The sequence below is a fragment of the Variovorax boronicumulans genome (assembly GCF_030812215.1).
GTDB classification, from domain to species: Bacteria; Pseudomonadota; Gammaproteobacteria; order Burkholderiales; family Burkholderiaceae_C; genus Variovorax; species Variovorax boronicumulans_C.
This window is the reverse complement of record NZ_JAUSSG010000001.1, coordinates 1,066,938-1,122,774: the sequence shown is the minus strand read 5'-3', so window position 1 is coordinate 1,122,774 and position 55,837 is coordinate 1,066,938. Positions and strand designations below refer to the sequence as shown.

General features: G+C 66.2%; 55 protein-coding genes and 1 other RNA gene (2 of these 56 only partly in view). 29 read left to right on the top strand and 27 right to left on the bottom strand.

The annotated features are described in order from the left end of the window. A protein-coding gene (locus J2W23_RS05310; protein WP_307647910.1) for an FAD-dependent oxidoreductase crosses the window boundary here: on the top strand, positions 1-473 show its 3' portion. 916 nt of this gene lie to the left of the window's left edge; only the last 473 of its 1,389 coding nucleotides appear in the window; its start codon lies beyond the left edge, outside the window; the stop codon is at positions 471-473. Between the two features lie 15 nt (positions 474-488). Here the strand turns inward: J2W23_RS05310 and J2W23_RS05305 are convergent, their stop codons facing one another. Next, a complete protein-coding gene (locus tag J2W23_RS05305; RefSeq protein WP_307647909.1) occupies positions 489-2,006 on the bottom strand; it encodes a CoA-acylating methylmalonate-semialdehyde dehydrogenase in 1,518 nt (505 codons plus the stop codon). 125 nt (positions 2,007-2,131) lie between these two features. Continuing rightward, positions 2,132-3,487, bottom strand: a complete 1,356-nt coding sequence (locus tag J2W23_RS05300) for an aspartate aminotransferase family protein (protein ID WP_307647908.1) — start codon at positions 3,485-3,487, stop codon at positions 2,132-2,134. Positions 3,488-3,595: 108 nt separating this feature from the next. Here J2W23_RS05300 and J2W23_RS05295 point away from each other — a divergent pair, with 108 nt between their 5' ends. Continuing rightward, positions 3,596-4,567, top strand: coding sequence for a LysR family transcriptional regulator (locus J2W23_RS05295; protein WP_307647907.1), 972 nt, complete (start codon positions 3,596-3,598; stop codon positions 4,565-4,567). 4 nt (positions 4,568-4,571) lie between these two features. Here the strand turns inward: J2W23_RS05295 and J2W23_RS05290 are convergent, their stop codons facing one another. Further along, positions 4,572-5,336 (bottom strand): FadR/GntR family transcriptional regulator, encoded by a 765-nt coding sequence (locus tag J2W23_RS05290; RefSeq protein ID WP_176658785.1) that lies wholly within the window; start codon positions 5,334-5,336, stop codon positions 4,572-4,574. Positions 5,337-5,599: 263 nt separating this feature from the next. Between J2W23_RS05290 and J2W23_RS05285 the strand changes: the two genes are divergently transcribed. The 10 genes from J2W23_RS05285 (at position 5,600) to J2W23_RS05240 (ending at position 14,952) form a co-directional block, all read left to right on the top strand. Further along, a complete protein-coding gene (locus tag J2W23_RS05285; protein WP_307647906.1) occupies positions 5,600-6,805 on the top strand; it encodes an ABC transporter substrate-binding protein in 1,206 nt (401 codons plus the stop codon). A 22-nt stretch (positions 6,806-6,827) separates the two neighbouring features. Next, positions 6,828-7,688, top strand: coding sequence for a branched-chain amino acid ABC transporter permease (locus tag J2W23_RS05280; RefSeq protein ID WP_206177980.1), 861 nt, complete (start codon positions 6,828-6,830; stop codon positions 7,686-7,688). An 8-nt stretch (positions 7,689-7,696) separates the two neighbouring features. Beyond that, a complete protein-coding gene (locus J2W23_RS05275; RefSeq protein ID WP_176658782.1) occupies positions 7,697-8,656 on the top strand; it encodes a branched-chain amino acid ABC transporter permease in 960 nt (319 codons plus the stop codon). Then, positions 8,653-9,423 (top strand): ABC transporter ATP-binding protein, encoded by a 771-nt coding sequence (locus J2W23_RS05270; protein ID WP_176658781.1) that lies wholly within the window; start codon positions 8,653-8,655, stop codon positions 9,421-9,423. Before J2W23_RS05275 ends, J2W23_RS05270 begins: the two co-directional genes overlap by 4 nt. After that, a complete protein-coding gene (locus J2W23_RS05265) occupies positions 9,420-10,127 on the top strand; it encodes an ABC transporter ATP-binding protein (RefSeq protein ID WP_307647905.1) in 708 nt (235 codons plus the stop codon). The genes J2W23_RS05270 and J2W23_RS05265 overlap by 4 nt, the downstream gene beginning before the upstream one ends. A 34-nt stretch (positions 10,128-10,161) precedes the next feature. Beyond that, the gene (locus J2W23_RS05260) at positions 10,162-11,451 is read left to right on the top strand and encodes a Zn-dependent hydrolase (protein WP_307647904.1); all 1,290 of its coding nucleotides are present in this window, start codon (positions 10,162-10,164) and stop codon (positions 11,449-11,451) included. Next, positions 11,448-12,584, top strand: coding sequence for an ABC transporter substrate-binding protein (locus tag J2W23_RS05255; protein ID WP_307647903.1), 1,137 nt, complete (start codon positions 11,448-11,450; stop codon positions 12,582-12,584). Before J2W23_RS05260 ends, J2W23_RS05255 begins: the two co-directional genes overlap by 4 nt. Beyond that, on the top strand, positions 12,581-14,053 hold the full coding sequence (locus tag J2W23_RS05250) for a M81 family metallopeptidase (protein WP_307647902.1): 1,473 nt from the start codon (positions 12,581-12,583) through the stop codon (positions 14,051-14,053). The genes J2W23_RS05255 and J2W23_RS05250 overlap by 4 nt, the downstream gene beginning before the upstream one ends. 57 nt (positions 14,054-14,110) lie before the next feature. Continuing rightward, positions 14,111-14,482, top strand: coding sequence for a DUF2845 domain-containing protein (locus J2W23_RS05245; RefSeq protein ID WP_307647901.1), 372 nt, complete (start codon positions 14,111-14,113; stop codon positions 14,480-14,482). Between the two features lie 92 nt (positions 14,483-14,574). Continuing rightward, positions 14,575-14,952 (top strand): nuclear transport factor 2 family protein, encoded by a 378-nt coding sequence (locus J2W23_RS05240; protein ID WP_176658775.1) that lies wholly within the window; start codon positions 14,575-14,577, stop codon positions 14,950-14,952. Between the two features lie 109 nt (positions 14,953-15,061). Here the strand turns inward: J2W23_RS05240 and J2W23_RS05235 are convergent, their stop codons facing one another. Continuing rightward, positions 15,062-16,198, bottom strand: coding sequence for a helix-turn-helix domain-containing protein (locus J2W23_RS05235; RefSeq protein ID WP_307647900.1), 1,137 nt, complete (start codon positions 16,196-16,198; stop codon positions 15,062-15,064). A gap of 179 nt (positions 16,199-16,377) precedes the next feature. Here J2W23_RS05235 and J2W23_RS05230 point away from each other — a divergent pair, with 179 nt between their 5' ends. Genes J2W23_RS05230 through J2W23_RS05200 form a run of 7 tightly spaced genes read left to right on the top strand, consistent with a single transcriptional unit; the run spans position 16,378 to position 24,065 of the window. Then, positions 16,378-16,875 carry a (2Fe-2S)-binding protein gene (locus tag J2W23_RS05230; RefSeq protein ID WP_013540204.1) on the top strand — a complete coding sequence of 166 codons (498 nt, stop codon included), beginning with the start codon at positions 16,378-16,380 and terminating at the stop codon, positions 16,873-16,875. A 13-nt stretch (positions 16,876-16,888) separates the two neighbouring features. Further along, positions 16,889-19,327: a xanthine dehydrogenase family protein molybdopterin-binding subunit gene (locus tag J2W23_RS05225; protein ID WP_307647899.1), complete on the top strand. Its 2,439-nt coding sequence runs from the start codon at positions 16,889-16,891 to the stop codon at positions 19,325-19,327. A gap of 27 nt (positions 19,328-19,354) precedes the next feature. Continuing rightward, positions 19,355-20,146 carry an FAD binding domain-containing protein gene (locus tag J2W23_RS05220; RefSeq protein ID WP_176658772.1) on the top strand — a complete coding sequence of 264 codons (792 nt, stop codon included), beginning with the start codon at positions 19,355-19,357 and terminating at the stop codon, positions 20,144-20,146. A gap of 58 nt (positions 20,147-20,204) precedes the next feature. Beyond that, positions 20,205-21,107 carry an AAA family ATPase gene (locus J2W23_RS05215; RefSeq protein ID WP_176658771.1) on the top strand — a complete coding sequence of 301 codons (903 nt, stop codon included), beginning with the start codon at positions 20,205-20,207 and terminating at the stop codon, positions 21,105-21,107. A gap of 27 nt (positions 21,108-21,134) precedes the next feature. Beyond that, complete coding sequence (locus J2W23_RS05210; RefSeq protein ID WP_307647898.1) at positions 21,135-22,349, top strand: vWA domain-containing protein; 1,215 nt, start codon at positions 21,135-21,137, stop codon at positions 22,347-22,349. Between the two features lie 28 nt (positions 22,350-22,377). Continuing rightward, positions 22,378-23,037: a CoxG family protein gene (locus J2W23_RS05205; RefSeq protein ID WP_176658769.1), complete on the top strand. Its 660-nt coding sequence runs from the start codon at positions 22,378-22,380 to the stop codon at positions 23,035-23,037. Between the two features lie 14 nt (positions 23,038-23,051). Beyond that, entirely contained in the window at positions 23,052-24,065 is a 1,014-nt protein-coding gene (locus tag J2W23_RS05200) for an XdhC family protein (protein WP_307647897.1), read from the top strand. 39 nt (positions 24,066-24,104) lie between these two features. Here J2W23_RS05200 and mnhG read toward each other — a convergent pair whose 3' ends face one another. The 21 genes from mnhG to gyrA all read right to left on the bottom strand — a co-directional run bounded on the left by mnhG (position 24,105) and on the right by gyrA (position 46,584). Further along, the gene (mnhG, locus tag J2W23_RS05195) at positions 24,105-24,497 is read right to left on the bottom strand and encodes a monovalent cation/H(+) antiporter subunit G (RefSeq protein WP_176658767.1); all 393 of its coding nucleotides are present in this window, start codon (positions 24,495-24,497) and stop codon (positions 24,105-24,107) included. A gap of 61 nt (positions 24,498-24,558) precedes the next feature. Then, positions 24,559-24,837: a K+/H+ antiporter subunit F gene (locus J2W23_RS05190; protein ID WP_176658766.1), complete on the bottom strand. Its 279-nt coding sequence runs from the start codon at positions 24,835-24,837 to the stop codon at positions 24,559-24,561. Continuing rightward, the gene (locus J2W23_RS05185; protein ID WP_176658765.1) at positions 24,834-25,325 is read right to left on the bottom strand and encodes a Na+/H+ antiporter subunit E; all 492 of its coding nucleotides are present in this window, start codon (positions 25,323-25,325) and stop codon (positions 24,834-24,836) included. Before J2W23_RS05185 ends, J2W23_RS05190 begins: the two co-directional genes overlap by 4 nt. Beyond that, positions 25,322-27,031, bottom strand: a complete 1,710-nt coding sequence (locus J2W23_RS05180; protein ID WP_307647896.1) for a monovalent cation/H+ antiporter subunit D — start codon at positions 27,029-27,031, stop codon at positions 25,322-25,324. The genes J2W23_RS05185 and J2W23_RS05180 overlap by 4 nt, the downstream gene beginning before the upstream one ends. After that, positions 27,028-27,390 carry a Na+/H+ antiporter subunit C gene (locus tag J2W23_RS05175; protein WP_057589595.1) on the bottom strand — a complete coding sequence of 121 codons (363 nt, stop codon included), beginning with the start codon at positions 27,388-27,390 and terminating at the stop codon, positions 27,028-27,030. The genes J2W23_RS05180 and J2W23_RS05175 overlap by 4 nt, the downstream gene beginning before the upstream one ends. Next, positions 27,390-30,332: a monovalent cation/H+ antiporter subunit A gene (locus J2W23_RS05170; RefSeq protein WP_307647895.1), complete on the bottom strand. Its 2,943-nt coding sequence runs from the start codon at positions 30,330-30,332 to the stop codon at positions 27,390-27,392. Before J2W23_RS05170 ends, J2W23_RS05175 begins: the two co-directional genes overlap by 1 nt. Positions 30,333-30,410: 78 nt before the next feature. Next, the gene (gene crcB, locus J2W23_RS05165; protein WP_176658762.1) at positions 30,411-30,788 is read right to left on the bottom strand and encodes a fluoride efflux transporter CrcB; all 378 of its coding nucleotides are present in this window, start codon (positions 30,786-30,788) and stop codon (positions 30,411-30,413) included. Positions 30,789-30,814: 26 nt separating this feature from the next. Then, positions 30,815-32,128 (bottom strand): TRAP transporter large permease, encoded by a 1,314-nt coding sequence (locus J2W23_RS05160; protein WP_042582394.1) that lies wholly within the window; start codon positions 32,126-32,128, stop codon positions 30,815-30,817. A gap of 39 nt (positions 32,129-32,167) precedes the next feature. Continuing rightward, the gene (locus J2W23_RS05155; protein WP_257858687.1) at positions 32,168-32,701 is read right to left on the bottom strand and encodes a TRAP transporter small permease; all 534 of its coding nucleotides are present in this window, start codon (positions 32,699-32,701) and stop codon (positions 32,168-32,170) included. Between the two features lie 3 nt (positions 32,702-32,704). After that, positions 32,705-33,673, bottom strand: coding sequence for a TRAP transporter substrate-binding protein (locus J2W23_RS05150; protein ID WP_307647894.1), 969 nt, complete (start codon positions 33,671-33,673; stop codon positions 32,705-32,707). Between the two features lie 166 nt (positions 33,674-33,839). After that, a complete protein-coding gene (locus J2W23_RS05145; protein ID WP_176658759.1) occupies positions 33,840-34,160 on the bottom strand; it encodes a ComEA family DNA-binding protein in 321 nt (106 codons plus the stop codon). A 140-nt stretch (positions 34,161-34,300) separates the two neighbouring features. Then, on the bottom strand, positions 34,301-35,479 hold the full coding sequence (lapB, locus tag J2W23_RS05140; RefSeq protein WP_307647893.1) for a lipopolysaccharide assembly protein LapB: 1,179 nt from the start codon (positions 35,477-35,479) through the stop codon (positions 34,301-34,303). Then, positions 35,469-35,807 (bottom strand): LapA family protein, encoded by a 339-nt coding sequence (locus tag J2W23_RS05135; RefSeq protein WP_176658757.1) that lies wholly within the window; start codon positions 35,805-35,807, stop codon positions 35,469-35,471. The genes lapB and J2W23_RS05135 overlap by 11 nt, the downstream gene beginning before the upstream one ends. 49 nt (positions 35,808-35,856) lie before the next feature. Next, positions 35,857-36,180, bottom strand: coding sequence for an integration host factor subunit beta (locus tag J2W23_RS05130; protein WP_013540224.1), 324 nt, complete (start codon positions 36,178-36,180; stop codon positions 35,857-35,859). 76 nt (positions 36,181-36,256) lie between these two features. Then, entirely contained in the window at positions 36,257-37,945 is a 1,689-nt protein-coding gene (rpsA, locus tag J2W23_RS05125) for a 30S ribosomal protein S1 (protein WP_012746757.1), read from the bottom strand. A 195-nt stretch (positions 37,946-38,140) separates the two neighbouring features. Further along, on the bottom strand, positions 38,141-40,153 hold the full coding sequence (locus J2W23_RS05120; RefSeq protein ID WP_307647892.1) for a bifunctional 3-phosphoshikimate 1-carboxyvinyltransferase/cytidylate kinase: 2,013 nt from the start codon (positions 40,151-40,153) through the stop codon (positions 38,141-38,143). Positions 40,154-40,158: 5 nt separating this feature from the next. Continuing rightward, positions 40,159-41,052: a prephenate dehydrogenase gene (locus J2W23_RS05115; protein ID WP_176658755.1), complete on the bottom strand. Its 894-nt coding sequence runs from the start codon at positions 41,050-41,052 to the stop codon at positions 40,159-40,161. A gap of 14 nt (positions 41,053-41,066) precedes the next feature. Next, positions 41,067-42,188 carry a prephenate dehydratase gene (gene pheA / locus J2W23_RS05110; protein ID WP_013540228.1) on the bottom strand — a complete coding sequence of 374 codons (1,122 nt, stop codon included), beginning with the start codon at positions 42,186-42,188 and terminating at the stop codon, positions 41,067-41,069. Positions 42,189-42,213: 25 nt separating this feature from the next. Continuing rightward, positions 42,214-43,281 carry a 3-phosphoserine/phosphohydroxythreonine transaminase gene (gene serC, locus J2W23_RS05105; protein ID WP_307648071.1) on the bottom strand — a complete coding sequence of 356 codons (1,068 nt, stop codon included), beginning with the start codon at positions 43,279-43,281 and terminating at the stop codon, positions 42,214-42,216. A 70-nt stretch (positions 43,282-43,351) separates the two neighbouring features. Continuing rightward, positions 43,352-43,942, bottom strand: a complete 591-nt coding sequence (locus J2W23_RS05100) for a DUF2059 domain-containing protein (protein WP_176658752.1) — start codon at positions 43,940-43,942, stop codon at positions 43,352-43,354. Beyond that, positions 43,939-46,584, bottom strand: coding sequence for a DNA gyrase subunit A (gene gyrA, locus J2W23_RS05095; protein ID WP_176658751.1), 2,646 nt, complete (start codon positions 46,582-46,584; stop codon positions 43,939-43,941). Before gyrA ends, J2W23_RS05100 begins: the two co-directional genes overlap by 4 nt. A gap of 225 nt (positions 46,585-46,809) precedes the next feature. Between gyrA and ompA the strand changes: the two genes are divergently transcribed. The 4 genes from ompA to ssrA all read left to right on the top strand — a co-directional run bounded on the left by ompA (position 46,810) and on the right by ssrA (position 49,381). Further along, positions 46,810-47,460, top strand: coding sequence for an outer membrane protein OmpA (ompA, locus tag J2W23_RS05090; RefSeq protein WP_176658750.1), 651 nt, complete (start codon positions 46,810-46,812; stop codon positions 47,458-47,460). Between the two features lie 128 nt (positions 47,461-47,588). Further along, positions 47,589-48,317, top strand: a complete 729-nt coding sequence (gene ubiG, locus J2W23_RS05085; RefSeq protein ID WP_307647891.1) for a bifunctional 2-polyprenyl-6-hydroxyphenol methylase/3-demethylubiquinol 3-O-methyltransferase UbiG — start codon at positions 47,589-47,591, stop codon at positions 48,315-48,317. Beyond that, the gene (locus tag J2W23_RS05080; protein ID WP_307647890.1) at positions 48,314-48,982 is read left to right on the top strand and encodes an HAD-IA family hydrolase; all 669 of its coding nucleotides are present in this window, start codon (positions 48,314-48,316) and stop codon (positions 48,980-48,982) included. The genes ubiG and J2W23_RS05080 overlap by 4 nt, the downstream gene beginning before the upstream one ends. 12 nt (positions 48,983-48,994) lie before the next feature. Then, positions 48,995-49,381, top strand: a transfer-messenger RNA (tmRNA) gene (gene ssrA, locus J2W23_RS05075). A 134-nt stretch (positions 49,382-49,515) separates the two neighbouring features. Here the strand turns inward: ssrA and J2W23_RS05070 are convergent. Next, positions 49,516-49,728 carry a hypothetical protein gene (locus J2W23_RS05070; RefSeq protein WP_176658747.1) on the bottom strand — a complete coding sequence of 71 codons (213 nt, stop codon included), beginning with the start codon at positions 49,726-49,728 and terminating at the stop codon, positions 49,516-49,518. A 9-nt stretch (positions 49,729-49,737) separates the two neighbouring features. Beyond that, positions 49,738-50,016, bottom strand: a complete 279-nt coding sequence (locus J2W23_RS05065) for a hypothetical protein (RefSeq protein WP_307647889.1) — start codon at positions 50,014-50,016, stop codon at positions 49,738-49,740. Positions 50,017-50,069: 53 nt separating this feature from the next. On the opposite strand from J2W23_RS05065, the gene J2W23_RS05060 reads away from it, so the two are divergent. The 6 genes from J2W23_RS05060 to J2W23_RS05035 form a co-directional block, all read left to right on the top strand. Further along, on the top strand, positions 50,070-50,318 hold the full coding sequence (locus J2W23_RS05060; protein ID WP_307647888.1) for a hypothetical protein: 249 nt from the start codon (positions 50,070-50,072) through the stop codon (positions 50,316-50,318). Positions 50,319-50,493: 175 nt separating this feature from the next. Next, positions 50,494-52,089: a class I SAM-dependent methyltransferase gene (locus tag J2W23_RS05055; RefSeq protein WP_307647887.1), complete on the top strand. Its 1,596-nt coding sequence runs from the start codon at positions 50,494-50,496 to the stop codon at positions 52,087-52,089. A 49-nt stretch (positions 52,090-52,138) separates the two neighbouring features. After that, positions 52,139-53,875 (top strand): gamma-glutamyltransferase, encoded by a 1,737-nt coding sequence (gene ggt, locus J2W23_RS05050; protein ID WP_307647886.1) that lies wholly within the window; start codon positions 52,139-52,141, stop codon positions 53,873-53,875. A gap of 57 nt (positions 53,876-53,932) precedes the next feature. Next, positions 53,933-54,682, top strand: coding sequence for a pseudouridine synthase (locus tag J2W23_RS05045; protein WP_307647885.1), 750 nt, complete (start codon positions 53,933-53,935; stop codon positions 54,680-54,682). Positions 54,683-54,773: 91 nt separating this feature from the next. Continuing rightward, the gene (locus tag J2W23_RS05040) at positions 54,774-55,793 is read left to right on the top strand and encodes a YncE family protein (RefSeq protein ID WP_307647884.1); all 1,020 of its coding nucleotides are present in this window, start codon (positions 54,774-54,776) and stop codon (positions 55,791-55,793) included. After that, positions 55,777-55,837, top strand: partial view of a polysaccharide deacetylase family protein gene (locus J2W23_RS05035; protein ID WP_307647883.1) — the start only. Its footprint extends 746 nt past the window's final position; 61 of the gene's 807 nt are visible here — the first part of the coding sequence; the start codon lies at positions 55,777-55,779; the stop codon falls past the right edge of the window. Before J2W23_RS05040 ends, J2W23_RS05035 begins: the two co-directional genes overlap by 17 nt.

Below are 55,837 nucleotides of genomic sequence, written 5' to 3'. Positions count from 1 at the left end.
GGGGAGGCCGCATGGCCAAGGTGTTCGACGAGCGCTCGCCGTACGAAGCCGAGCTCACGCAGGCCCTGCATTCCTTCTTCCCGGCATTGCGCGAGACGCCGATCACCGCGAGCTGGAATGGCCCGTCGGACCGCTCGGTGACCGGCTTTCCGTTCTTCGGCAAGCTCGATGGCGCGCCGCACATCTGCTACGGCTTCGGCTACTCGGGCAACGGCGTCGGGCCCACCTACATGGGCGGGCAGATTCTCTCGTCGATGGTGCTCGGCGAGGACAACGCGTGGACGCGCAGTCCGCTCACGAACGGCCCGCTCGGCCACTTTCCGCCGGAGCCGATGCGCTATGCGGGCTCGATCGTCGTGCGCAACGCGATCCGCCGGAAGGAACTTGCGGAAGACAGCAACCGCCAGCCGTGGCTGGTGGACCGCATGCTCAGCAAACTGGCCAACGCCGCAGGCAAGGCCGACAAGGCCTGACCGGCGGCTACCGCATCAACGGTTCGACGGAAACGCGAACACCGCGCCTTCGCGCACGCCGGCCGAGGGCCAGCGCTGCGTGATGGTCTTGCGCTTCGTATAGAAGCGCACGGCATCCGGACCGTAGGCGTGCAGGTCGCCGAAGAGCGAGCGCTTCCAGCCGCCGAACGAGTGGTAGGCCACGGGCACCGGCAGCGGCACGTTGATGCCGACCATGCCGACCTGGATGTTGTCGCTGAACCAGCGCGCGGCCTCGCCGTCGCGGGTGAAAAGGCAGGTGCCGTTGCCGTACTCGTGGGCATCGATCATCGCCATGGCTTCGGCGAGCGTCTTCACGCGCACCACGCCCAGCACCGGGCCGAAGATTTCTTCCTGGTAGATGGTCATGCCGGGCTTCACGCCGTCGAAGAGGCACGGGCCGAGGTAGTAGCCGCCGTCGTGGCCTTCGACCTTCACGCCGCGGCCGTCGACCACGAGCCTGGCGCCTGCCGCCACGCCTGCATCGACGAAAGCCTTGACCTTCTCGAAATGCGGCTTGGTGACCAGCGGGCCCATGTCGTTGCCGTTGTCGTTGCCAGGGCCGACCTTCATCTTGGCGATCTCGGCGGCAAGGCCAGCGACCACCGCATCGCCCGTGTCGTCGCCGATGGCCACGACCAGCGGAATCGCCATGCAGCGCTCGCCGCATGAGCCGTAGGCCGCGCCCATCAGCGCGCTCACGGCGTTGCCGATGTCGGCGTCGGGCATGACGACCGCGAAGTTCTTCGCGCCGCCCAGGGCCTGCACGCGCTTGCCGTGCGCGCAGCCGGTGGTGTAGATGTATTCGGCGATGGCGGTGGAGCCGACGAAGCTCACGGCCTTGACGCGTGGATCGGTCAGGAGCGTGTCGACGGCCTCCTTGTCGCCGTTCACCACGTTCAGCACACCCGGCGGCAGGCCCGCTTCGAGCGCGAGTTCGGCCACCAGCAGCGTGGAGGAGGGCGTGCGCTCCGAAGGCTTCAGCACGAAGGTGTTGCCGCAGGCCACGGCCATCGGCCACATCCACAGCGGCACCATCACCGGGAAGTTGAACGGCGTGATGCCGGCGGTGACGCCCATCGCCTGGAACTCGCTCCACGAGTCGATGGCCGGACCGACGTTCTTGCTGTGCTCGCCCTTGAGAAGTTCGGGCGCGTAGCTCGCGTACTCGACGTTCTCGATGCCGCGCTGCAGCTCGCCGTGCGCGTCCGACAGCACCTTGCCGTGCTCGGCGGTGATCAGCGCGGCGATGCGGTCGGCATTGGCTTCGAGCAGCGTCTTGAGCTTGCTCATCACGCGCGCGCGCTTGAGCGGCGGCGTGTTGCGCCAGGCCGGAAAGGCCGCCTGCGCCGAGGCGATGGCCTGCTCGACCGTGAGCTTGTCGGCGAGCGCCACGCTCTTGTCCGAGAAGCCGGTGGCCGGGTCGAACACCGGCTGGACGCGGGTGCCGCCATCGACGCGCTTGCCGTCGATGAAGTGGCCGATGGTGGTAGTGACGTTCTTGTCGTGTTGCATGGTTGGAGTCTCGTAAAGGGTTGCGGGCGCCGCCGGGCCGCTCCCAAGGCGGCCCGCGCCTCCCCCTCGGGGGGGGGCGAATTACACGGAGCGAAGCGAGTGAAAAGCCGGGGGGCTCTGCTTCTTCAGTTGGTTTCTGCGAGGGCGTCGGCCAGGGCGTTGACCATGCGGTCGATCTCGGCCTTTTCGGCGATGAAGGGCGGTGCGAGCTGGATCGTGTCGCCGCCGTAGCGCACGTAGAAGCCCTTCCTCCAGCAGTTCATCGCGATCTCGTAGGGGCGGCGTGCGGGTTCGCCCGGCAGCGCGGCGATGGTCAGGCCCGCGGCGAGGCCGTAGTTGCGGATGTCGGTGACGTGCTTGCTGCCCTTGAGGCTGTGCACCGCGTTCTCGAAGTGCGGGGCCAGCGTCTGTACGCGACCGATCATGTCTTCCTTCTGCAGCACGTCGAGCGCGGCGATGCCCGCGGCGCAGGCCACCGGGTGCGCGCCGTAGGTGTAGCCGTGCGGGAACTCGAGCATGTAGTCCGGGCCGCCGGCCGCCATGAAGGTGTCGTAGATCTCCTTGCTCGCGACCACTGCGCCCATCGGCTGCGCGCCGTTGGTCACCTGCTTGGCGATGTTCATGATGTCGGGCGTCACGCCGAAGGCTTCCGCGCCGGTGAGCGCGCCGCAGCGGCCGAAGCCGGTGATGACCTCGTCGAAGATCAGGAGGATGTTGTTCGCGGTGCAGATGTCGCGCAGGCGCTTGAGGTAGCCCTTGGGCGGGATCACCACGCCGGCCGAGCCCGCGAAGGGCTCGACGATCACGGCCGCGATGTTCGAGGCGTCGTGCAGCGCGATCAGGTCGAGCAGGCGGTCGGCCAGCTCGGCGCCATGCTCGGCCATGCCGCGGGTGAAGGCGTTCGATGCGAGCTGCGTGTGCGGCAGGTGGTCGGCCTCGACGCCCTGGCCGAAGAGCTTGCGGTTGGCCGCGATGCCGCCCACCGAGATGCCGCCGTAGTTGACGCCGTGGTAGCCCTTCTCGCGGCCGATCAGGCGCGTCTTGCTCGCCTGGCCCTTGGTGCGCCAGTAGGCGCGCGCCATCTTGAGCGAGGTGTCGGCCGCCTCGGAGCCCGAGCCGGTGAAGAACACGTAATCGAGGCCCGCGGGCGTCAGTTCCTTGATCTTGTTGGCGAGTTCGAACGAGAGCGGGTGACCGAACTGGAAGGCGGGCGAGTAGTCGAGCTTGGCGATCTGGCGGCTCACCGCCTCGGTGATCTCGGGGCGGCCGTGGCCCAGGCCCGAGCACCAGAGGCCCGAGAGGCCGTCGAAGATCTTGCGGCCGTCGTTGTCCGTGAAGTAGGCGCCCTTGGCCTCCACGATGATCCGCGGATCGGCCTTGAAGTTGCGGTTGCCGGTGTAGGGCATCCAGTGCGCTTCGAGCCAGGCGGCGTCGGTGCGCGCGGTGGGCGTCGGTTCGATGGCGGGCGTTGCGAGGGTCATGGCGCTTCCCGCGCTCAGGCGGGCTCCGGGGGTGATGGGATGTACCCGATTGTTCGCAGAGCCTTCAGTGTGGAGAATGGCGCAATATCAATGTTCACTTGACGATCCATGCAAGTAAAGGCCAAGGTCCAGGAAGCTTCCCAAAACAGTGCCCAAGGCACCCGGAACCGCGCCGTTCTGGGGCAGATCAGCGACATGGACCTGCGCCTGCTCAAGGTGTTCAAGAGCGTGGTCGATTGCGGCGGCATGGCGGCGGCCGAGCTGGAACTGAACATCGGCACGTCGACCGTGAGCCGGCATGTGAAGGACCTGGAGACGCGGCTGGGCCTCGTGCTCTGCCGGCGCGGACGGGCAGGCTTCGCGCTCACGGCCGAGGGGCAGCGCGTGTACGACGAGACCTTGCGGCTGCTGGCCTCGGTCGACGCTTTCCGCGGCAGCATCGACGACATCCACAACCGCATGGGCGGGCAGTTGGAAGTGGCGCTGTTCGACAAGACCGCGACCAACCCGAAGGCGCGCATCGGCGAGGCCATCGCGCGTTTCACCGAAATTGCGCCGGAGGTGAGCCTGGCGGTGCACGTGGGGTCGATCAATGCGATCGAGCAGGGCGTGCTGGAGGGCAACTTCCAGATCGGCATCATCCCGGCGCATCGCAGCTCCAAAAGCCTCGTGTACGCCGACCTGTTCGACGAGACGATGCTGCTGTACTGCGGCAAGGGCCATCCGCTGTTCGACAGCCCGCACGCGAAGCTCACATGGTCGAAGCTGGGCGAGCACCATTTCGCGGGGCTTGGCTATCACTCGCCGAACATGGAGCTGAGCCATCGCGCAAGGCTGTCGCGCAAGGCGACGGGCTTCGACCAGGAGGCAATCGCCACGCTGATCCTCTCGGGGCGCTTCCTGGGTTTTCTGCCCGACCACTACGCGCAGGTGTTCGAGCAGCGCGGGCTCATGAAGGCGGTGCTGCCGGCGCGGTTCAACTATGCGTGCCGGTTCGTGAGCCTGTTGCGGCGGTCGCCGAAGCCGTCACGGGCGGTGCTGGCGTTTCAGGCGTGCCTGGAGAAGGCGCACGCGCGTTAGTCGGCTACCGCTGCCCGCTCGGCAGCAACAGATGCTTGGCGCCGATGTGCGCCTCCATCTCGTGCATGTGCACCTCCGCATCGACCATGTGCTCGGCCATCAGCCGGCGCACTTCCTGCGCATCTTCCTTGCGGTAGGCCGCCAGCAACTGCGTGTGATAGTCGACGTTGGCCTCGCCGAAGTGGTGATGGTCCAGCGCCTTCTTGTAGACCACGAGGTCGCGCAGCAGATCGTTGAGGAAGCGGCACATGAATGAGAGCACCGGATTGGGGCAGCTCTCCGCCAGCATCGTGTGAAACGCCAGCTCGGCCTCGCGCTGTGCGCGAAGCTCGTCTTCATTGGTGGGTTCGATGGTGCAGAGACGCACGTTTTCTTCGAGCCGCTCGAACTGCTGGGGTGTCAGCTTGCCGACCACGCTCACCGCCAGCTCGGGCTCCAGGACCTTGCGCAACTGGTAGATGTGGTGCCCGTCCAGATGGTGGAAGTGCAGGAAGTTGCGCAGCGGCTCCGAGGCATGGTCCACCGACACCTGCTGCAGATACGCGCCGCCGCCGGGGCCGGTGCGGATCGAGATGAGCCCGCGCACCTCCAGCGCCTTCAGCGCCTCGCGCACCGTGCTCTTCGAATAGCCGAAGAGCTCGATCAGCTCTTTCTCGTTCGGCAGGCGGTCGCCGGGCTGCTTTCGCTCGGCCACGATCCATCGCTTGATGTCTTCGACGATGACATCCGAGAGCTTTTGCCGCTTCGGGCGGTTTTCTCCCACTTTCATTGAAACGCTCCATGCGGCAACCACGCCGCCTTGGGGTTCATTTCACGATCAGATGGAGGCGAATTCATGCGTTCGGAGCGATGGAAAAAGTAGATGTCGGCCTGTATGCAGGTATTGGACCTCGGAGCCTGCGCCGGATTTTGGCACGGTGATTGCTAGCGGGTTTTTACCAACATATTAATCCTATTTATCCGCTTAAATTCGCCGGCATTCGCAGGCACCCGTTTCACTTACTTCCACATCACCACGACCGGAGAACTTCCATGCAACGCAGACACCTTCTTCAGCTGGCCGCCCTGTCGGCCGCCCCGGCTTCGCTTCTGGCGAGCCGCTCGGTCTTCGCGCAATCGGCGGACGCCATCCGCTTCGGCTGCCCGGTCCCGATGTCGGGCGCCTTCGCGGCCAACGGCAAGTTCGCCGACCTGGGCATGAAGCTGGCAATCGAGCAGTACGGCAGCGTGCTCAAGCGCCCGCTGGCCTATACGGTGCTCGACACCGAAGGCAAGCCCGCCACCGCCGTGCGCAAGGTGCAGGAAGCCTCGCAGCAGCAGGGCGCCAAGTTCTTCGCGGGCGGCATCCTGTCGTCCGAAGCGCTCGCCATGGGCAAGGAAGCCGAGAAGGCCGGCGGCCTTTTCATCACCACCGCCGGCGCCGACGAGATCACGGGCAAGGACTGCAACCCCGCCACCTTCCGCTGGTCGGTGCCCACCTTCGGCGCCATCGAGCAGACGGTGCGCCCGCTGATCGCCTCGATGCCGAAGGCCAAGCGCTGGTACACCATCACGCCGCAGTACGTGTTCGGCGACGGCCTGTTGAGCGCAGCCAAGAACATCTTCCAGGAGAAGGGCATCGAGCACGTGGGCAACAGCTACCACTCGCTCAACGAGAAGGAGTTCAGCGGCTACCTCACCAACGCCATGGCCGCCAAGCCCGACGTGCTGCTGCTGCTGAACTTCGGCGCGCAGTCGTCCGCCGCGCTGCGCCAGGCGGTGAGCTTCGGCATGCACAAGAACATGACGATCCTCATGGCCTGGGCCTCGGGCTTGGAGCAGTTCGACGAGCTGGGCGCGGACCTGTGCGACGGCGTCTACTTCGGCGCGCAGTACTGGCACACGGCCGACACCACGCTCAACAAGGACCTGGTCAAGCGCACGGCCGACAAGCTCAAGATCGTGCCCAACTACAGCCTCGCGGGCTCGTACATCTGCACCAAGATCCTGATCGACGGCATCGTCAAGGCGGGCTCGGTCGACCAGAAGGCCGTCATCGCCGCGCTCGAGGGCATGAAGTTCGACGGGCTCACGGGCACGGAAGAAATCCGCAAGGCCGACCACCAGGTCATCAAGGACTACTACCTGCTCAAGGGCAAGGCGAAGTCGAAGATGAAGGATGCGGCGGACTACGTCGATGTCGTGAGCTCCGGCAAGTCGTTCCTCCCCATCGACAAGACCGGCTGCAAGCTGGCCTGACGCAACGGACGCCAACGAGCCCATGACCGTCTATCTCCTCCAGACCATCAACGGAATCGGCATCGGCATGCTGTATTTCCTGCTGGCCGTTGGCTTGTCCATCGTGTTCGGCCTGCTGCGATTCGTGAACTTCGCGCACGGCGCCTTCTACCTGCTGGGCGCCTACCTGTGCTTCCAGGCGATGCAGTGGGGCCTCAACTTCTGGGCTGCGCTGGTGCTGGTGCCGCTGTTCGTCGGCGCGCTCGGCTGGCTCGCCGAGAAGCTGCTGCTGCGCCGCGTGTACGCCAAGCCGCACGAGTTCCACATCCTCGTGACCGTGGGCCTCGCGCTTGCGGTGCAGGAGATCGTCATCGTGTTCTGGGGGCCGCTGGGCAACAGCGTGCCCACGCCCGACCTGCTGCAGGGCGTGGTGATGTGGGGCGACTTCGTCTATCCCAAGTACCGGCTCTTCGTGATCGGCTTCACCGCCGTGCTCGCGGTGCTCCTGTGGTGGGTGCTCGAAGGCACGCGCCTGGGCAGCGCGGTGCGTGCGGGGAGCGAATCGACCGAGATGGTGTCGCTGCTCGGCATCAACGTGTTCCGCGTGTTCAGCCTGGTGTTCGCGCTCGGTGCGGCCACCGCGGCGCTGGCCGGCGTGCTGGCCGCGCCGATACGGGGGGCGGAACCTTTCATGGGCGTCGAGGCGCTCGGCGTCGCCTTCGTGGTGGTGGTGATCGGCGGGCTCGGCAGCTTCGGCGGCGCGCTCGTCGGCGGCGTGCTGATCGGCATCGTGCAGAGCCTCATGAGCACCATCTGGCCGCCGGGGGCGAGCCTGATGATCTACATCGCGATGGGTGCAGTGCTGCTGCTGCGCCCGCATGGCCTGCTCGGCCGCAGAGGATGAACCACGCCATGCCAAGAAAAATCACTTTCCTCCTGGCGCTGATCGTCACGCTGGCGCTGCCGCTGTTCATGCGCTCGGGCTCGCTTGCAAGCGAGGTGCTGATCTACGCGCTCGCCGCGCTGGGCTGCAACCTGCTGCTGGGCTACACGGGGCTCTTGTCGTTCGGGCAGGGCATCTTCTTCGGCCTCGGCAGCTACACCATCGCGATCCTGCTCACGCGCCTGCAACTGCCAATGCCGCTCGCGCTGCTGGCCGCCATTGCCATGGGTGCTGTCGGCGCGGCGGTGGTCGGCTGGGTCGCCATCCGCCAACGCGGCACCTACTTCGTGATGCTCACGCTGGCCTTCGCGCAGATGTTCTATTTCGTGGCGTACACCGCGTCGGGCCTCACGGGTGGCGACAACGGCCTGCTCGACGTGCCGCGCCCCGCGTTCATGGACACGCCCTGGAAGTACTACGCCTTCGTCGCCGTGATGTTCCTCATCGCGTTCGGCCTGCTGCTGCGCGTGACCGATTCGATCTTCGGCCGCACGCTGCTCGCGATTCGCGACAACGAGGACCGCGCGGCCGCGGTGGGCTACAACCTCAAGCGCTTCAAGCTGCTGGCCTTCGTGATCTCGGGCGCCGTCACCGGCCTCGCTGGCGGGCTGCACGCCATGATGACCGGCATCGCGCCGCTGTCGAACGCCGAGTACCACACGAGCGAAATGATCCTGGTCATCACCGTGATCGGCGGCACCGGCAATCTCTTTGCCTCGGTGCTGGGCTCGGCTTTCTACGTGCTGTTGGCCGACTGGCTCTCCACGCTGTGGCCGCGATGGCTGCTGTTGCTGGGGCTTCTTCTGATCGGCGTGAGCATCGGCATGCAGCGCGGCCTCTGGGGCCTGGGCGAGGCCGTGTGGCGGCGCGTGTTCCGAAAGACACCTTCCGTCCCCGCCGCCACTGAAGTGCAGGGAGAAAAAGCATGACGCAGCCCGTCCTCATCGAAGCCATCGGCGTCACCAAGCACTACGGCAAGTTCGCCGCGCTCGGCGGCGTGGACCTGAAGATCAAGCCCAACACCGTGCACTCGGTGATCGGCCCGAACGGCGCCGGCAAGACCACGCTGTTCCACATGCTCACGGGCACCGGCACCACCACGGGCGGGCGCATCCTGTTCGATGGCCACGACGTGACGCACGAACCCGACCACAAGCGCGTGCAGCGCGGCATGGCGCGCTCGTTCCAGGTCACCAGCCTGTTCCCCAGCCTCTCAGTGCGCGAGAACCTGCGCGTCGCGGCGCAGGGCGTCGCACCGCGACAGGCCATGAACTGCTGGCGCGCACCGGTCGGCGAACGGGCCTGCGCCGAGACGGTGGCCGAAGTGCTCGCGCGCATCGGCCTCCAACGGCTGGCCGACACGCCCGCCAGCGTGCTCTCGCACGGCCAGCAGCGGCGGCTCGAAGTGGGCATGGCGCTTGCAGCGAAGCCGAAGGCGATCTTTCTCGACGAGCCGACCTCGGGCATGGGCATCGACGACCTGGACGAGATGAAGCACCTCATCCGCAGCCTGCGCGATGCGCACACGGTGGTGCTGATCGAACACAACATGAACATCGTGATGGACATTTCCGACACCGTGACCGTGATGCAGCTGGGCCGCGTGCTGGCCGAAGGGCTGCCGGGCGACATCCGCTCCGACGCGCGCGTGCGCTCGGCCTACCTCGGCAACATGATCACCGGGGGCAAGGCATGAGCAATATCCTCGAGGTCGAAGCGCTGCACGCGCACTACGGCAAGAGCCATGTGCTGCAGGGCGTGTCGATGACCGTGGGCGAAGCCGAGCTCGTCACGCTGCTGGGCCGCAACGGCGCGGGCAAGTCGACCACGCTCAAGAGCATTGCCGGTGCCGTCACGCCGACGAAAGGGCGCGTGCGCTTTCAAGGCGCAGACATCGCTGGTCTGCCGCCGCATCGCATCGCCACGCGCGGTGTGTGCCTCGTGCCCGAGCACCGCGGCATCTTCAAGCTGCTGACGGTCGAAGAAAACCTGCTGCTCGGCCAGCGCCGCGATTCGCCCTGGCAACTGGCCGACATCTACCGCATCTTTCCGCGCCTGAAGGAGCGGCGCCGCAACGGCGGCGGCCAGCTCTCGGGCGGCGAGCAGCAGATGCTGGCCATCGGCCGCGCGCTGATGAACCATCCGCGCCTCTTGATCCTGGACGAGCCCGTCGAAGGCCTTGCGCCGGTGATCGTCGAGGAAATCGTTGCGCAGCTGAAAACCATCAAGGCCGCGGGCGTCGCCATCCTGCTGGTCGAGCAGAACCTCGAAGTGTGCGTGCAGCTTGCAGACCGCCACTACATCGTGGAGCAGGGCGTGATCGTGCACCAGGCCGGCAACGCCGCCTTCATGGCCGACCACGAAGTGAAAGACCGCTACCTCGGCGTCGGTCTCGCCTGAACCCGCCCGTCTTCCAGACCTCATTCGCAGAACCATGACAACAACCAACGAAACTTCTTCCGCACCCGATGTGCGCGCCCTCCGCATCGACGGCCAGCGCCTCTGGGACTCGCTGATGCAGCTGGCCCAGGTCGGCGCCACCGAGAAGGGCGGCGTGTGCCGCCTCGCGCTGACCGACCTCGACCGCCAGGGCCGCGACCTCTTCACGCGCTGGGCGCGCGAAGCGGGCTGCGAAGTGCGCGTGGACGCCATCGGCAACATCTTTGCGCGCCGCGCCGGCCGCAACAACGCGCTGCCGCCCGTCACCACCGGCAGCCACATCGACACGCAGCCCACGGGCGGCAAGTTCGACGGCAACTACGGCGTGCTCGCGGGGCTGGAAGTGATCCGCGCGCTCAACGATGCGAAGGTCGTCACCGAAGCGCCGCTCGAAGTGGCGGTGTGGACCAACGAAGAAGGCTCGCGCTTCGTGCCGGTGATGATGGGCTCGGGCGTGTTCGTCGATGCCTTCACGCTGGAACACGCGCTCGCGCAGCGCGACACCGAGGGTGTGAGCGTGGCGGAGGCGCTCGATGCCATCGGCTACGCGGGCAAGGTACCCGCCTCGGCGGCCGCATCGCCCGTGGGCGCGTACTTCGAGGCGCACATCGAGCAGGGCCCGGTGCTCGAAGCCAACGAGCGCGTGATCGGCGTGGTCGAAGGCGCGCTCGGCCAGCGCTGGTACGACGTGGTGGTGCAGGGCATGGAGGCGCATGCCGGCCCCACGCCGATGGAACTGCGCAAGGACGCGCTGCTCGCCGCCGCCGAGCTCGTGATCGAGGTCAACCGCATCGCGCTCGCGCACGCACCGCATGCGCGCGGCACGGTCGGCTGGATCGACAACTACCCGAATTCGCGCAACGTCATCCCGGGCCGGGTCAAGCTCAGCGTGGACCTGCGCGCGGCGGACGACACGGTGCTGTCGGCCATGGACGCGGCGCTGAAAGAGGCTGTGCAGCGCCTCGCCAGCGCCGGCAAGGTGGAGGCGACGGTGGAGCAGGTCGTGTACTTCCCGCCCCAGCCTTTCACGCCCCAGCTTGTGTCTGCCGTGCGCGACGCGGCAGAGGCGCAGGGCCTGACCTGGATGAACGTGATCAGCGGCGCCGGACACGATGCGGTGTACCTCGCCCGCGTGTGCCCCACGGCGATGATCTTCGTGCCTTGCCTGGACGGCATCAGCCACAACGAGATCGAAGACGCCGAACCTGCCCATCTCGAGGCCGGCTGCAACGTGCTGCTTCAGGCGATGTTGCAGAGCGCGGGCGTGGCGGGAGTGGCCGCATGAAGGCGGCGCTTCGCCGCATCGGCCTTCACTGCTTCCTGGTGATGGGAATGGTCGCGGCATCGACGGCTGCCCTGGCGGCCGGAGAGCCGATCCTGGTCGGCCAGTCTGCGGTGCTCACCGGCCCGTTCACGCCGAACAGCCTTGCGTTCATGGACGGCCAGACGCTGTTCTTCGACCAGTTGAACAAGGCGGGCGGCATCGGCGGGCGGCCCGTCAAGATGATCACCTACGACGACGCCTACCTCCCCGAGAAGGCGGCAGCCAATGCCGAGAAGCTGCTCGCCACCGACCGCGTGGTCTGCCTGTTCGGAACCATGGGCACCGGCATCGGCGCGGCCATGGCGCCGGTGGCGGCGAAGTACGACAGCTTCATCTTCGGCGGGCTGACCGGCGCGGCGGTGCTGCGCGGGCCGAAGGTGCCGATCTACCACGTGCGGGAGTCGTACGCCGACGAAGTCTCGCGTGTGATGAACCACCTGGCGACCATCGGCGTGACGCGCATCGCGATCGTTGCCAGCGACGACGCGTATGGCAAGGGCATCGAGAAGGACGCGGTGGCCGCGCTCGAGAAGAACAAGCAGCCGGCCCTGCTGTCGCTGCGCTTCGACCCGAAGGAAAAAGACCATCCCGCCATCGCGCAGCAGGTCATCGCGAGCGGGGCGCAGGCGGTCTACGTCATCGCGGCGGGTACGCCGGCCATCAACATCATCCGCTCGCTGGTGGCAGCACCCGTTCATCCGCAGATCTACACGAACTCGGTGGTGAGTTCGTTCCTTCTCTACAAGGAACTCGGCGACAAGAGCCGCGGCATCGTGCTGTCGCAGGTGATGCCGCCGTTCTGGAAGACGCGCTTTCCCATCGTGGACGAATACCAGCGCGCGCGAAAGGCCGCGGGCAGCGAAGGCGAAGGCTCCTACCTGGGGCTGGAGGGCTACATCACGGCCAAGGCCTTCGCGGAATCGCTGCAGCGCGTGAAGGGGCCGATCACTACCGAATCGCTGCGACGCAGCATCGAGAACTCGCCGCCCATGAACCTGAACGGCTTCCAGGTCGCGTTCCGCCCCGACAACCGCAACGGCTCCAGCTTCGGCGACATCACGATGCTGGGAAGCGCCGGAAAGTTTGCCCAATGAAAGTACTGATCGCGCGTCTCAACCACGAGACCAACACCTTCTCCCCCGTGCCCACGCCGCTCGCAGCCTTCGGGCCCGACGGCCCGACCTTCGGCGACGAGGCCTACAGGGACAACAAGGGCATGCGCACCGCGATGTCGGCCTTCATCGAGCTGGCCGAGCGGGCGGGTGCGACGCTGGTCACGCCGGTGTCGGCCTCGGCCAACCCGAGCGGGCCGGTCGATGCCGAGGCCTACACGATGCTCACGCAGTGCATCGTCGATGCGGCGCCGGGCTGCGATGCCATCCTGCTCGACCTGCATGGCGCGATGGTGGCCGAGAACAGCGTCGACGGAGAGGGCGACCTGCTGGTGCGGCTGCGCGCCGCGGCGCCGGGCGTGCCCATCGGCGTGGCGCTCGACCTGCATGCCAACGTGACGCCCGCGATGGTCGGCAATGCGGACGTGATCGTCGGCTTCAAGACCTATCCGCATATCGACATGTACGAGACCGGCGAGCACGCCGGCCGCCTGCTGTTCGACCTGCTCGCGGGACGCAGCAAGCCCGCGCTGCGCTGGCATTCGCTGCCGCTGATGGCGCACACGCTGCGCAGCGCCTCGTTCACCGGTGCGATGCAGCGCGCCATCGACGCGGCGCGCGACGCCGAGAAGTCGGAATCGCTCGCGGTCTCGATCTTCGCGGGCTTCTCGCTGTCGGACATCGAGGCGCCGTGCATGAGCGTGGTGGTGGTCGATGCACAGTCGCCCGAGCGCGCGCAGGCCACGGCCGATCGCATCGCTGCTCAGATGTGGGCGGAGCGCGAAGCCTTCATCTACCGCAGCGAGCCGCTGGCCGAATCGGTCGCGCGCGCCAAGCTCATCGCCGAGGGCGCCACGCGCCCGGTGCTGCTGCTCGACCATGGCGACAACTGCATGTCGGGCGGCAGCTGCGACACGATGGACGTGCTGCAGGAAGCGCTCGCACAGGGCCTGCACGGTATCGGTGTCGGCCCGCTGTGCGACCCCGAGGCGGTGGCCGCGCTGATCGCGGCGGGCGAGGGCGCCGAGGTCACCGTCGCGCTCGGCAACAAAGTGTCGCTCGAAGGCATCGGCCTCCAGAAGACGCCCGTGCGGTTGACCGGCATCGTGCGCAAGATCGGCAACGGCGAGTATGTGATCACCGGCCCCACCTATACCGGCCAGCGCAGCAGCATGGGCCGCACGGTGCTGTTCGACATCGGCGCGGCGCGCATCGTGGTGACCGAGCGCACGCAGGAGCCGTGGGACATCGGCGTTTTCGAATGCGCGGGGCTCGATCCGCGCAATGAACGCTTTCTTCTTCTCAAATCGCGCATGTACTGCCGGCCGGTGTTCGAGCCGCTCTCTGCCGCGCTGGTGGAGTGCGACAGCCCCGGTGTCACCAGTTCGGATTACAGCCTGTTCCCGTTCGGCAAAGTACGCCGTCCAGTCTTTCCGCTCGACGCGATCTGAGAGGGAAATCAGGGGGAAATCTCACTACCATCGCTTCCCTGAAAAAAGGAAATTCACGTGAAGCGATCCCTCCTGATTCCCGCCGCATGGCTGGCCCTTGCGTCCATCGCGCCGGCCGAGGCGCAGACCCTGAACTGCAACCGCGACTTCGCGCAGAGGGGCGACTCCAAGTTCACCATCCTGCAGAAGTGCGGCGAGCCGGTGTTCAAGGACAGCTTCTGCGCCAAGCCCGATGGCAACAAGCCCGAGGTGATCGTGAACCCGCCGTCGTCGGCCACGCCCGGCGGCCAGACCGTGATCGTCAACAACAACCGCTGCGACCAGGCCGAGGAGTGGACCTACCGTCCCGGCTCGGGACAGTTCGAGACGATGCTGCTGTTCCGGGACGGCGCGCTCGCGAGCATCCGCTACGGCAGCCGCATTCCATGACCTCCCACGTCATCGACGCCTGACGGGCGCGGCGCGACCATTCCTTCACCCCGCGATGTTGCGGGTCGAACCCTCGAAAAGGAATGGTCATCATGAACACCGCCGCACACGACGCCGCCACGATCGCCCAACGCTACATCGCCGTCTGGAATGAAACCGACGCCGCGCGCCGCGCCGCGCTGATCGAAGCCGGCTGGACCGCCGATGCGCACTACGTCGACCCGATCGCGCAAGCCAGCGGGCGCGAGCAGATCAGCGCGCTGGTCGGCGCGGTGCATCAGCGCTATCCGGGCTTTCGGTTCAACCTGTTCGGCAAGGCCGAGGCGCATGGCGACAACCTGCGCTTTTCATGGACGCTGGGCCCGAGCGGCGCCGAAGACCTGATCCAGGGCACCGACTTCGCGAAGCTCGACGCTGGCAAGCTGCAGTCGGTGACGGGGTTTCTGGACAAGGTGCCGGTCGGCGCCTGAGAAATGGGCTCTCCCCCAGGCTTCGCGCACTTCGTGTCGCTTCTCCTTCCCCCTCGCCGGGGGCAACACCAACGGCCCGGCAAAGCCGGTTCCGCGGTGTTCCTTGCCTTCAGTCAGGGGCGCCGGCAGGCCGGCCGCGCCAGAGCTTGCGATAGACCGTCGCCCGGCTGATGCCCAACGCGCGCGCGGCCTCCGCCACATTGCCCCGCGCATCGGCCACCGCCTTGCGGATCAGCGCGGTTTCCACATCGCGCAGCCGTGGCCGCGCATCGGGCGCTGCCCCACCCGCACCGCTGCCGCCGCGCTGGGGCCGCACCTGCACCCGCAGGCCCGACCACAGCGGCACCTCGAGCGCCGCGTCGCCGCGACGGGCAGCGTCGAACATCATGTGCAGCGGGAGCGCGAACAGGTCGTTGAAATGCAGGGCGTGCTGGCCGCGCGCCAGGGGCTGGTGCAGCATCTGCCGCGCGGCGGCGTTGGCGCCGGTGACGTTGCCGCTCGCGTCGATGCAGACCAGGCCCTCGGTGGCCTCGTTGCCCGGGTGGCCGGGCCAGGCCAGGTGCAGCAGCAGCTCGCAGGGGTCCTGCATGACCAGCATGTTCTCGATGCTGCGCGCCGAGAGGGTGGCCAGGTGCCGCAGCTCGGGCCGCTCCACCGTCTGCACGCCGCTCAGGTCGAGCATGCCGATGCAGTCGCCCCGGGGGCCGAAGAGCGGCGCGCCGGCGCAGGTGTAGACGCTGGTGTCGTCGAAAAAGTGCTCGCCGCGGTGCAGCCACACAGATTCCTGCTCGGCCAGCGCGGTGCTGATGGCCGAGGTGCCGATCGCGCGTTCGGAAAGATCGACCCCGATCCGGCCGATGTCCCGCGCATAGCGGCTGGCGGTGTCGGTGCCGTCGGGCAGCGCGCCCACGTCGATCACGATGCCCTCGGCGTCGGTCAGGATCGCGAAATAACGGGTGTCGGCAATGGCGCGGGAGAGGCGTTCGATCACCGGCCGGGCGGCCGTGACCAGGGCCCGGTTGCGCTCGGTCGCCTCGCGGCTGGCCGACCGGCTGACCGGATCGAAGCTCACCCGCTGCTGCGGGTGGCGTCCGGCCTCGATGCAGCGCTGCCATGAACGGGTGATCCAGGGATCGATGCGCACGGCGCTTCGGGCGTGCGGCGCATCGCCGTGGAGCAGTTCGCGCCGAGCTTGGGCAATGGCCAGGGAACGCTCGGGAGGAGGCGAAACGATAGAGGCATTCATCGTGTGGGTTCGCGCCGTGGGGGCGGTTTTTCCTGGCTCACCGGGGGGCAAGCTGTTTCATTTTGAGAATTTCGCGGGCACTGCGCAAGTGCCAAGGGTTTTGCCTAGGATAGTGCGAAAGGTGGGCATCCAAGATGCCTTTCGCTGAACCAGCCATCACCTTTCACGGAGACAGCCACATGCAGGTAGCTTTCAAGGTCAACGGCCGAGCAGTCACGGTCGACGCACCGCCAAACACCTTCCTTGTGCACGCGATCCGCGAGCACCTTCACCTCACCGGAACCCACGTCGGCTGCGACACCGCCCAGTGCGGTGCCTGCACCGTCCACGTCAACGGCCGGGCCATCAAGTCGTGCAACGTGCTGGTCGCCCAGGCCGCAGGTGCCGACATCACCACCATCGAGGGCATTGCCGAGGCCGACGGCACCATGCACCCCATGCAGGCGGCCTTCAAGGAGTGCCATGGCCTGCAGTGCGGTTTCTGCACGCCGGGCATGGTCATGAGCGCCATCGACCTGTGCACCCACCACCCCAAGTCGAGCGAATCGGAAATTCGCGAGCTGCTCGACGGCAACCTGTGCCGCTGCACCGGCTACCAGAACATCGTGAAGGCCGTGAAGATGGGCGGCGAGGCGATGGCCTCGGGCACTCCGGTCAAGACCACCGCCACCGCGTGAAGGGAGCAACATCATGGGTGCTTCCGACTTCTCGAACCTGCCCCATATCGGTGAGGCCCTCCGGCGCAAGGAAGACTACCGCTTCCTGACCGGCGCCGGCAACTACACCGACGACATCACGCTGGCCAACCAGAGCCATGCGGTCTTCGTGCGCTCGCCGCACGCCCATGCGCTCATCAAGTCGATCGACATCGCCGAGGCGCTCAAGATGCCCGGCGTGGTCGGCATCTTCAGCGGCAAGGACATCGAGGGAAAGATGGGCGGGCTGCCTTGCGGCTGGCTCATCAACAACCCCGACGGCACCCCGATGAAAGAGCCGATGCACCCGATCCTCGCGATCAAGAAGGTGCGCTACGTGGGCGACCACGTGGCCATGGTGGTGGCCGAGACGGTCGAGCAGGCCAAGAACGCCGCCGAAGCCGTGGTGGTCGACTACGAGGTGCTTCCCGCGCTCGTGAGCGTGGCCGATGCCGCGAAGAAGACCGGCAGCACCACGCTGCACGACGAGGCGCCCGACAACCAGTGCTACAAGTGGGCGCTGGGCGACAAGGCGGCGGTCGATGCGGTGTTCACCACCGCCGCGCACGTCACCAAGCTCGACCTCGTCAACAACCGGCTGATTCCCAATCCGATCGAGCCGCGCGTGGCCATCGGCAGCTACAGCCGCGGCACCGACGACTACACGCTCTACGTGTCGAACCAGAACCCGCACGTCGAGCGCCTCCTCATGACGGCCTTCGTGCTGGGCCTGCCCGAGCACAAGGTGCGCGTGATCGCGCCCGATGTGGGCGGCGGCTTCGGCTCCAAGATCTTCCTGTACGCCGAAGACGTGTGCCTCACCTGGGCCGCCAAGCAGCTCAACCGCAACATCAAGTGGACGGCGGAGCGCTCGGAGTGCTTCCTGTCCGATGCGCATGGCCGCGACCACGTGAGCCACGCCGAAATGGCGATGGACAAGGACGGCAAGTTCCTCGCGATGCGCGTGCACACCGATGCCAACCTCGGCGCGTACCTCTCGACCTTCTCGACCGCGGTGCCGACCATCCTCTACGCCACGCTGCTCGCGGGCCAGTACACGACGCCGCAGATCTACGTGGAGGTCGATGCCTGGTTCACCAACACCTCGCCGGTCGATGCCTACCGCGGCGCGGGGCGGCCCGAGGCCACCTACCTGCTGGAGCGCCTGGTGTCGCGCTGCGCCTGGGAAATGAACCTGGGCCAGGACGAGATCCGCAAGCGCAACTTCATCACCACCTTCCCCTACCAGACGCCCGTGGCGCTGCAGTACGACACCGGCGATTTCCATGCGTGCATGGACAAGGCGCGGGTGCTGGCAGATGTCGAAGGCTATGCGCAGCGCAAGTCGGCGACCGAGGCCAAGGGCAAGCTGCGCGGCATTGGCTACTCCAGCTACATCGAGGCCTGCGGCATCGCGCCATCGAACATCGCGGGTGCGCTCGGCGCACGGGCCGGCTTGTTCGAATGCGGCGAGATCCGCGTGCACCCGACCGGCAGCGTGACGGTGTTCACCGGCTCGCACAGCCATGGCCAGGGGCATGAAACCACCTTCGCGCAGGTCGTCGCGGCGCGGCTGGGTATTCCGGTCGACAACGTCGACGTGGTGCACGGCGACACCGGCCGCGTGCCCTTCGGCATGGGCACCTACGGTTCGCGTTCGATCTCGGTGGGCGGGGCGGCCATCATGAAGGCACTCGACAAGATCGAGACCAAGGCCAAGAAGATCGCGGCGCACCTGATGGAGGCGAGCGATGCCGACATCGAGTTCGCCAACGGCGAGTTCACCGTCAAGGGCACCGACAAGAAGATCCCATTCGGCCAGGTGGCGCTCACGGCCTACGTGCCGCACAACTACCCGCTCGACAAGCTGGAGCCGGGCTTGAACGAAACCGCCTTCTACGATCCGACCAACTTCACCTTCCCGGGCGGCACCTACATCTGCGAGGTCGAGATCGACAGGCAGACCGGCGAAGTCAAGGTCGACCGCTTCACCGCGGTGGACGACTTCGGCACCATCATCAATCCGATGATCGTGGAGGGCCAGGTGCACGGCGGGCTGGTGCAGGGCATCGGCCAGGCGTTGCTGGAGAACTGCGTCTACGACAACGAGACCGGCCAGCTGCTCACCGGCAGCTTCATGGACTACGCCATGCCCCGCGCCGGCGACTTTCCGCAGTTCAAGCTCGACACCGTGTGCACCCCGTGCACGCACAACCCGCTGGGCACCAAGGGCTGCGGCGAGGCGGGGGCCATCGGCTCGCCGCCGGCCGTGATCAACGCCGTGCTCGATGCGCTGGCGCCGCTGGGCGTCAAGGACTTCGACATGCCTGCCTCGCCCAGCCGCGTGTGGGAAGCCATGCAGAAGGGCGGCACGCCGCAGGACGCGCAAGCGCCCTCGCTCGCCGCCAGCACCCAAGGCCGTCCCGCTCCCTGAACAACAACACAGAAGGAATCACACCCCATGTACGCCTTCACACTCGAACGGCCAGCCACCGTGGCCGATGCGGCCAAACTCATTGCCGGAGGCGCCAAGCCGCTCGCCGGCGGCCAGACGCTCCTTGCCTCCATGAAGCTCAGGCTCTCCGCGCCCGAGCAACTGGTGGACCTGGGCGGCATCAAGGAACTCACCGGCATCAAGAAGGACGGCGGCACGATCACCATCGGTGCGATGTCGCGCCACCTCGACGTGGCGAACAACGCCGACGTGAAAGCCGCCTACCCGGCGCTGGCCGACCTGGCCTCGCGCATCGGCGACCGGCAGGTGCGCGCAATGGGCACCATCGGCGGCTCGGTGGCCAACAACGATCCGGCGGCCTGCTATCCGAGCGCCGTGCTGGGCTCCGGCGCCACGGTCATCACCTCGAAGCGCGAGATCGCGGCCGACGATTTTTTCCTCGGCCTCTTCACCACGGCGCTGGAAGAGGACGAGCTGATCACCGCGATCCGCTTTCCGATCCCCAAGCGCGCTGTGTACGAGAAACTGCGCCAGAAGGCCTCCAATTTCCCGCTCGTCGGCATCTTCCTCGCGCAGTACGACAGCGGCGTGCGGGTGGCGGTCACCGGCGCGGGCAACGGCGTGTTCCGCCATGCGGGGCTCGAAGATGCGCTCAACAAGAGCTTCACCGCGGCAGCAGCCGCAGCCGTGAAGATCGATGCGAGCGAGCTGAACAGCGACCTGCATGCGTCGGCCGCCTATCGTGCGAACCTGATCAGCGTGCTCACGCAACGCGCCGTGACCAAGGCACTGGGCTGAAGCAGCAAGCCGCCCACCGGAAGGCGCGGCGTGCCCGCGTCTTCCGCTACCCTTCGCCATGATCTTTCCGACCATCGATTCCCTCTCCGAAGGCTTGATGCAGGCCGGCTATTTCGCCGACCGCCGGCTGGCGACCGCCGTGTTCCTCGCGCTCAAGCTGCAGCGGCCGCTGCTGCTCGAAGGCGAGCCGGGTGTGGGCAAGACCGAGCTGGCCAAGGCGCTGTCGAAGGCGCTCAACCGCGAGCTGCTGCGCCTGCAGTGTTACGACGGGCTGGAGCAGCGCGAGGCGCTCTACGAATGGAACTACGCGGCGCAACTCCTGCACATGCGCGCGGCCGAAGCCACGGGCGCCGCACGCGACGTGGAGGCCGAGGTCTACCAGCCGCACTACCTGATCCGCCGCCCGCTGCTGCAAGCGCTGCAGACGCCGGCGCCTGGTGCCGTGCTGCTGATCGATGAAGTCGATCGCGCCGATGAGCCCTTCGAAGCCTTCCTGCTCGAGTACCTCGGCGAGTACCAGGTGAGCATTCCCGAACTGGGCACGGTGCGCGCGGTTGTACCGCCGGTCACCATTCTCACGAGCAACCGCACGCGCGAGCTCAACGATGCGGTCAAGCGCCGCTGCCTTTATCACTGGCTCGACTACCCCGAGCGCGAGCGCGAGCTGGCGATCGTGCGGGCCCAGGTGCCAGAGGCCGGCGAAAAGCTCTCGGCGCAGGTCGCGGCCTTCGTGGCACGGCTGCGCGATGCGCCATTCGTCAACGCCTTCCAGCGTGCACCCGGCATCGCGGAGAGCGTCGAGTGGGCGAGGGCGCTGATCGCGCTCGATACCGTCGAGCTCGACCCCGAAGTGGTGGTCGACACCGCCGGCATCCTGTTCAAGCAGCGCGACGATGTGGCGGCGCTCACGCGCGAGCTGGCGTCCGATCTGCTCAAACCCGAGGAGTCGGTCGCGCCCTGAGCGCGGTCGCCGCCCGAGGCCGCTCGCATGACCGGCATCCAGCAACTCGGCGACGTCCGCAGCGGCAAGCTCGCCGGCAACATCACCGCCTTCGGCCGCGCGCTGCGCCGTGCCGGCGTGCGCACCGATGCCATGCGCATCGCACTCGCCGCCGAAGCGGTCACCCTGGTCGGCGTGGAAGACAAGCTCGACCTGAGCGCCGCGATGGAAGCCGTGATGGTCAGCCGCGAGCAGGACCGCATGGTGTTCCGCGAACTCTTCGACGCCTGGTTTCGCGACCCCGAGCTGGCCAACAAGCTGCTCGCCCAGATGCTGCCGAGCGCCGAAGGCAAGGCCGAGCCCTCCAGGCGCCGGCCGCGCGTGCGCGAGGCGCTGACCGCGCCGCGTGACCCCGCGAAGCCGGTGGTGGCCGCCAAGCCCGACAAGGAGGTCGAGTTCGATGCCGCCATGACATCGAGCGACCGCCAGCGTCTGCAGCATGCGGACTTCAACGCGCTCGGCGCGTCCGAATACCGTCTGGTCGAACGGCTCGCGCGCGACGTGACGCTGCCGATTCCTTCGCTGCCCTCGCGGCGCCTCCGTGTGGCCGGCGATGCGGGCCAGCAGCATGCGCGCATGCACTGGCCCGGCGTGTTGCACGAGGCGGCGCGCACCGGCGGCGAGATCCTGCGGCTGCCGCGGCTGGCCCGGCGGGAGCAACCGCTGCCGCTCCTGGTGCTGGTCGATGTGTCGGGCTCGATGGAGCGCTATGCGCGCCTGCTGCTCGCGTTCCTGCATGCATCCACCGGGCGGGCCGGCCGGCGCGACGTGTTCGCCTTCGGCACCCGGTTGACCGACCTGACCCCGGCCTTCCGGCTCGCCGATACCGACGCCATGCTCGGTGCGGCCAGCCTCGCCATCGACGATTTCGCGGGCGGTACGCGGCTGGGCAGTTCGCTGGCCGAGCTCCGGCGTTTCCATGCGCGTCGCCTCACGGGCCGCCGCACGCTGGTGCTGGTGATCAGCGACGGCCTGGACACCGGCGAGCCCGCCGTTCTGGAGAACGAGTTGCTGTGGCTCAAGCGCCATTCGCGCCGGCTGCTGTGGCTCAACCCGCTGCTGCGCTTCGAGGGCTACGCCCCTCTGGCGCGTGGGGCCACCGTGTTGCACCGCCATGCCGACGCGATGCTCGCGGTCCACAATCTCAATGCCCTCGAACAATTGGCCGCCAGCCTCGCCGCGCTGATGCGGTCCGGCCGCTAGGGCCAGAAGACAACAAGGAAGAACCACCATGGAAATGCTCGGAAACCGCCGCCTCGGCATCACCCAACAACAGGCCTGGGAAGCGCTCAACGACCCCGAAACGCTCAAGAAGTGCATTCCCGGCTGCGACAAGTTCGAGCTCACCGGCGACAACCAGTACAGCGTGGGACTCGCCCTCAAGATCGGGCCGGTGTCGGCCAAGTTCAGCGGCAAGGTGGTGCTGTCGGACATCGTGGCGCCCGATGGCTACAAGCTCACCTTCGAAGGGCAGGGCGGTGTGGCGGGGTTTGCGAAGGGCTCTTCGAGCGTGACGCTCAAGCCGGTGGCCGGCGCAGACGAAGCGGCTGTTGCGGATGCCGCGCCTGCCGACGGCGCAACCCCCGCGGCGGGCCCGGCTCCGGCCGGCTGCGAACTCGATTACACCGTGCAGGCGCAGGTCGGCGGAAAGATCGCCCAGTTGGGCCAGCGCCTGATCGACGGGGCCGCCAAGTCGACCGCCGACGATTTCTTCAAGCGCTTCGAAGCCGAAATGCAAAGTCGCTACGGCCCGCCGCCCGCCGCCGCCGTGGAAACGTCCGACGCGCCCGCCGAGAAGGCCGGCGTGATGTCCGGCCTCATGAAGAAGATCGGCCTCGGCAAGAAGGACGACAAGGACGCTCCCGCCGCGCCAGGCGATACGACGAACTGAAGACGAACGCGGCCATGGAAAACCTCGACGTCATGGTGCTTCGCACGCTGCGCGACTGGCGGCAGGCGGGCAAGCGCGCGCTCCTGACCACGGTGGTGCGCACCTGGGGCTCGTCGCCCCGGCCGGTCGGCTCGATCATGGCGTTGGCGGACGACGGCGCGGTGGTCGGTTCGGTCTCGGGCGGCTGCATCGAGGACGACCTGATCGCGCGCTACAGCCACGCGCACGGCAACGGCGAAGACGTGCCGCTGGGCACGCCGCCCGCGCTCGTGAAATACGGCATCACCGCCGACGAGGCGCATCGTTTCGGCCTGCCGTGCGGCGGCACGCTCGAACTGCTGCTCGAATACGACCCCGATGCCGCCGCGCTCGACACGCTCGTGGCCGAACTCGAAAAAGGCCGGCTCATGCAGCGCACCGTGACGCTCGCGACCGGCGCGGTGAAGCTCACCGAAGCGACCGCACCGGACGAGCTCAAGGTGGACGACACAGAGCTCACGAATACCTTCGGCCCCGAGTACCGCATGCTGCTCATCGGCGCCGGCCAGCTCGCCGAATACCTCGCGACGATGGCCAAGTTCAGCGGCTTCGCGGTGACGTTGTGCGACCCGCGCGCCGAATACCGCACCGCGTGGTCGCTGCCGGGCGTGACGATCACCACCGAGATGCCCGACGACGCGGTGCTGGCCTTTCGGCCCGACCGCCGCAGCTGCGTGGTCGCGCTCACGCACGATCCGAAGCTCGACGACCTTGCGCTGCTCGAAGCCTTGCAGAGCGAGGCGTTCTACGTGGGCGCCATCGGCTCGCGCCGCAACGCCGAGGCGCGGCGCGACCGCATGATCGAGCACTTCGACCAGACCGACGAATCGCTCGCGCGCCTGCGCGGCCCGATCGGCATCTACATCGGCAGCAAGACGCCGCCGGAGATCGCGGTGAGCGTGATGGCAGAGATCCTTGCGGTGAAGAACACGGTGCCGTTGCCGCGCGAGATGGAAGTGGCGCGCGCCAAGGAACGCCTGGCCGCCTGAGGATGGCGCTGGCCGCGGGCCCGCCGACCCTTGCTTTTTCTACTCTTCCTCGGCCATCCGCTTGGGGATCGGCGCCTGGTCCGACTGCGCCGCAGCGGGCACGTCGCCGCTCCTTTGCCGCTCGCGAAACAGCGCCGCCCGCATCAGGAAGATGGTGGTGACCGGCGTGGTGAGCGCCACGAACAACACGATCAGCGCCGCGTGCAGGAAGATGCCGTGGCTCTGCACCGAGAAGTAGACGATGGTGGCAACCGTCATCGACCACACGCCGCCGGTGGCGCCCAGCGTGGGTGCATGGATGCGGCGAAAGAAGGTCGGCAGCCGCACCAGGCCGAAGGAGCCGATGGCCGCGAAGGCGGCGCCCAACACCACGAACACGGCGGTGACGATTTCGGCCCACAGGGGCAGGGGGCCCAGAACAGAATCGGTCACTGGCGTACCTCCGTGCTTCGCACTGCGGGGCGAGCTTGCTTGGGGCGGCCCGGCGCGGCGCTCATTCGATCACCTCCCCGCGCAGCAGGAACTTGGCCATCACCGTCGAGCTGACGAAGCCAAACAGCGCGATCAGCATGGCGGCGCCGAAGTACACATCGCTCGCGTAGACGATGCCCAGCACCAGCATCATCAGCATGCCGTTGATGTAGAGGCAGTCCAGCGCCATCACGCGGTCTTGCGCGGAGGGGCCGATCAGGAGGCGGGCGACGGCGCAGAGCATCGCCACCGCCAGCAGGAACAGCGCGAACTTGAGCGACCAGAAGAGGATGGGCGTCATGATTCGAAGATCTCCATCAGCGGACGTTCGTAGCGGGTCTTGATCTGCGCGATGAAGGCGGCTTCGTCCTCCAGGTCGAACACATGGATCAGCAGCACGCTGCGGTCGAAAGCGACCTCGCCCCAGGCGGTGCCGGGGGTGAGGCACATGATCATGGCGAGCACCGCGAGGCCGTTGGGGTCGCGCATGTCCAGCGGTACGGAGACGAACTTCGACCGGATGTTCTCGCTGCGCCGGCTGAGCAGCGCCCGCGTCACTGCGAACACTGAATGCGACATGTCGTACAGCACGACCAGCCAGAGCCGCAGCGCCACGCCCGGGCGACGCATGCGCACCGTGGCCGGCCTGAGGCTCTTGGTCAGCAACGGTACGGCGATGGCCAGCAGCACGCCGGACGCCAGCGTGCTGGCTTCGACCGACTGGTTGAGCAGCAGCCAGACGATGAAGAGCGCGAACGACAGCGGCGGCGAAGGAATCAGGCGTTTCATGGCGAGGTGCCTTTCGCATCGGCCTTCGGCGGATTCGGCACCTGCCGCGCGCTCATCACCGCTTCGCGGTAGGCGCCGGCCGTTCGCAAGCCCTCGGCGGTGGCCATCGCATGGCGCATGACCGGCTCCGCCCAGACGGTGAGCGCGATGCACGCGGCGATCAGGGCGGCCACGGGCAGCACCTCGACGGCGGGCAGCGAGGGCAGGTTCCCGTGCGGCTGGGTCCAGAAGTGGCGGATGCCGGTGCGCGTCAGCGCGATCAGCGCGAGGAAGCCCGAGGCGATCAGCAGCACGAGGAAGGTCCAGCCCGCGACGGTGATCGCCGCGCTGCCGCCCATGAGCCCCGAGAGCATCGCGAACTTGCCGACGAAGCCCGACAGCGGCGGCAGCCCGGTGAGCAGCAGCGTGCAGATCATGAAGCTCAGGCCGAGGAAGGCGACGCCGGCCGGAATGGCGCGACCGTAGAGTGCCTGCGCGTTGTCGTCCAGATTCACGTCGTCGAGCGCACGCAGGTCTTCCGCCAGGAAAGGCGCGTTGCCCGCGGCCTCGTGCGGTGCCACGCTCATGCCGGCGTTGCGCCAGCGCTCGATCATGTCGGTGAGGAGGAAGAAGGCGCTTACCGCGAGCGTCGAACTCAAGAGGTAGAACAGCGCGCCGGCCCAGACCGCCGGTTGGCCCAGCCCCACCGCCGCGAGCAGCGTGCCGGCCGAGATCAGCACGCTGAAGCCCGCGAGGTTCGACAGGCGCTGCGTGCCGACGATGCCGATGGCGGCGACGAACAGCGTGGCGATGCCCGCGCCGATCAGCACCACCTGGCCGAACGCCGCGGAGTCGCCGGTGTCGGGCGCGAAGAGCACGGTCCACAGGCGCAGCACGGTGTAGACGCCCAGCTTGGTGAGCAGCGCGAACACAGCCCCCACCGGCGACACCGCCGCGCTGTAGGCCGGCACCAGCCAGAAGTTCAGCGGCCACGCGCCGGCCTTGGCGAAGAAGGCGGTGAAGAGGATGGCGGCGGCCGCATGCACCAGGCCGCGGTCGGCCGGCGCCAGTTGGGCGATGCGCAGCCCCAGGTCGGCCATGTTCAGCGTGCCGGTGGCGCCGTAGAGCATCGACGCGCCGATGAGGAACAGCGACGAGGCCGCCAGGTTGATCGCGATGTAGTGCAGGCCGGCCTGCACCCGCAGCCGCCCCGAGCCGTGCAGCAGCAGTCCGTAGGAGGCGGCCAGCATCACCTCGAAGAACACGAACAGGTTGAACAGGTCACCTGTGAGAAAGGCGCCGTTCAGCCCCATGAGCTGCAGCTGCAGCAGCGGATGGAAGTGCACGCCCGCACGGTCCCAGCGCGAGGTGGAGTAGATGGACGCGGCGAAGGCGACCACGCCGGTGAGCGCCACCATCATGGTGGAGAGCCGGTCGGCCACCAGCACGATGCCGAAGGGCGCGCGCCAGTTGCCGGGCAGGTAGACGCCGATGGAGCCCGGCCCGCCGCCGGTGTCGGCTGCGTTCACCCAGCGCAGCAGCGCGAGCGCGGCCAGAAGGCCCACCAGGCCCGAGACCACGCTCAGGAACGACTTGGCGCGGCGCCGGTTCTCGCCCAGCAGCAGCATCAGCGCGGCGGTGAGCATCGGCACGAGGATCGGCACCGCCACCAGGTGCGGCATGCTGAATTCGAGGAACTGGTCGAGCAGGCGGAAGAGTTCGCTCATTCGCGCGCCTCTTCCTGTTCCTGGCGTTCTTCGCCGTCCACATGGTCGGTGCCCGTCAGCCCGCGGGAGGCCAGCAGCACCACGAGGAACAGGGCGGTCATCGCGAAGCCGATGACGATGGCGGTGAGCACCAGCGCCTGCGGCATCGGGTCGGCGGTGTTGGCGAGCGTGGCCGCGAAGCCGGGGATCAGCACCGGCTCGCTGTCGACCTTGAGCCGGCCCATGCTGAAGATGAAGAGGTTGACCGCGTACGAGATGAGCGTGAGGCCCATGATCACCTGGAAGGTGCGCGGACGCAGCAGCAGGTAGACGCCCGAGCCGGTGAGCACGCCGATGGCGAGGGCAAGCACGATTTCCATCAGTGCGCTCCCTCCACGGCTTCGGATTCGGCCTGCGCTTCTTTCTCGGCCTGTTCGTCGGCCCAGCGGTGGCTGCGGATGGACTGGTGGGCCAGCGCGGTGAGGATCAGCATGGTGGCGCCGAGCACCAGCGCGAACACGCCGATGTCGAAGAAGAGGGCGCTGGGCACGTGGATGTCGCCGAGCACCGGCAGGTGCAGGTGCGCGGTGTGCGTGGTCAGGAAGGGATAGCCGAAGAACACCGCGCCGCTGCCGGTGGCGAGCGCGAACAGGAGGCCGATGGCGATCCAGCGGCGCGGGTAGATGCGCAGGTGCTCCTCGACCCATTCGGTGCCCGAGACGATGAACTGCAGCACCAGCGCCACCGACATCACCAGTCCCGCGACGAAGCCGCCGCCCGGCGCGTTGTGGCCGCGCATGAAGAAGTAGACCGACACCAGCACCGACAGCGGCAGCAGCAAGCGCACCAGCACGGCCGGCACCATGAGGTAACCCACGGCGGTGTCCTTGGCGCGGCGCGGGTTCAGCAAATCGCTGCTGCCGTCGTCGGACTGCGCGCGCTGCTGCGGCGGCAGCGCCATCGACTCGATGGCCGGGCGGAAGCGCCGCAGCAGCGCATACACGGTGAGCGCGACCACGCCCAGCACGGTGATCTCGCCGAAGGTGTCGAAGCCGCGGAAGTCGACCAGCATCACGTTGACCACGTTGGTGCCGCCGCCCTCGGTGAGTGCGCGCTCCAGGAAGAAGGGCGAGATGCTCTCGGGGAAGGTGCGCGTCATCATGGCCCAGGCCAGGGCCGCCATGCCGCCGCCGGCCGCGATGGCCACCAGCAGGTCGCGTCCGCGCCGGCCCCAGGGGCGAAGGCGGGCGCGCGCGGTCTGCACCGCATCCTTGCTGCGCATCGGCAGCCAGCGCAGGCCCAGGAGGATCAGCACCGTGGTCACCGCCTCGACCACCAGTTGCGTGAGCGCGAGGTCAGGTGCCGAGAACCAGATGTAGGTCACGCACGAGACCAGGCCCGCGCCCGCGGCCAGCATCAACGCGGCGAGGCGGTGGAACTTGGCCTGCCACGCCGCGGCGATGGCGCAGACGCCGCCGATCAGCCAGGTCATGGCGAACATCGGCGAGAACGGCAGCAGCTCGCGCGCGCCGGTGCCCGCGGGCGTCTGCATCAGCGCGGCGAAGGCGCCGGCCACCGCCACAACCACCAGCAGCAGGAGCTGGGTCTGCATGCGGCGCGTGCCGAAGAGGCGGCGGCTGCGTCGGCCGGCTTCGCTCAGGAGCGCAAGCAGGTGCTCGAAGATGACCTGGCCGTCGAAGCGGTGCAGGAGCGGCGTGTGCTCCAGGCCGCCACCCGCGCGGCGGCGGCGCTGCAGCAGGTAGAGCGCCGCGCCGCCCGCGAGCGCCACGAAGCTCATCACGAGCGGCAGGTTGAAGCCGTGCCACACGGCCAGGCTGTATTCGGGCAGCGTGCCGCCGACCACCGGCGTGGCGGCCGCGGCGAGCAGCGGACCGACCGACCAGGCCGGCACCACGCCCACCACCAGGCACACCAGCACCAGCAATTCGACCGGCACGCGCATCCAGTGCGGCGGCTCGTGCGGGTGCTTGGGCACCTCGTCGCCACAGGGCGGGCCGAAGAACACGTCGAACACGAAGCGCGCCGAATACGCCACGCTGAAGATGCCCGCGATGGTCGCGATGACCGGCAGGCTGAAATCGACCCAGGGCGTGGACTGGATGAACACCGTCTCGGCGAAGAACATTTCCTTCGAGAGAAAGCCGTTGAGCAGCGGTACGCCGGCCATCGAGGCGCTGGCGATGATGGCCAGCGTGCCGGTGATGGGCATGAGCCGCATCAGGCCGCTCAGCTTGCGGATGTCGCGCGTGCCGGTCTCGTGGTCGATGATGCCGGCCGCCATGAACAGCGAGGCCTTGAAGGTCGCGTGGTTCATGACGTGGAACACCGCCGCCACCGCCGCGAGCGGGCTGTTCAGGCCCAGCAGCAGCGTGATGAGGCCGAGGTGGGAGATGGTCGAGTAGGCCAGGAGCGCCTTCAGGTCGCGCTGGAACATCGCGATGAAGCCGCCGAGCAGCAGCGTGATCGCGCCCGCGCCGCCCACCAGCCAGAACCACTGCTCGGTGCCCGAGAGCACGGGCCACAGCCGCGCCATGAGGAACACGCCCAGCTTCACCATCGTGGCCGAGTGCAGGTAGGCCGAGACGGGCGTGGGCGCGGCCATGGCGCGCGGCAGCCAGAAGTGGAACGGGAACTGCGCGCTCTTGGTGAAGGCGCCGAGCAGCACCAGCACCAGCGCCACCGGGTAGAGCGCGTGCGCGCGGATCAGGTCGCCCGAGGCCAGCACCACGTCGAGCTCGTAGCTGCCGGTGATGCGGCCCAGCACCAGCACGCCGGCCAGCAGGCACAGGCCGCCCGCGCCGGTGACCGTGAGCGCCATGCGCGCGCCGCGCCGCGCATCGCGCCGGTGGTGCCAGTAGCCGATCAGCAGGAAGGAGAACAGGCTGGTGAGCTCCCAGAACAGCACCATCTGGATCAGGTTGCCAGAGAGCACAACGCCCATCATTGCGCCCATGAACGCGAGGAAGAACGAGAAGAAGCGCGGCACCGGGTCGGAGGCCGACATGTAGTAGCGCGCATAGAGCACCACCAGCGCCCCGATTCCCAGCACCAGCATGCAGAAGAGCCACGCGAAGCCGTCCATGCGGAACACGAGGTTCAGGCCGAGTGCGGGGAGCCATTCGATTTCTTGCCGCAGCACATTGCCGTGGGCGATCTGCGGAAAGAACCATGCAACCTGGATGGCGCAGCCCAGTGCGACGAGGCCCGCGAGGGTCGACTCCCTGTTTCGCGCGTTGGACGGCATCAACGCGGCCAGCACGCTGGCGATGAAGGGGAGTGCGACGAGAAAGACCAGGGGCATTGGGGGCGATTCTATCGACCGACCCTTTGGCGACCCCTATCTATAACCGCAGGACATAGGGCGGTTTTTCGCGGTGTTTCAGCCGGAGAACGCCTGCACGGTGCGCAGGCCGAGCCAGGTCATGCAGAGCGACCCGCCCAGGTGCAGCGCGATCGTGCCCAGCGCGAGGCCGAACCGGCCCCCTGTGAGCATGCCGACGACTTCGGCCGAGAAACTGGAGAAGGTGGTGAGCGTGCCAAGGAAGCCGGTGATGACCATGAGCCGCCACGCGGGGTCGATGTCGGGCAGGCCGTTGAAGAAGCCGATGGCCACGCCGATCAGGTAACCGCCGATGAGGTTGACCGCGAGGGTGCCCCAGGGGATCACGCTGCCCGGGTTGAGCCAGAGCGCGAAGCCCCAGCGCAGGAGGGCGCCTATGCAGGCGGCGAGGCAGATGACGAAGGCGTTCAGCAGCATGGCGGCGATTATCCGCAGCAGGCCGGCTATTTCTCCTTGCCCATCACGACATCGGGCAGGATCGTCACGATGCTCGGGAACAGCGTGATCAGCACGATGCACAGCACCAGGCAGAAGAAGAACGGAATCGCCGCCTTGGCGATCACGTTGCTGTCCTTCCCTGTCATGTTCTGCAGCACGAAGAGGTTGAAGCCCACCGGCGGTGTGACCTCGGCGATCTCGACCAGGAGCACGATGAAGATGCCGAACCAGATGAGGTCGAAGCCCGCCTTCTGGATCATCGGCAGCACCACGGCGCTGGTGAGCACGATCATCGAGATGCCGTCCAGTGCCGTGCCCAGCACCAAGTACACCACCACCAGTGCGCCGATCAGCGCATAGGGCGACAGGTGCATGCTGTCGACCCACTCGGCCAGCTCACGCGGGATGCCGGTGAAGGCCATGGTCTTGGTGAGGAAGGCCGCGCCCGCCAGGATGAACATGATCATGCAGCTGGTGCGCGTGGCGCCCATGATGCCGTCCTTGAAGTTCTTCCAGGTCAGGCTGCGCCCGTAGGCGGCGATGGCCAGCGAACCCAGCACGCCGAAGGCTGCGCACTCGGTGGCGGTGGCCCAGCCCGCGACCAGCACCCACACGATGAACACGATCAGCAGCGCGCAGGGAATGAGGTTGCCCGAGAGCCTGATCTTCTGCATGAAGGTGGTCGGCGGATCGGCCGGCGGCACCTGGTCGGGGTTGCGCAGGCTCCACCAGCCGATGTAGCCCGAGAACAGCAGCATCAGCAGGAAGCCCGGCAGGAAGCCGGCCAGGAAGATGCGGATGATCGAGGCGTCGGCCGCCACGGCGTACACCACCATCGTGATCGAGGGTGGAATGAGGATGCCCAGCGTGCCCGCGGTGGCCAACGAGCCGATGGCCAGCTTCTCGTTGTAGCCGCGGCGCTTGAGTTCGGGCAGCGCCACCTTGGCGATGGTCGCGCAGGTGGCCGCCGAAGAGCCCGAGACCGAGCCGAACACGCCGCACCCGAGGATGGTGGTGTGCATCAGCCGGCCGGGCACGCGGTTGAGCCAGGGGCGCAGGCCCTCGAACATCTCTTCGCTGAGCTTGGTTCTAAAAAGGATCTCGCCCATCCAGATGAACAGAGGCAGCGCCGCGAGTTCCCAGCTCGCGTTGCTTTCCCAGAAGGCCGAGAACAGGTTCTTGCCGGGCAGCGTGTTGGTGAAGAAGGCCTGGCCGACCCAGCCGACGATGGCCAGGGTCATCGCGATCCAGACGCCGCCCGCCAGGAGCAGCAGCATGATCCCGAGCAGCAGCGCGCCCATCCAGAGGTTTTCGAACATCGGAGTGTCTTGGTGTTGTTGTGGTCGTCGTTCTGACGTTCAGACGTCCGAGGAGAAGTCGCCCGCGGCGTGGCGCTCTTCGATGGCGCGCTGGTAGCTCGGCTTCTCGCCGCGCACCACGCCCACCAGCTCGTCGAGCATGGCGATCAGAAGGAGCCAGCAACCGATGACGAAGGTCGATTGCGGAATCCAGATCGGAATGACCACCAGGCCCGTCGCCATCTCGGCGAACTCATAGCTCTCGTAGGTGAAGCTGGTGGCCCAGTAGGTCAGGTAGGCCACCGACACTGCCGCGATCAGGAGGCAGGTCACGTCGAGCGCGCGCCGTGCCTTGGGCGACACCGCTTCCAGCAGCAGCGTCACGCGCACGAAGTCACCGTGACGGAAGGCATGCGCCATCGCGAAGAACGCGGCAGCGGCGCAGAGCCAGGAGACGATGTCGTTCAGGCCGCTCACATGCCAGTTCATCTGGCGGCCCACGCCGGCCAGGATCATCAGCACGAAGATGAGGAACACGCAGAACGCGCCCAGCGCGCCTGCACCGTCGTACAGGCGGTCGAGGAAGCGGCGCATGGCTTACTTCTTTTTATAGGCGTCGACGATGGCCGCACCGTCGGCGCCGGCCGCCTTGAGCCAGTCGGCCTGCATGATGCCGCCGACCTGGCGCATGTCGGCATCGAGCTTGGGCGAAGGCTTGTGCACCTTCATGCCGCGCTCGGCCAGGAGGCGCTTGTACTCGTCGTTCTTCTCCTGCGCGATCTTCCAGCCACGGGTTTCGGCATCGGCCGCGGCCTTGGTGACGGCGGCCTTGGTGGTGGCGTCGAGCGCGTCGAAGGCCTTGGCGTTCACTAGGATGGCGTTCTTCGGAATCCAGGCCTGCGTGTCGTAGAAGTTCTTGATGTGCTCGTAGGTCTTGGTGTCGTAGCCGGTGGAGCCCGAGCTCATGTAGCTCTCGATCACGCCGGTGGCCATGGCGGCGCTGAGTTCGGCCTGCTGGATCTGCACCGGCTGCGCGCCGATCAGCTCGGCGATCTTGGCGGTGGCCGGGCTGTAGGCGCGCCACTTGATGCCGCGCAGGTCGGCTACCGAGCTGATTTCCTTCTTGCTGTAGATGCCCTGCGGCGCCCATGGCACCACGAACAGCACCTTGATGCCTTGTGCCGCGAGCAGCTTTTCCATGGCGGGCTTGGAGGCGTCGTACAGCTTCTTCGCTTCGGGATACGTGGTGGCCAGGAAGGGCACGCCATCGAGCGCGTAGATCGGGTTTTCGTTTGCGTAGTTGGCCAGGAGGATTTCACCGGCCTGCGCCTGGCCGCTCTGCACGGCGCGCTTGATTTCGGGCGCCTTGAAGAGCGATGCGTTGGCGTGCACCGTGATCTTCACCTTGCCGCCGGTGGCAGCGTCCACGTCCTTGGCGAATTGCGTGATGTTTTCGGTGTGGTAATTGGTCGCGGGATAGGCGGTAGGCAGATCCCATTTCGTCTGTGCGAAGGCCGCGGCGCCGAGGGTGAGGCCCGCGAGGGTAATGCCGAACTTGTGATTCATGAACGCGCTCCGGAATGTAGTGAAAGCAAAACGAAAGGAAGCATACGTGCAAATTTCGGGCCACTTCCTGAGGCATTTCCCTGCCATGTTGCGCGCGTGCGGCAGACCATGCGCGCATGAAAAAGCCGCCTCGAGGGCGGCTTTGGCTATTGCGGTGTGCGCGGAATCAGGGCTTGGCAGCCTTGGGCGTCTTCGCTTCCTTCGATGCCGCCGGTGCCGCACCGCCGAAGGCCTGGCCGTTCACCGTGAGGCCTTCGGCCGAGAGCTTCTGGGCCTTCTTCTCCTTCACGCCCTTCACACGTTGCATGAGGTCGGCCCAGTCCTTGAATTCGCCTTGCTTGCGCGCTTCGAGGATGCGCTTGGACATGGCGGGCCCGACGCCATTGAGGCCGTCGAGTTCGGCTTCGGTGCCCTTGTTGACGTCGACGGCGGCGAACGAAGCGACTGCAAACAGCATGGCCGAGAGGGCCAGGATTTTCTTGAACATGATTGAAAAACTCCCTGATTTATTGATATGACTGACAGCCGACAAATGCGTCGGCTGGCGTTCAACGAGACCAGGGAAAGGGGCGTTGACGAGGTCTGCGCCCTGGTGACCATTGTTCCGAAACGTGGTCGGAATCTTGCTCAGAGTTCTTCGACGCGGCGCGGCGGATAGCTGTCCCAGGCTTGGCAGCCCGGGCAGTGCCAGAAGTACTGGTGCGCCTCGAAGCCGCAGGCGGCGCAGCGGTAGCGCATCAGCGGGCGGGTGGCCTGGTCGAGCGCGCGTTGCACCTGCGGATGGAACTGCTCGTGCTCGAACTTTTCGCCCGCCAGCCAGCGCGATGCGGCGACCAGCGAGGGCTGGTGCGCGAGGTGGGCGATGTAGCCGTCGCGCGGGGCGGGCGGCTGCTGCTCGTCGTCGGCGGCTGTTGCAGACGGGGTGCCGCCGAGTGCGATCAGCGCCTCGAGCACGTCGATCGACGGCGATTCGGCATAGCGCCGCTGCAGCAGCGCGAGCGCCTCGGCTTCGCGGTGCGCGGCCACGGCCGCCTGCTGGAGTGCGGCGGCATACAGCGGCAGTGCGAGCGGAGCGGTGTCGCTCAGTGCCACGAGCGTGTCGAAGGCTGCGGCCGCATCGCCGTTGCGCAGTTGCAGGTTGGCGGTGTCGATGGCTGGGCGAGGTGCCTGCGGGGCCAGCTCGACGGCCTGCGCGAGCAGCTTGGCTGCTGCGGGCAATTCGCCGGCTGCCACGCGTTCGGTCGCCTGCTCGCAGAGGTGATGCGCGCGGCGCGTGGCATAGCTGGCCTGGTCGGACTCGTCCAACTTCTGCGCCACGTCGGCGGCCTGGGCCCATTCGCGCGAGCGCTCGTAAATGGCGAGCAGCGAGAGGCGCGCCTCGTTCTCGTAGCGGGTGCCTTCGAGCTTCTGCAGTGCGGCTTCGGCGCGGTCGAGCAGGCCGGCGCGCAGGAAGTCTTGTGCGAGTGCGTGCTGTGCGCGCTCGCGGTCGGCGCGGCTCAGGTCACCGCGGCCGAGCAGGTGCTCGTGCACGCGCACGGCGCGCTGGTATTCGCCGCGACGGCGGAACAGGTTGCCGAGCGCGAAGTGCAGCTCCTGCGTGTCGGGGTCGTTCTGCACAGCCTCGATGAAGGCATCGATGGCCTGGTCCTGCTGCTCGTTGAGCAGGAAGTTCAGGCCGCGGAAGTAGGCCTTGGGCGCCTGCCGGTTCTCGAGCTTGAGCTGGCGGATGTCGAAGCGCGATGCGAGCCACCCGAGCACGAAGGCGACGGGCAGGCTGATCAGCAGCCAGCTGGGATCAAAGTCCATGTTGACGTACGGCGGGGAGGTCGGTGGCGGAGATGGACGGTGCCGCTGCCGGAGCAGGCACGGCCGTCGGTGCCGTTGTGGAAGGGGTTTCGGTCGCCGATGGTGCCTGGGCCGCGGCGGCGGCCCGGTGCTTCCACCAGCCCGGCAGCATGCCGAGTGCGCCCACCACGAGCCCGCCCGCAAAGGCCGCGAGCACGACGAGAACCAGTGGTGCGCGCCAGTAGGTGCCGAAGAAAAAATAGACGGTCGCGTCGTGCTGGTTGTTCAGCGCGAAGGCGAAGAGCGTAAAAAAAATGGCTGCCTTGAGCAGCCACAGGAGGTATTTCATAGCCATTCCCGTTGCCGGAGGCATTCTACGTTTGCATCATCCACGCGGATCAGGCCTTGCGGCCCTTGGCTTCCTTGGCGTCGAGCTCGGCGGTCTTTGCATCGACGGCTTCGCGCAAGGCCTTGCCCGGCTTGAAATGCGGCACCCGCTTTTCAGGAATCTGCACGCTCTCGCCCGAACGCGGATTGCGCCCGATGCGCGGCGGACGTCGGTTGACCGAGAAGCTGCCGAACCCGCGGATCTCGATGCGGTGCCCGCGCACCAGCGCGTCGCTCATTGCGTCCAGGATGGTCTTGACGGCGTATTCGGCATCGCGGTGCGTGAGTTGCGCAAAGCGCGCTGCGAGTTCTTCGACGAGGTCAGAGCGGGTCATGAGAGGCCAGTGCAGAAAACGTGGACGAAAAAAAAGACAGAGCGGCCCCAGGGCCAGCTCTGTCTTCGGACTCAGCTTACTTGCTGTCGTTGTTGTCGAGCTTGGCGCGCAGCAGGGCGCCCAGGCTCGTCGTGCCCGCGTTTTCGCGTGCCGACTGCTGGCTCAGATTGGCCATGGCGCCTTGTTCGTCGACCATGTCCTTCTGCTTGATGGACAACTGGATGTTGCGGGTCTTGCGATCCACATTCACGACGATGGCGGTGACTTCGTCGCCTTCCTTGAGCACGTTGCGGGCATCTTCGACGCGGTCGCGCGAGATTTCCGAAGCACGCAGGTAGCCGATGATGTCTTCGCCCAGGTCGATTTCAGCGCCGCGGGCGTCCACGGTCTTGACCTTGCCGGTCACGATCTGGCCCTTGTCGTTCACGGTCGTGAACGTGGTGAACGGATCGCTGTCGAGCTGCTTGATGCCCAGCGAGATGCGCTCGCGGTCGACGTCGACTGCCAGCACGATCGCTTCGACTTCCTGGCCCTTCTTGTAGTTGCGAACGGCGGTTTCGCCGGCTTCGTTCCACGAGAGGTCCGAGAGGTGAACCAGGCCGTCGATGCCGGCAGCCAGACCCACGAACACGCCGAAGTCGGTGATCGACTTGATCGGGCCCTTGACGCGGTCGCCACGCTTCGTGTTTTGAGCGAACTCTTGCCACGGGTTGGCCTTGCACTGCTTCATGCCCAGGCTGATGCGGCGCTTGTCTTCGTCGATTTCCAGGACCATGACTTCGACTTCGTCGCCCAGCGAGACGATCTTGTTCGGAGCGATGTTCTTGTTGGTCCAGTCCATTTCGGAGACGTGCACCAGGCCTTCGATGCCGGGTTCGAGTTCGACGAACGCGCCGTAGTCGGCAATGTTCGTGACCTTGCCGAACAGGCGGGTCGATTGCGGGTAGCGGCGCGAAACGCCCATCCACGGATCGTCGCCCATTTGCTTCAGACCCAGCGAGACACGGTTCTTCTCGGTGTCGAACTTGAGGATCTTGGCGGTGATTTCCTGGCCGGCCTGAACGACTTCGCTCGGGTGGCGGACACGGCGCCATGCCATGTCGGTGATGTGCAGCAGGCCGTCGATGCCGCCGAGGTCCACGAACGCACCGTATTCGGTGATGTTCTTGACCACGCCGCGGACAACAGCGCCTTCCTTCAGGGTTTCCATCAGCTTGGCGCGTTCTTCGCCCATGCTGGCTTCGACCACGGCACGGCGCGACAGCACGACGTTGTTGCGCTTGCGGTCGAGCTTGATGACCTTGAATTCGAGGGTCTTGTTTTCGTACGGGGTCAGGTCCTTGATCGGACGCGTGTCGATCAGCGAGCCCGGCAGGAATGCGCGGATGCCGTTGACCAGGACGGTGAGACCGCCCTTGACCTTGCCGCTGGTGGTGCCGGTGACGAAGTCACCCGATTCCAGGGCCTTCTCGAGGGCGAGCCACGAAGCGAGGCGCTTGGCGGTGTCGCGCGAGAGGATGGTGTCGCCGTAGCCGTTTTCAACGCTGCCGATGGCAACGGAAACGAAATCGCCGGCCTGGACTTCGAGCTCGCCCTTGTCGTTCTTGAACTCCTCGATCGGCACATACGCTTCGGACTTCAGACCGGCGTTGACGACGACGTGGTTGTGTTCGACACGCACGACTTCGGCGGTGATGACCTCGCCGGTGCGCATTTCGGAACGCTTCAGGGACTCTTCGAATAGGTCGGCAAAAGATTCAGACATTTATGGTTCCTTCCGTCAGGCAGGGTTGGCAGGCGCTCTTGCGAAATTGCGTGCGACTGCTGTGGATCTGGAGACGGCGGTTTTGTGGGCGTGAGCCCGGGTTGGTTGAACAACCAGAAGGCCGGTGCGCTGTCGCGCGAAAAGAGCCTGCTGGAGCGGTATGCGCCACCCGGACAACCCGGTTGGCGCGGGCCTTCAAGCGGACTTGAAAGGCTGCACTTGCTGCCACCAGTTCAACACCGTATCGATCGATTGCTCGATGGACAGCTGGGAGTTGTCGAGGTGGCGGGCATCCTGCGCCGGCTTCAGAGGCGCAACGCTGCGGGAGGAGTCCCTGGCGTCACGTGCTTCCAAGTCGGAGCGAAGACTGTCGAGTGTAGTCGAAATACCCTTTGAAATCAACTGCTTATGGCGCCGTTCCGCCCTCTGGGCGGCGCTGGCCGTGAGGAAGACCTTGAGCGTGGCGTCCGGGAAGATCACGGTGCCCATGTCGCGGCCGTCGGCGACCAGGCCCGGAAGCTGGCGAAAGCGCTGCTGCAGCGCCAGAAGGGCTTCACGCACGGCTGGCAGCGTCGAGACGCGGGAGGCGTCCATGCCGGCCGCCTCGGTGCGGATTTCGTCGCTCACGTCTTCGCCGTCCAGGAGCACCTTTCCCTCGGTGAACTGCAGGGGGAGAGCTGCTGCCAGCGCGGCGATCTGTGCCTCATGCTGTGCATCGGCGCCGAGACCGGCGCGGCGCATGGCAAGGCCCGTCACGCGGTAGAGCGAGCCCGAATCCAGGTAGTGGTAGCCCAGCAGGCGCGCCACTTCGGCCGCGAGCGTGCCCTTGCCCGAGGCGGTCGGGCCGTCGATGCAGATCACTGGCACCTCGGCGGCCTCGGCGACCGAGAACAGGGTTTCGAAGTAATCGGGGAAGGTCTTGGCGACGCAGTGCGGCTCAAGGACGCGCACCGGCACGCCCGCCGGGTTGAACGCTGCGAGCGAGAAGCACATCGCCACGCGATGGTCGTCGTACGTGCGAATGCTCGCCGCCTGCCAGCCGTTCGGCGCGAGCGGGTGGACGCGGATGAAATCGGGGCCGGCCTCGACCGTGGCGCCGAGCTTCTTGAGCTCGTTGGCCATGGCGTCGATGCGGTCGGTTTCCTTGACGCGCCAGCTGGCGATGTTGCGCAGCATGCTCGGCCCGTCGGCATAGAGGGCCATGACGGCGAGCGTCATCGCCGCATCGGGGATGTGGTTCGCGTCGAGGTCGATGGCCTTGAGTGGCCAGGCGCCGCGGCGCACTTCGAGCCAGTTCGGGCCGCTGTCGACCTCGGCGCCCATCTGCCGGGCGGCGTCGATGAAGCGGATGTCGCCCTGGATCGACGCGGCGCCCACGCCTTCGATCCGGATGCCGGTCTTGCCCGAAATACCCGTGGCGATGGCGCCCAATGCTATGAAATAGCTAGCAGACGAAGCGTCGGCCTCGACGTGGATGTCGCCCGGCGAGCTGTAGCTGCTGCCGGCGGGAATGATGAATCGCTCCCAGCCGTCGCGCCGCACCGTGATGCCGAAGCGCGCCAGCAGGTTCAGCGTGATCTCGATGTAGGGCTTGGAGATCAGTTCGCCGACCACCTCGATCACGATGTCGTTGCGCGCTGCGAGAGGCAGCGCCAGCAGCAGGGCCGTGAGGAACTGGCTCGAGACGTCGCCGCGCACGCGGATCGGCGCATCAAGTGTCAGCTCGTCGTGGTCGACCGGGCGGATGCGCAGCGGCGGATAGCCGGGGTTGCCGAGGTAGTCGATCTGGCAGCCGAGCTGGGTGAGCGCATCGACCAAGTCGCCGATGGGGCGTTCGTGCATGCGCGGGACACCGCTCAACTCGAACTCGCCGCCGAGCAGCGAGAGCGCGGCCGTCAGCGGACGCATGGCGGTGCCGGCATTGCCGAGGAAGAGAGGCAGCAGCGCCCCGCGGGACTTCAACTGGCCGCCGAGGCCGGTGATCTGCAGCGTGCTCCCTGCGGGCTGAATGGCGCAGCCGAGCGCGCGCAGGGCGTCGAGCATCACGCGCGTGTCGTCGGAGTCGAGCAGGTCGTGGATCGTGGTGGTGCCGCTTGCGAGTGCGGCCAGCAGCAACACGCGGTTCGAGATGCTCTTGGAGCCCGGCAAGCGGACCGTGCCGGCGGCGCCCACGAGGGGCGGAAGGTCGAGGAATGCGGTCGAGAACATGTCTGTCAGCTGTCCTGCTGGGCCGAGGCGTCGGAACTCGAATTCGGCTTCCATCGTGCGCGCGCCTTGCTGGCGGAGGCGATGGATTGCTCCAGACCCTGCAGGTCGCCGGCGGTCATCAGCGTTTCCAGATCATCGAGCGCCTGGCGGACGGCCCGTGACTGTCGAAGCACCTGCTCGCGATTGGCCAGCAGCACATCGCGCCACATGACCGGGTCGCTGGCGGCGATGCGCGAGAAGTCGCGAAAGCCCGGTCCGGCGAGGTCCAGGAAGCGGTCGCCGTCGGGCTGCGCGGTCAGTGCGTTGATGTATGCGAAGGCCAGGAGGTGCGGCAGGTGGCTCACGGCGGCGAAGGCGGCATCGTGCGCTTCATGCGTCATCGTGACGACGTTGGCGCCGATGCCACTCCACACCTGCGAGGCGCGCTGCACGTTCGACCGCAGCGTGGTCTTGACCGGCGTCAGCACGACCTGCCGGCCAGTGAAGAGCGACGCTTCGGCATGTTCGATGCCGGAGACTTCCTTGCCGGCGATCGGATGCGCCGGCACGAAGTTGGCGAACTGCTTTTGCAGGCCGTTGCGGGCGGCTTCGATCACGTCGCCCTTGGTCGAGCCGACGTCCATCACCAGCGTCTCGGTGGAGATGCCGTGGCGGATCGCCTTGAACATGGCTTCCGAGGCGGCCACCGGCACGGCCAGCAGCACGAGGTCGGCGCCCGACACCGCCAGCAGCGCGGAGGGCGCCGCCACATCGATCACGCCAAGCTGTCGTGCCCGTTCGGTGGTGGAGGGCGATTTGCTATAGCCGACCACGCGTTTCACCAGCTTCGCGCGCTTGAGCGCGAGCGCAAAGGAGCCGCCCATGAGGCCGCAGCCGATCAATCCCAGTTGCTCGAACATCGTGTCTGTCCGGCTCAGGCTTTGACGGGGTAGGCGCCAAGCACCTTGTAGAACGCGCAGAGCCCGCGCAGCTCGGCCAGCGCCGCGGCCACGTTGGGCTGCGAGGGATGGCCGTCCAGGTCGATGTAGAAGTAGTACTCCCACTGGCCGGTGCGCGCGGGACGCGACTCGAAGCGGGTCATGGACACGTTGTTGGCCTTCAGCGGCACCAGCAGGTCGTGCACCGCGCCGGGCTGGTTCGGCACCGAGACGATCAGGCTCGTGCAATCCTTGCCCGATGCCGGCGGCATGGCCAGCGTCTGCGGCAGGCAGATCACCGAGAAGCGGGTGCGGTTGTACGAATCGTCCTGGATGGCATGCGCCACGATGTGCAGGCCGAAGCGCGTGGCGGCACGTTCACCGGCGAGTCCGGCCCAGGCCGGATTGGAGGCTGCGAGGCGGGCACCTTCCGCATTGCTCGACACGGCGCGCCGTTCGGCGTTGGGCAGGTGCTTGGAGAGCCAGGTCTGGCATTGCGCGAGCGCCTGGGGATGGGCCAGCACGGCCTCGATGCCTTCGAGCGAGTTCTCGCTGCGTAGCAGGTGGTGGCGTACCAGCAGGCTGACTTCGCCGACCACATGGGTGGGCGAATGCAGGAACAGGTCGAGCGAACGGGTGACCACGCCTTCGGTCGAGTTCTCGACGCCGACCACGCCGTACTGGGCGCTGCCCGCGGCGGTGGCGTGGAACACCTCGTCGAAGCTGGCGCAGTAGATCAGGTCGGCTGCGCCGCCGAAGTACTCGATGGCGGCCTGTTCGCAGAAGGTGCCTTCAGGTCCCAGCACGGCCACGCGCTGCGGCGATTCGAGGGCGAGGCACGCCGACATGATTTCGCGCCAGATGGCGGCCACATGGAGGTCCTTGAGCGGACCGCCATTGCTTTTCTGCATCTTGTCGATGACGGCGGCAACGCGGTCAGGGCGAAAGAACGGCGTGCCTTCGCGCTTCTTGACCTCGCCGACCAGTTCGGCCACATGGGCCCGCTCGTTGAGCAGGCTCAGCAAGCGTTGATCGAGCGAGTCGATCTGCACGCGCAGATCGGCAAGGCTTTCGGAGTTGTAGTTGGAGGAGGGCGGTGTGGGTGCGGAGGCGGTCATCGGTGCGAGCAGCTAGGGCATGCGCCTAGGCATGCGATCGCTCGAATTCTCGCATGTAGCCCACGAGCGCCTGCACCCCTGCCAGCGGCATGGCGTTGTAGATGCTGGCGCGCATGCCGCCGACCGACTTGTGGCCCTTGAGCTGCAGCAGTCCGGCTTCGCGTGCGCCGGCCAGGAAGGCTTCATTCCGGCTTTCGTCGGCCAGGAAGAACGGCACGTTCATGCGCGAGCGGCAACTCGCATCGATGCGGTTGGCGTAGAAGTCGGAACCGTCGATGAAGTCGTACAGCAGCTTGGCCTTCTCGATGTTGCGCTGCTCCATCGCGGCAACGCCGGTGAGAGTGCCCTCGGTCTGCAGCAGCAGCCACTGGAACGTCAGCCCTGCCATGTAGATGCCCCAGGTCGGCGGGGTGTTGTACATGGAGTTGTTGTCGGCAACGATCTTGTAGTTGAACGCGCTTGGGCAGATCTCGAGCGCGTGGCCCAGGAGGTCGTCGCGCACGACGACGATCGTGAGGCCCGCCGGGCCCAGGTTCTTCTGCGCACCGCCGAAGGCGAGGCCCACACGACTCCAATCGACGCTGCGCGAAGCCACGTGCGACGAGAAATCGATGACGAGCGGCGCATCGCTGCCGAGCGCGGCAAGGTCGGGCAACTGCTGGAACTCGATGCCGTTGATCGTCTCGTTGGTGCACAGGTGCACGTAAGAGGCGCCCTTGGTGAGTTGCCAGGTCGAGGGATCGGGCAGCTTCGTGTGCTGGTCGTCGGCATTGCTCGCGGCCACGTGCGCCGTGCAATAGCGCTGCGCTTCCTTGTGCGACTTGATGCTCCAGCTGCCGGTGATGACGAAGTCGGCGGTTTTGCCGCGCGACAGGTTCATTGGCACGATGGCGTTTTCGCCGAGGCCGCCACCCTGCATGAACAGAATGTGGAAGTGGGAAGGAACGGCCAGCAGCGTACGGATGTCGGCTTCGGCCTGTGTGCAGATCGCGCCGAATTCCTTGCCGCGATGGCTCATTTCCATCACGCTCATGCCGCTGCCGTTCCAGTCGAGCATTTCGGCGGCGGCGCGCCGCAGCACCGCCTCCGGCATGGCAGCCGGACCGGCCGAGAAGTTGTAGGGGCGCTTGCCGGCCGGCGTCTGCTGCTGGGTCACGTTGTCTTTACTTCTTGGCGGGTGCCTTGGCTGGGGCCTTGGCGGGTGCGGAACCTTGGGCCGGGGCATCGGTCGGGGCGCCGAGAGCCTTGGCGACGTTGGTGTCGAGCGCGCGCATCTTGGGTTCGATGCTGCCGCGGGTCTCGGCCACCAGCTTTTCCGTCAATGCGGTCTGCATCTTCGGATTCAGTTCCTGGTACTTCTTGCTGAGCGGCGAGTTGATCCAGGCCAACAGTTGCTTGAGCTCGTCTTCGCTGAAGTTCTGCTCGAGCAGCGGGGTCAGGGCGCCCGGTGCCAGTTGCACGGCCTTGTCGCGCACGATGGGATAGGCGTCGTCGAAGTACTTCTTCAGCTCGGCGTCGGCGGCCTTGGCGGCCGATTCGCGCTTGGCTTCGGGCACTTGCGTCTGCAGGTACTGCGAACCGGCTTGCGCGATCGGGGCGCTCGACTGCTCGACCAGGCCGCGCGCCAGCGACTCGATGCCGGGGCGCTGGATGTCGATGAACTGCTTGATCAGCGTGGCCTTGTCCTGGGCCATGGCGGCCATCGAACTGCTGGCCAAAGCTACCGTCAGAAGTGCGAGTTTGATTTTTTTCACTGAGGATTCTCCGTTGAAGATGTGGAAGTATCGTCTGCGTCCGGCTCGCTTTCGCCGTTCGCGTCGTTCTCGACGATACGTTGTAGCCCGCTGAGTTTGGCGCCTTCGTCAAGCCCGATCAGCGTGACGCCTTGCGTCGCGCGACCCAGTTCACGAATTTCGGCAACCCGGGTGCGCACAAGCACGCCCTTGTCGGTGATGAGCATGATCTCATCGTCCGCATGCACGAGGGTGGCGGCAACGACCTTGCCGTTGCGCTCACTCTGTTGAATCGCGATCATGCCTTTGGTTCCGCGGCCATGGCGCGTGTATTCCGTAATGCTTGTTCGCTTTCCGTAACCATTTTCCGTGGCGGTGAGCACGCTCTGCTGCTCATCCTCGGCCACCAGCATGGCGATCACACCCTGGCCAGGGTCGAGCGACATGCCGCGCACACCGCGCGCATTGCGGCCCAGCGGGCGGACGTCTTCCTCGTCGAAGCGTACGGCCTTGCCGCCGTCGCTGAAGAGCATCACGTCGTGCTTGCCGTCGGTGAGCGCGGCGCCGATCAGGTAGTCGCCCTCGTCGAGGTTCACGGCAATGATGCCGCCCTTGCGCGGGTTGTTGAATTCGTCGAGCGCGGTCTTCTTGACGGTGCCCATCGAGGTCGCCATGAACACGTACTGGTCGGCCGGAAAATTGCGCTTCTCGCCTGTCAGGGCAAGTGCGACGTTGATCTTCTCGCCCTCTTGCAGCGGGAACATGTTGACGATCGGCCGGCCACGCGAGCCGCGCGAACCCGCCGGCACTTCCCACACCTTGAGCCAGTAGAGCCGGCCGCGGTTGGAGAAGCACAGGATGTAGTCGTGCGTGTTGGCAATGAAGAGCTGGTCGATCCAGTCGTCTTCCTTCGTGGCGGTGGCCTGCTTGCCGCGGCCGCCGCGCTTCTGCGCGCGGTATTCGCCCAGCGGCTGGCTTTTGATGTAGCCGCTGTGCGAGAGCGTGACCACCATGTCGGTCGGGGTGATCAGGTCTTCGGTCGAGAGGTCGAACGCGCTGTGCTCGACCAGGCTGCGGCGTGCGCCGACCTTGCTCTGGCCGAACTCCTGCTTGATGGTGCCGAGTTCGTCGCCGATGATGACCGACACGCGTTCGGGCTTGGCCAGGATGTCGAGCAGGTCGTCGATCTCTGCCATCACGTCCTTGTACTCGGCAACGATCTTGTCCTGCTCGAGGCCTGTCAGGCGCTGCAGACGCATCTGCAGGATTTCTTGCGCCTGCGTGTCCGACAGGCGATAGAGACCGTCGCCGCCCATGCCGAATTCGCGCTCCAGGCCTTCGGGGCGGTAGTCGTCGGCGTTGATTACGCCGCCATCGGCGCGCGAACGCGTGAGCATCTCGCGCACCAGCTTGCTGTCCCAGCTGCGGGTCATCAGCTCGGCCTTGGCGACCGGCGGCGTGGGCGATTCGCGGATGATGCGGATGAACTCGTCGATGTTGGCGAGCGCCACCGCCAGGCCTTCGAGCACGTGGCCGCGTTCGCGGGCCTTGCGCAGCGTGAAGACGGTGCGGCGCGTGACGACTTCACGGCGGTGCTGCAGGAAGACCTCGATCAGGTCCTTCAGGTTGCACAGCTTGGGCTGGCCGTCGACCAGCGCCACCATGTTGATGCCGAAGGTGTCCTGCAGCTGCGTCTGCTTGTAGAGGTTGTTGAGCACCACCTCAGGCACTTCGCCGCGCTTGAGCTCGATCACCAGGCGCATGCCCGACTTGTCGGACTCGTCCTGGATGTGGCTGATGCCTTCGATCTTCTTCTCGTGCACCAGTTCGGCCATGCGCTCCTGCAGCGTCTTCTTGTTGACCTGGTAGGGCAGCTCGTCGACGATGATCGCCTGGCGCTGGCCGCGGTCGATGTCCTCGAAGTGGCACTTGGCGCGCATCACGACCTTGCCGCGGCCGGTGCGGTAGCCGTCTTTCACGCCATTGATGCCGTAGATGATGCCGGCGGTGGGGAAGTCGGGCGCTGGCACGATCTCCATCAGCTCGTCGATGGTCGCTTGCGGGTTGCGAAGCAGGTGGAGGCAGGCGTCCACCACTTCATTCAGGTTGTGCGGCGGAATATTGGTGGCCATGCCGACCGCAATACCGCCGGAGCCATTGACCAGCAAATTCGGCAACTGGCTCGGCAAAACTTTCGGTTCTTTTTCGGAGCCGTCGTAATTGTCCTGAAAGTCGACAGTTTCCTTGTCGATATCGGCCAGCATTTCATGCGCAATTTTGGCCAGCCGGATTTCCGTATAACGCATTGCGGCTGCGTTGTCTCCATCGACCGACCCGAAGTTGCCTTGGCCATCGACCAGCATGTGGCGCATGGAGAAGTCCTGCGCCAATCGCACGATGGTGTCGTAGACCGATTGGTCGCCGTGCGGGTGGTATTTACCGATCACGTCACCGACGATACGGGCCGACTTCTTGTACGGCCGGTTCCAGTCGTTGTTGAGCTCGTGCATGGCGTAGAGCACGCGCCGGTGCACGGGCTTGAGGCCGTCGCGTGCATCGGGGAGCGCCCGGCCCACGATCACGCTCATTGCGTAATCGAGATAGCTGCTGCGCATTTCCTCTTCGAGACTGATGGGCAGGGTTTCTTTGGCGAAGGATGTCATTGAGCGAGAGGCTGGCGGCAGGAAGGCGAAATTTTACGCTGTGAGGGGTGTCGCTCCGCCGCAACACAAGCTGGCTATTCCGCCTCCGTCCTACGCTTCGGGGGCGTCCGGCGGCCTGTTTGCCAAAGACCCTATGGCACAATCGTCTCAACGTTTTGGGTGGTGGTCACTTAAAGCGTCCTTGATTCGCAGCGCGGCTGCGGCTTTTTCCCCAAGAGGAGAACCATGAAGAAACTGAATAAAGTGGCGATGATGTTTGCAGTCGCTGCGCTCGCCACTGCCGCCGGCGCGCAGACCCGTGTCACCGCTGCGAACGGCGGTCCTACGATCGACAACTGGCAAAACGGCACCGGCGAACTGGTCTGGAAGAACGGCACGAACGAACTGTGCTGGCGTGATGCCAACTGGACGCCGGCTACCGCCGCCGCCGGTTGCGATGGCGCTCTGGTTCCCGCGGTTGCCGCTCCCACGCCTCCCGGCGTGACGCCTCCGGCTCCTGGCCAGCCGCCGGCTGTCGCCGCTTCGAAGGTGACCTTCGCTGCCGACGCATTCTTCGACTTCGACAAGTCGGTTCTGAAGCCTGAAGGTCGCGCCAAGCTGACCGACCTGGTCGAGAAGATCCGTGGCGTCAACCTCGAAGTGATCATTGCTGTGGGTCACACCGATTCGATCGGTACGGACGCTTACAACCAGCGTCTGTCGGTGCGTCGCGCCGAAGCCGTCAAGGCCTTCCTGGTCTCGAAGGGCATCGAACGCAACCGCGTCTACACCGAAGGCAAGGGCGAGAAGCAGCCAGTGGCTGACAATCGCACCAAGGAAGGCCGCGCCAAGAACCGTCGCGTGGAAATCGAAGTGGTCGGCACCCGCGCCAACTAATCAATCGATTCCATCGATGATGAAAACCCCGCCTCGGCGGGGTTTTTTTATGCCTGTCGAATTCGTTGGCAAACATTCGACAAGATCGCCCGGTGCATGTCGGCCATTGCCCGCTTCATAATTGCCATATGACAGAAAACGTGAATGCCGATCCGGCAGAACTCGCCAAGTTTTCAGAACTTGCGCATCGATGGTGGGATTTGGAGAGCGAATTCCGCCCGCTGCATGAAATCAATCCATTGCGCCTGGAATGGATTGACGGTATTGCACCAATTTCGCAGCGCCGTGTGGTCGATATCGGTTGCGGTGGCGGAATCCTGGCCGATTCGATGGCCCGAAAAGGAGCCGACGTGCTGGGCATCGATCTGGCGGGCAAGGCGCTCAAGGTCGCCCAGCTGCATGCGCTCGAAGCCGGTACGCGCGGCGTCAAGTACCGGGAGGTCAGCGCCGAAGCACTCGCCGCGGAACAGCCTGGCAGCTTCGATGTCGTCACCTGCATGGAAATGCTGGAGCACGTGCCAAAGCCGGCCTCGGTGATTCAGGCCTGTGCCACGCTCGTCAAGCCTGGTGGGTGGGTGTTCTTCTCGACCATCAATCGCAACCTGAAGTCCTTCGCGTTTGCGATCGTGGGCGCTGAATACATCCTTGGCATGCTGCCGCGCGGCACCCACGAATATGCGAAGCTGATTCGCCCCAGCGAGCTTGCGGCCTATTGTCGTGCGGCGGGCCTCGATCTGCGGCACACCCTCGGGATGGAGCACAACCCGCTGACCCGCCGGTACTGGCTCAGCGCTGATACCAGCGTCAACTACATGTTTGCTACGCAGAAGCCTCCGCTGTTGGGTTCGCAGAAATGACAGAGGTGTTCACGCAAGCCGTGCTGTTCGACCTCGACGGCACGTTGATCGATAGCGCGCCTGACCTGGGTGCTGCTGCCGACAAGATGCGAACGGATCGGGGCCTTGAGTCTTATCCTCTCGAACGCTATCGCCCGCATGCGGGTTCGGGTGCACGCGGCATGCTCGGTGTGGCGTTCGGCATCACGCCCGATTCCCCCGAATTCCTCGCGTTGCGAGAAGAATTTTTTGTCGCCTATGAGCGTCGCATGTTGCTCAATACGCGGGTGTTCGAGGGTGTCCAGGTGCTGATCGATGCCATCCAGGCGCGTGGTCTGCTCTGGGGGGTGGTCACCAATAAGTCGATGCGATTCACAGATCCCTTGACTCGTGCAATGCCGCTTTTCGCCAGCGCCGGCGCGATCGTGAGTGGCGACACCACGCCCTATGCCAAGCCGCACCCTGAACCGCTGTATGAAGCGGCGCGTCGATTGGGCGTCCCCTCCGAGGCGTGCATCTACGTGGGCGACGACGAACGCGACATTATTGCGGGCCGTGCGGCCGGCATGCGGACCGTGGCTGCCACCTATGGCTACATGGGTTCGCAGGCCGATGCCACGCTCTGGGAGGCTGATGCCTCAATCTCTTCGCCGATGGAGCTCTTGCATTTGCTCAATAGTGCCTAAAATAGAGCGCTTGGGGCTGCACTGGTTTCGACGTGGGTTCGGAGTCGCAGCGGGGCATGTCGAGCTGAATGCGCTCGTAAAACAGATTCAAACAAACTAACTGCAAACGACGAACGTTTCGCACTCGCTGCTTAATTGCCAGTGAGCTTTGCAACAGCAGGCCGATGGGCTGGGCAAGGGGGTGACAGAGCAATCTGAATCCTCCCGGCTGCAAAGATAATTACATGGGCTGGCTCCGATCCGGGTACCTTGGGTCGGGGCGAGAAAATAGGGTGCTGGCGTCCGGTTTAGCGTGTGACTGCGCGACTCCGGAAGCGAGACTCAAATCAGATCACTAAACATGTAGAACTGCGCGATGAAGGCTTGCGGACGGGGGTTCAAATCCCCCCAGCTCCACCACTCAACAAAACGGCAGTCGTTGTCATCAACGGCTGCCGTTTTTGCTTCAGCCTCTAGTCTCTCAAGTCAATGCGGCTCTGCCACTTGACTCGATCCCCGCGGAGTGCGGACTGGGTGTAGCTTGACCTGGGAGGTCAGTAGCACTGGAACAGCACGCCGGACTCTGCCGGTGCCTTGCCGATCCATTTCGGCGTCAAGCTCTTCGCACTGCAATAGTCCGCGGCCAGCGTGTAGCTCGGCGCACGCAGAACGCCTTCGCGGAACGGCACGATCTCGTTCGGGGCCGTACAGCCGGTGATGACGGTGGTGATCAAGGCAAGCGGAAGCAGGGTGGTGCGCCAATTCATCGGGGCATTCTAAGACGCGAGGTCCGAGCTCGTGCCGGGCTTGAGTCCGGGATAGAGATACCTGAAATACGCACCGGACTTGCCGAACAGTTGCTGCGCGAGCATTACCGGGTCTTCGCCCTTGTGCTTTTCGTAGAGCACCGGTCCCCAGATGATGAAGCCATCGATGCTGAGGGTCCTGGGAGCAGGCTCGATGGCCTTCCAGGCGTGCGCGAACTTCGAGATCCAGGCCAGGGCCTCGGTCAATGCGTGATTGGGGGCGGGAGCCATATCTTCGGTCGTAGACATTGCGACATCCTTGATGATGAAATGACTGTACAAATATACAGTAAAATCCTCTCATGGAAAACATCCCGGCCACCCTTTGGATCGCCGCTTGCGCGCATCGGTTGCGGCAGCGCTGGCACTCGGTCGATGCCTTGGAGCTTGAGGATATCGCGCGCACGCTTCGACGCGATGCGCGGCTGAGGGCCATGCCACCCGACGAGGCCGCCAACGATTGGCTCCGTCCTCTCACGGAAGCCTCGGCGCACGCGCCGGCCGCTTCATCCAGCCGGCTGCCTTCAGGGTGGTTACCGATTTCTCCTTGACGGGTCAGCCGTCCCCCGCCAGCCACCTGTGTGGGGTCCTTGATGCCATGCCAGCAGAAAGGCTTGAGCCCAGCTTCACCGCTGGGTTTTTTTTGCCCGATCGCGAGGCTATAGTCGGCCAGCGCTTTCACAGCGCAACCCCCCAAGAACCTTCGCAGATCCTCAAAGGACGTTCGTGCCGGATTCACTGACTTCCACGCTGACAAGCTACTACGACACGGTGCCCTACGACTCGCACCCGTTCCCACAGTCCGCGATGGAGCACCTGGAGGCGCTGGCCTTCCTGTTCGGCCTCGATGCGCCTGCTCCCGCCACCGCCCGCGTGCTCGAACTGGGTTGTGCGGCCGGCGGCAACCTGATTCCCTTCGCGGCACGCCATCCCGAAGCGCGTGCCCTCGGGGTCGACCTGTCGACCGTGCAGGTGTCGCAAGGCGCTGCGGCCATCGCCCATGCAGGCCTGTCGAATGTGGAGTTGAGGGCATTCAACATCGCCGACATCGACGCCTCGTTCGGCCAGTTCGACTACATCGTCTGTCATGGCGTCTACAGCTGGGTGCCGGGTCCTGTGCAGGACGCGATCATGCGCATCTGCTCGGAGAACCTCGCGCCGAACGGCGTGGCCTACGTGAGCTACAACGTGTACCCGGGCTGGAAGGCGCGCGAGATCGTGCGCGACGCGATGATCCTGCGCGGCGGCCCGCGCGACACGCCCGACGAGAAGCTGGCCTATGCACGCGGGATGCTGGAGTTCCTCGAACAGTCGGCGCGCCCGGACAGCGTGCTCAGGAAGACGCTCGAAGAGACCATGCCGATCGTGCGCAACGCCAACAGCTCGTACCTGCTGCACGAGTTCCTCGAGCCGTGCAACGCGCCGTGCTACTTCAAGGAATTCGCCGCGCGCGCCGATTCCCATGGCCTGGCCTACCTGTGCGATGCCGAGCCTTCGACCATGTTCGTGCAGAACTACGGCGAGAAGGTGCGCGATCCGCTGCTGCGCGAGTGCGGCGGCAGCCAGATCATGATGGAGCAATACCTCGATTTCCTGGTCAACCGCACCTTCCGGCAGACCCTGCTGGTCAAGCAGGAGCGTGCCAGGGACATCCGCTACCGCCTCGATCCGGCACGTATCCGCGTCCTGGAATTCGCCGGCGTGTTCACCACCGAGGACGGTGGCGCATTGACGCTCGATGCGCGCGAGCAGCCCTGCCATGCGATGCGCAACCTCAAGGTCACGCTGCGCCTGCCCGCGCACAAGGCCGTGGCGCAGGTGCTCGAGACGCGCTATCCGGCGTCGGTGTCGGCCGAAGCCCTGATCGATGCCGTGGCAAAGCTCACCGGCGAGCCACGCGATGCGGTCGAACGCGTCGTGCTGGCCATGCTCGAGGAACTGGTGATCCTTGGCGCCCTGCGGTTCCGTCGCACGCCGGTATCTGCGGCGACCGAGGTGTCCAGTCTTCCGCAGGCCCTGGCCACCGTGCGGGGCGCCCCCGGCCTGGCGCTCACGGCCGGTGCCAATGCCCAGGCCTGCAACCAGTGGCACGAGCCGGTGGGTCTCACCCTGCTGGAGCGCAGCCTGCTGCCGCTGCTCGACGGCGCGCATTCGCACGAAGCGCTCGCAGAGCACCTGGCCGGTGAAGTGCGGGCCGATCGCCTGCGCTTCATCAAGGACGAGAAGCCGCTGACCGAGCCCCAGGCGCTGAAGGAATTCGCGCATGAGCAGGTGGCGCTGGCCCTGAAGGACCTGCGGCGCAAGGCACTGCTCACGGCCTGACTGTTCCCCATTCCCTCGTTCTTCATCCAACTCAAAGAGGAGACTTCCCATGCAGCAATCCCAATGGACCCCGACACTGCGTGCCGCCGTCGCAGCCGCGCTCGCGCTTGCAGCAGCGGGCGCATCGCAGGCCGCCTCGCAGGCGCCGGTCGCGGCCGAGCACGGCATGGTCGTGAGCGCGCAGCACCTGGCCACCAAGGTCGGCGTCGATGTGCTCAAGCGCGGCGGCAATGCGGTCGATGCGGCCGTGGCCGTGGGCTATGCGCTGGCGGTGGTGTACCCGGCGGCGGGCAACCTGGGCGGTGGCGGCTTCATGACCGTGCAGTTGGCCGATGGCCGCAAGACTTTCCTCGACTTCCGCGAGAAGGCACCCCTGGCCGCCACGGCCAACATGTACCTGGACAAGGACGGCAACGTCATCAAGGGCCTGAGCACCAACGGCCATCTCGCCGTGGGCGTGCCGGGCTCGGTGTCGGGCATGGAATACGCGCGCGAGAAGTACGGCACGATGAAGCGCGCCGACCTCATCGCTCCCTCGATCCAGCTGGCCGACAAGGGCTTCGCGCTGGAGCAAGGCGACATCGACATGCTGTGGACCTCCACCGCCGATTTCCAGAAGGACCCGGTCTCCGGCGCGATCTTCCTGAACAAGGGCCAGCCCTTCCAGGTCGGCCAGAAGCTGGTGCAGAAAGACCTCGCAAAAACGCTGAAGGAAATCAGCGCCAAGGGCACCGACGGCTTCTACAAGGGCTGGGTCGGCAAGGCCATCGTGGCATCGAGCCAGGCCGGCAAGGGCATCATCACGCAGGCCGACCTCGACCAGTACAAGACGCGCGAACTCGCGCCGGTCGAATGCGACTACCGCGGCTACCGCGTGGTGTCGGCGCCGCCCCCGAGTTCGGGCGGCGTGATCATCTGCGAGATGCTCAACATCCTGGAGGGCTATCCGCTCAAGGACCTGGGCTTCCGCTCGGCGCAGTCGGTGCACTATCAAATCGAAGCCATGCGCCACGCCTACGTGGACCGCAACAGCTACCTGGGCGACCCCGACTTCGTCAAGAACCCGCTCGACCGCCTGCTCGACAAGGGCTACGCCGAGAAGATCCGCGCGGCCATCGACCCGAAGAAGGCCGGTGTCTCCAAGGACATCAAGCCGGGCGTCGCGCCGCACGAGGGCAGCAACACCACCCACTACTCGATCACCGACCAGTGGGGCAATGCGGTCTCGGTCACCTACACGCTGAACGACTGGTTCGGCGCCAAGGTCACGGCCGACAAGACCGGCGTGCTGCTGAACAACGAGATGGACGACTTCACCTCCAAGATCGGCGTGCCCAACATGTACGGCCTGGTGCAGGGCGAGGCCAACGCCATCGCCCCGGGCAAGCGCCCGCTGAGCTCGATGAGCCCGACCATCGTCTCCAAGGACGGCAAGCCGGTGTTCGTGGTCGGCACGCCCGGCGGCAGCCGCATCATCACGGCGGTGCTGCACACGATCCTGAACGTGGTCGACTACGGCATGAACGTGCAGGAAGCCGTCGATGCGCCGCGCTTCCACCAGCAATGGCTGCCTGACGTCACCAACGTCGAGACCTTTGCGCTGAGCCCCGACACCCGCAAGATCCTGACCGACATGGGCCACAACCTCGGGGTGCCGCAGCCTGCCAACCACCTCGCGGCGATCATCGTCGGCGCGCCGTCGCTGGGTGGCAAGCCGGTCGGTGCCAACCGCTTCTACGGCGCGAACGATCCGCGCCGCAACACCGGTTTGGCTGCCGGTTACTGATCCTGCAAACTCAGGGGCGGCCGTGCCACGCTGGCGCGGCCGCCTTTTTCATTTCCCATGCACCTGCAAGACATCCTCTACACCCAGGGCTTCGGCACGCGACGCGTGTGCGCGGGGCTGGTCCAGCAAGGCCACGTGACCATCGGCGGCAAGGCCGAGACGGACCCATTCGCCGACCTCGACCCCGAAGGCCTGCTCTGCACCGTGCAGGGCACGCCATGGGCCTACCACGAGAAGGCCTACCTGATGCTGCACAAGCCGGCCGGCACCGAGTGCTCGCAGAAGCCCTCGACCTACCCGAGCATCTACACGCTGCTGCCGTCGCCGCTGCGGCTTCGGCCCAACAAGGGCGCGGTGCAGGGCGTGCAGGCGATCGGCCGGCTCGACCAGGACACCACCGGCCTCCTGCTGATGACCGACGACGGCCAGTTCATCCACAAGATGGGCTCGCCCAAGCACCATGTGCCCAAGGTCTACGAAGTGACGGCCAAGCATCCGGTGGACGAGGCGCAGATCGCCAAGCTGCTCGCCGGCGTTGTGCTCGACGACGACCCGAAGCCGGTGCGCGCGGCCGCCTGCGAATCCGACAGCCCGCTGCACCTGCGGCTCACCCTCACCGAGGGCAAGTACCACCAGGTCAAGCGCATGCTGGCCGCGGTGGGCAACCGGGTCGAGGGATTGCACCGTTCGCGCATCGGCGACCTTGCGCTGCCCGAGGACCTGGCGCCGGGACAGTGGCGCTGGCTGACGGCCGAAGAGGTCGCTGCGCTGCGTGCGCCGGCCAAGCCCGCCAAACCGCCAAAGTAGAGGCAGAAGGGGGCAGAAAGAGCGCCGGAGCGGTCAGCCAGCCTTCAGGGCCGACCGTTAAGATCCTCAGCTCTTTCCCGGAACCTTCCCCTTGCGACTCCCAGCCCGCCCGAACGGCCGCATCGCGGCCTTCCTGTTTTCTTCCCTGACAGCCCTTTCAGCCCTGCTGGTCCATGCGACCGCCGCCGCTGCGCCGCCGGAGCCTCCGCCGATCTTCGTTCTCAACTCGCTGGACGCCAACGTCAGCGTGATCAATCCGGTCGACTGGACCGAGAAGCTGCGCATTCCCACTGGCAAGGAGCCGCACCACATCTACATGACGCCCGACGAAAAGTCGGTCATCGTGGCCAACTCGGCGGGCGATTCGCTCACCTTCCTCAACCCGAAGACGGCGGAAGTGCAGCGGGTGGTCTACGGCATCATCGATCCGTACCAGCTGCAGTTCTCGCGCGACATGAAGTGGTTCGTCACCGCGGGCAACCGCCTGAACCACGTGGACGTGTACCGCTGGGACGGCAAGGACCTCAAGCTCGCCAAGCGCATCGCCTCGGGCAAGACGCCCAGCCACATCTGGATCGACAACACCAGCACCATCGCCTACGTGACGATGCAGGACAGCGACGAGATGATCGCCGTCGACCTGCCCACGCAGACCATCCGCTGGCGCGTGGCCACTGGCGCCATGCCGGCCGACATCTACGGCATCCATAACGACAAGACCCTGCTCGTGGGCCTGACCGGCAGCGACGGCGTGCAGGTGTTCGACGTGGCCGGCACCGAGCCCAAGCTGGTCGGCAAGATCCCGACCGGAAAGGGCGCACACGCCTTCCGCTCGGCCGGCGACGGCAAGAGCGTGTTCGTGAGCAACCGCGTGGCCAACACCATCAGCCGCATCGACATTGCGACGCTCAAGGTCAGCGCCACCTACGCGGTGCCCGGCGGCCCCGACTGCATGGACGTGTCGGCCGACGGCAAGACGCTGTACGTCACCTCGCGCTGGGCCAAGAAGCTCACCGTGGTCGACCTCGCCACGCAGAAGGTGGTGCGGCAAGTCAATGTCGGCCGCTCGCCCCACGGCGTCTGGACCCTTGACCATGCCAAGCGCATCTAGCCGCGCCCGCCGGGCCGTCGCGCTGGCGATGGCTGTTTCCGTCG

Bases quoted from the DNA above. Each gene is read 5' to 3' on its own strand.
- J2W23_RS05305 (WP_307647909.1), bottom strand. From the start codon at position 2,006: ATGCAACACGACAAGAACGTCACTACCACCATCGGCCACTTCATCGAC.
- J2W23_RS05300 (WP_307647908.1), bottom strand. From the start codon at position 3,487: ATGACCCTCGCAACGCCCGCCATCGAACCGACGCCCACCGCGCGCACC.
- J2W23_RS05295 (WP_307647907.1), top strand. From the start codon at position 3,596: ATGCAAGTAAAGGCCAAGGTCCAGGAAGCTTCCCAAAACAGTGCCCAA.
- J2W23_RS05290 (WP_176658785.1), bottom strand. From the start codon at position 5,336: ATGAAAGTGGGAGAAAACCGCCCGAAGCGGCAAAAGCTCTCGGATGTC.
- J2W23_RS05285 (WP_307647906.1), top strand. From the start codon at position 5,600: ATGCAACGCAGACACCTTCTTCAGCTGGCCGCCCTGTCGGCCGCCCCG.
- J2W23_RS05280 (WP_206177980.1), top strand. From the start codon at position 6,828: ATGACCGTCTATCTCCTCCAGACCATCAACGGAATCGGCATCGGCATG.
- J2W23_RS05275 (WP_176658782.1), top strand. From the start codon at position 7,697: ATGCCAAGAAAAATCACTTTCCTCCTGGCGCTGATCGTCACGCTGGCG.
- J2W23_RS05270 (WP_176658781.1), top strand. From the start codon at position 8,653: ATGACGCAGCCCGTCCTCATCGAAGCCATCGGCGTCACCAAGCACTAC.
- J2W23_RS05265 (WP_307647905.1), top strand. From the start codon at position 9,420: ATGAGCAATATCCTCGAGGTCGAAGCGCTGCACGCGCACTACGGCAAG.
- J2W23_RS05260 (WP_307647904.1), top strand. From the start codon at position 10,162: ATGACAACAACCAACGAAACTTCTTCCGCACCCGATGTGCGCGCCCTC.
- J2W23_RS05255 (WP_307647903.1), top strand. From the start codon at position 11,448: ATGAAGGCGGCGCTTCGCCGCATCGGCCTTCACTGCTTCCTGGTGATG.
- J2W23_RS05250 (WP_307647902.1), top strand. From the start codon at position 12,581: ATGAAAGTACTGATCGCGCGTCTCAACCACGAGACCAACACCTTCTCC.
- J2W23_RS05240 (WP_176658775.1), top strand. From the start codon at position 14,575: ATGAACACCGCCGCACACGACGCCGCCACGATCGCCCAACGCTACATC.
- J2W23_RS05235 (WP_307647900.1), bottom strand. From the start codon at position 16,198: ATGAATGCCTCTATCGTTTCGCCTCCTCCCGAGCGTTCCCTGGCCATT.
- J2W23_RS05230 (WP_013540204.1), top strand. From the start codon at position 16,378: ATGCAGGTAGCTTTCAAGGTCAACGGCCGAGCAGTCACGGTCGACGCA.
- J2W23_RS05225 (WP_307647899.1), top strand. From the start codon at position 16,889: ATGGGTGCTTCCGACTTCTCGAACCTGCCCCATATCGGTGAGGCCCTC.
- J2W23_RS05220 (WP_176658772.1), top strand. From the start codon at position 19,355: ATGTACGCCTTCACACTCGAACGGCCAGCCACCGTGGCCGATGCGGCC.
- J2W23_RS05215 (WP_176658771.1), top strand. From the start codon at position 20,205: ATGATCTTTCCGACCATCGATTCCCTCTCCGAAGGCTTGATGCAGGCC.
- J2W23_RS05210 (WP_307647898.1), top strand. From the start codon at position 21,135: ATGACCGGCATCCAGCAACTCGGCGACGTCCGCAGCGGCAAGCTCGCC.
- J2W23_RS05205 (WP_176658769.1), top strand. From the start codon at position 22,378: ATGGAAATGCTCGGAAACCGCCGCCTCGGCATCACCCAACAACAGGCC.
- J2W23_RS05200 (WP_307647897.1), top strand. From the start codon at position 23,052: ATGGAAAACCTCGACGTCATGGTGCTTCGCACGCTGCGCGACTGGCGG.
- J2W23_RS05190 (WP_176658766.1), bottom strand. From the start codon at position 24,837: ATGACGCCCATCCTCTTCTGGTCGCTCAAGTTCGCGCTGTTCCTGCTG.
- J2W23_RS05185 (WP_176658765.1), bottom strand. From the start codon at position 25,325: ATGAAACGCCTGATTCCTTCGCCGCCGCTGTCGTTCGCGCTCTTCATC.
- J2W23_RS05180 (WP_307647896.1), bottom strand. From the start codon at position 27,031: ATGAGCGAACTCTTCCGCCTGCTCGACCAGTTCCTCGAATTCAGCATG.
- J2W23_RS05175 (WP_057589595.1), bottom strand. From the start codon at position 27,390: ATGGAAATCGTGCTTGCCCTCGCCATCGGCGTGCTCACCGGCTCGGGC.
- J2W23_RS05170 (WP_307647895.1), bottom strand. From the start codon at position 30,332: ATGCCCCTGGTCTTTCTCGTCGCACTCCCCTTCATCGCCAGCGTGCTG.
- crcB (WP_176658762.1), bottom strand. From the start codon at position 30,788: ATGCTGCTGAACGCCTTCGTCATCTGCCTCGCCGCCTGCATAGGCGCC.
- J2W23_RS05160 (WP_042582394.1), bottom strand. From the start codon at position 32,128: ATGTTCGAAAACCTCTGGATGGGCGCGCTGCTGCTCGGGATCATGCTG.
- J2W23_RS05155 (WP_257858687.1), bottom strand. From the start codon at position 32,701: ATGCGCCGCTTCCTCGACCGCCTGTACGACGGTGCAGGCGCGCTGGGC.
- J2W23_RS05150 (WP_307647894.1), bottom strand. From the start codon at position 33,673: ATGAATCACAAGTTCGGCATTACCCTCGCGGGCCTCACCCTCGGCGCC.
- J2W23_RS05145 (WP_176658759.1), bottom strand. From the start codon at position 34,160: ATGTTCAAGAAAATCCTGGCCCTCTCGGCCATGCTGTTTGCAGTCGCT.
- lapB (WP_307647893.1), bottom strand. From the start codon at position 35,479: ATGGACTTTGATCCCAGCTGGCTGCTGATCAGCCTGCCCGTCGCCTTC.
- J2W23_RS05135 (WP_176658757.1), bottom strand. From the start codon at position 35,807: ATGAAATACCTCCTGTGGCTGCTCAAGGCAGCCATTTTTTTTACGCTC.
- J2W23_RS05130 (WP_013540224.1), bottom strand. From the start codon at position 36,180: ATGACCCGCTCTGACCTCGTCGAAGAACTCGCAGCGCGCTTTGCGCAA.
- rpsA (WP_012746757.1), bottom strand. From the start codon at position 37,945: ATGTCTGAATCTTTTGCCGACCTATTCGAAGAGTCCCTGAAGCGTTCC.
- J2W23_RS05120 (WP_307647892.1), bottom strand. From the start codon at position 40,153: ATGTTCTCGACCGCATTCCTCGACCTTCCGCCCCTCGTGGGCGCCGCC.
- J2W23_RS05115 (WP_176658755.1), bottom strand. From the start codon at position 41,052: ATGTTCGAGCAACTGGGATTGATCGGCTGCGGCCTCATGGGCGGCTCC.
- pheA (WP_013540228.1), bottom strand. From the start codon at position 42,188: ATGACCGCCTCCGCACCCACACCGCCCTCCTCCAACTACAACTCCGAA.
- serC (WP_307648071.1), bottom strand. From the start codon at position 43,281: ATGCCGGAGGCGGTGCTGCGGCGCGCCGCCGCCGAAATGCTCGACTGG.
- gyrA (WP_176658751.1), bottom strand. From the start codon at position 46,584: ATGACATCCTTCGCCAAAGAAACCCTGCCCATCAGTCTCGAAGAGGAA.
- ompA (WP_176658750.1), top strand. From the start codon at position 46,810: ATGAAGAAACTGAATAAAGTGGCGATGATGTTTGCAGTCGCTGCGCTC.
- ubiG (WP_307647891.1), top strand. From the start codon at position 47,589: ATGACAGAAAACGTGAATGCCGATCCGGCAGAACTCGCCAAGTTTTCA.
- J2W23_RS05080 (WP_307647890.1), top strand. From the start codon at position 48,314: ATGACAGAGGTGTTCACGCAAGCCGTGCTGTTCGACCTCGACGGCACG.
- J2W23_RS05070 (WP_176658747.1), bottom strand. From the start codon at position 49,728: ATGAATTGGCGCACCACCCTGCTTCCGCTTGCCTTGATCACCACCGTC.
- J2W23_RS05065 (WP_307647889.1), bottom strand. From the start codon at position 50,016: ATGTCTACGACCGAAGATATGGCTCCCGCCCCCAATCACGCATTGACC.
- J2W23_RS05060 (WP_307647888.1), top strand. From the start codon at position 50,070: ATGGAAAACATCCCGGCCACCCTTTGGATCGCCGCTTGCGCGCATCGG.
- ggt (WP_307647886.1), top strand. From the start codon at position 52,139: ATGCAGCAATCCCAATGGACCCCGACACTGCGTGCCGCCGTCGCAGCC.
- J2W23_RS05045 (WP_307647885.1), top strand. From the start codon at position 53,933: ATGCACCTGCAAGACATCCTCTACACCCAGGGCTTCGGCACGCGACGC.